We start from the raw sequence: 57671 nt of genomic DNA on the forward strand, positions 1-57671 counted from the left end.
GCCATCGTCACCCCGGTTCAACCCGCAGTCCGGGGTCCTCGGCTGCTTTGCCACGACTCCGCCTCAGTACGGGTCCGCCCGCCTCACACCCGGGGGTGTGGGGCGGGCGCCGTCATGCCGAAATATGGGGATCCTCCCACCAAACCAGTACCTGGATGTTCATATCGGGCAATCTTGGTTAGGGATAGTGCGCATATCCGCTGGGCTTGACGCCCCCGTCCGGGGTACCGGGCGGTCGACTCCTGCCGCAACCGTGAGGAGTTGCCCATGATGCCAACGCGCACCCGCCAGTGGCTGTCCAACCGGATGAGTTCCCACCTCGAGTGGCCTGCCTCCCGCGTTGCCGACCTTAAAGGAGACACCACGGTCAGCGTCGTCTTGCCCGCTAAAGACGAACAGGAGACGGTGGGAACGATCGTCACCACCATCCGGGAATCCCTCGTGGAACAGATTCCGGTCGTCGACGAGATCGTCGTGATCGACTCGCGGTCAACCGACGAGACCGCGAAGGTGGCGGCGCGCGCAGGGGCCACGGTCTACGCCCAGGACGACATCCTGTCCGACCTGCCCGGACTGTGGGGCAAAGGCGAAGCACTATGGAAGTCGCTGGCTGTCACCAACGGGGACATTGTGGTCTTCGTCGACTCTGACATCCGCAACTTCGGGACGCATTTCGTCACCGGCCTGGTTGGCCCGCTGCTCGCCGACCCGTCCCTGGCCTACGTCAAAGGCTGCTACAGTCGCCCGCTCCGCCAAGCCAACTCGTACAGTCCCTTCGACGGGGGACGGGTCACGGAACTGCTGGCCCGTCCACTGCTCAACATGTGCTGGCCGGAACTGTCCGGATTCATCCAGCCTTTGGCCGGAGAGTACGCCGGGCGGCGCGACGTCCTCGAGTCAGTCCCGTTCGTCTGCGGCTACGGCGTCGAGTTCGCGCTGCTTGTGGACTTGGCTGAGCTGGTGGGGGTCGACCGGATGGCCCAAACCGACCTGGGCAGCCGGGAGCACTCCCACCAGTCCACCGCAGCCCTGGGCCGTATGGCGGGGCAGATCCTCGACACCGCGTGGTCGCGAATGCACCGGCAGGGCATCGTCGTGCCCAAGCATCCGTTTTCGCGGGGAATCACCCAGTTCGTGCAGACCGATTCCGGCTACGAGTCACTGGACTGGGACGTCCAAGTCAGTGAGCGCCCGCCGATGCGCCACGTGCTGGAGGAACGCGGGGTGCCCCGCCCGCGGCAGCCGTGAGCAGTTCCGCTCACCGGAACCAGTCGCTGCCCTGGGTGAAACGGCGCACCAGGTAGTCCCGCAGGGACACCACCACGAGCCTGCGCTCGTCGGTTTCGTGGTCCCAGGAGATGATGCCCGGCCCATAGCCCGTATGGACATAGGCGAACTGGGGCCCCATGTCGCTGTCCCCGAAGAACATCAGGTTGTCGAACGGCGCATACAGCTCCCGGTAGTCCGGTTCGGAACGCATGGCGAGGTTGTCTTCGATGATGCGTTCGGCTGACCACACCACGGCGTCGCCGTACTCGTTCCACACCCCGTTGGTCTCCCGCAGCAGCTCCACCAGTTCCCAAGGAACAGGCATGCCGAGTGCCTCCTCGATCCGCCAGAACAGCGCTTCCTTGGCCGGTTCGAGGAACTCCACCTCGGGGTACAGCTCACCGATCAGTAAACGCCACACGAGTGCATCATCACAGTTGTGCCCCGGTCAGCGGAAATCGGCGGGCGGATTCCCGGGGAGATCCCCGGAAACACGCCAGTTCACCCCGGGCGTAGCAGGCAGGGCTGCTATCCGTGGTGCCCGGAGCGGGGAAGGAGGTCATGTCAGCACGGGTTCGGCCACGCTGTCCACCGGCGGCCGCTCCGTGATAGCGGTCTCGCGCGGATACGGCACATAGGAGCCGTCCGCTGCTTCGTCGCGCACATACTGCACGAGCGTGGTGGCAACCTCGCCGGTCTCCACCACCCGCCCCGAACGCAGCAAGCGGCTGCGCGCGGTGTGGTGGATCTGCGCGGCCATCACCCCCAGGTCCGGGGTGCTCTGGTGGGTGTGCTCCCGCACCCCCAGGTCCACTTGGGCGAGCGCGTCCAGCCCTGCGGTTTCCAGCAGGTCGATGAGCAGCCCTAGCTCCACCCCGTAGTGGGAGACGAACGGGAGGCGGCGCAGCACGTCAGCCCGCCCGGCATACTCTCCCGCCAGCGGTTGGACGAACCCGGCGAGCTGCGGCCAGTACTGGTTGAGCAGCGGGCGGGCCACGAGCTCCGTGACCCGTCCCCCGTCGTAGGCGCTGCCTGGCGCGCCGGTGAGCGGCCGGTCATAGCAGGCTTTGACGTAGACCACGTCCGGGTCGGTGAGGAGCGGGCCGAGCAGCCCAGTCACGTAGTCGGGGGTGAAGCTCACCAGGTCAGCGTCGATAAAGACGAGAAGGTCCCCGTTCACCACGAACAGCGACTTCCACAGCGCCTCCCCTTTCCCTTCCCCGGGGGCCAGGTCGGGGCGGATCTCGTCTTGGTGGTAGACGGTAGCCCCTGCCTGGGCTGCGACCTCAGCGGTGTTGTCGGTGCTCCGCGAGTCGATCACCACGATCTCGTCCACGAGGGGGGTCTGCTCGCACAGGGCGGTGCGGATGCTGGACACGATCGTGCCGACCGTTGCGCTCTCGTTGCGTGCCGGGAGGACCACACTGATCCGCTGGCCTTGCTTGTTGCCGGCAAGGACGTCAGCGTCCCAATCCCGCATATGGCTGGTACGCCGCTCGAACCATGCCTCTACCTCTGGCAGCACGGTGCCTCCCCTGAGTCCACTCGGTTGATGCGACGTCCCCAGAATCCCGGCGGCTTCCTCGCGCCTGATGGTTCGGAGCCTGCGGCGGTACGGCCGCCGCCCAGGGCGGGACGACGCGCTGGTGCTCTACGAGTCACCGTGCCACGCGGTGCTGTTCCCCACGCAGGTGGGGTCGGTAGTCCTGGGCGCACGTCCCGGCACGACCGGGCACGGCCGTCCGCGGGTCTGCCGTCCGGATGTCCGGGGCAGGCCGGACGCCGGGTGGTCCAAGGAGCGCTCCGGGATACCTCGGTACAGGCGGGGCCGAAGACAGCAGGACGCCGGAGACGCTGGATACCGTGATGCGCGCGGTGCGGGCCGTGCGTCAGCCTGCCGCAGGCACCGGCTGGGACACGGCCCACACCGCCAACGTCTCCCGGCTCTGGTGCTCACCAGTGCTCTGCCCACTGCACCGGGCTGCGGGGTCCACCCGCCGGGCCCGCCCGCACGACCTGCCACAGCGGGTTACTGGTGTCCTTCCTCCTGGGACGACGGCGCATACAACGCTTCGATCTCCTCAGCGAACGCTCGCAGCACCGCGTCCCGGCGCAGCCGCCCGGAAGGCAGCAGCAGCCCGCTCGCCGGGGTGAACTCTTCCGGAAGCACATGGAAGGCGCGGATCGTCAACTCCGGCGGCATGCCCTGGTTGATCTCCTCCACCACCCGGCGGATCTCCTCTCCCACCTCCGGGGTCAAGGCGACCTGCTCCAACGGGGTGGTCAACGGCATGTTGTTCACCAGCCGCCAGTACTCCAGCTGGTCCCGTTTCAACGTGATCAGCGCGGTCGCATAAGGGCGGCCTTCGCCTAGCACGATCGCCTGGCTGATCAGCGGATGCTCCAACAGGCGCGCCTCCAGGACCGCGTAATCGGCGGCCACGACCTTGCCGACCGCGGGCGGCTCCTCCACCACGCTGCGGGAGGGAGTGTCTCCCTTCCGGCCCCACAGGGTCAGCCATCCCCGGTCGTCCAACTCCCCGCGCCAGCCCGTGGCCAGCCAGCCGTCTTGCGCTGCCTGGCCGCCGTCGTAGATCGCGTTGTGGTATCCGGTGAACACTCCTGGGCCGCGGACCAGGATCTCGTTGTCCTCAGCGATCTTCAGTTCCGTGCCCTCCAGCGGGGGGCCCACGGTGCCGGGACGGCATTCTCCCGGGACGGTCAGGGTGGCGAGCCCTCCGGCCTCCACCAGGCCGAAGCCTTCCAGCACAGAGATCCCCAGGCCCGAGTAGTAGTAGGCCACCTGTTCTTCCATCCCGCCCTGCGGGCAGACCACGGCGCGCAGTCGGCCGCCGAAAGCGTCCCGGACTCGGGCGAACGCCCAGTCGTATAGGGCCCGCGACACCCGCTGCCAGGGGCGCCGTTTCTTCCGGCCCAGGTCGACGGCCAACCGGGTAGCGGCTTCGAACCCTTGGGCGCCGTCCCAGCCGCCTTGCTGCTGGGCCCGCGAGCGTTCCACTTCGTAGACGCGGGTCAGGAATTCAGCGTCTGCCACGAGCAGGGTCGGCGCAAACGCCCGGACCTGGTGGGCGAAGACCTCGCCGGGTCGGGGGAAAGCGATCCGCACCCCGGCCAACGTCCCTGCCACGACTGCCAGGCAGGTGGCGAATCCTTGGAGTTGCGGGCCGAGCAGCGCTACAGCATCGGCGGGCCGCAGCTCCCGCAGCACCGGGGAGAGCCGTTCCATGAGGGCCGTGGCCGCGCCCAGCAGGTTGCGGTGGGACAGCACCGCGCCCCGCACCCGCCGCCGCGTGGTCGGCGTGTAGTAGATCAGTGCCGGGTCTTGAGCGTTGCCTTCTTCGACGCGGAACCGCACTGCGGTGCCGTCCATGTAGGCGCCAGGCTTGGCGATCGCGTCCAGCCCGCCCTCGTCCAACGCCCACACCCGTCCCAGGTCCACAATCTCGTGCTGCAGCGACGCCGCCACTCGCGCCTGCCGCTGGTTGCGCAGGACTGCGACCGCGGGACGGCTGTCCCGCAGCGCCCACTGCAGCAGCCCTGGCGAGCACCGGGACGGTACCCACGCCACCACTCCGCCTGCGGCCCACACCGCAAAAGTCAGCAGTGTCCGCTCGTAGCCGTCGGGGGCCGCAACAAGTACCCGGTCGCCACGTACGACGCCCGCGGCGATGAGTCCTTTCGCCAGTTTGGTGACCGAGGTCAGGAACTCGGTGGCGCCCACGTCTCGCCACCCATCCGCGTCAGGACATTGCAGGACCGCGTTGTCGCCGTCACGCTCGGCGCACAGGTACACCAACTCGCCCAGCACGTTCACGCGTGGCAGCGGTGAATCTGAGGTCCGTGACTGGCGCATGACCTTCCCACTCCCTCACAGCAAGGCCGGAGGACCTCCCCCCGTTGTCCCCGGTCATCCGAACGTGCCCTACTGTGCACTGAATCGTTACTTTCCGGCAAGCTCACGGTCTGTCAACAGCTCGCAGGGGTGGGCCGCGGCCGCAGCGAAGCGGGGCGCGCCGGTATTCGACCCGCATCCCCCGCACTACCGGGGAGTAATCAGAAGAAAACACAAGGTAAAAGTCGGACCACTCCGCTGCCTGCCTCGCGCGGAGCCGAAGCGCGGGCAGCATCCGCCCCCGAAACACCGGAAGGGCCGGCACTGCACTACAGTGCCGGCCCTGAGCCACCACCGTGGAAAGCCCGCGCCATTCTCCTGGTCAAACAGCAAACACGGGTGGGGCCGGGCCGCTACCCGCCCAGTTTCAGTGTTTTTGGTCACAATTGGCGCGGCGGTAAGGGTGTTCGCGGCCGCCACAGAATGCCTCCGGCACGGGAACGGGCAGCAGGAAAGCTGCGGGGTGGTGCCGGGATGCCGCCCCCTCGGAGCCAGGGCCGGGCCCTAACCGCGGGCGTGCAGCCGCCCGCGGGCAGCCTCCCCTATTGGACCCGGCCGCACAGACTCGCGGGGCGCTCGCAGCACAACGCCCGGCACAGAACCACTTCCAGGATGCGGGGAAGAAGAAAACGCCCGCTCAGGCTACGGCGCGCCGTTCCAGCGCGGCGCTGAGCGCGAAAATCCCCAGGGCCAGCGCTCCCGTCACAGCCATCACCCAGACCATGCTCGCCAGGGACGCCTCGCCCCCGGCAGCGATTCCCGCCACCGCGGCCAGGATGCCGCCGAACACGAACCGGGCCGACCCCGCGAGAGCCGACGCGGTCCCCGCCACAGACGGCGGCTGCGACGACAGAGCCAGCGTGGTCGCGTTGGGGAACACCAGGCCCATACCGGCCATCATGACGGCCAGCGCCGCCGAGATCGTGACCAGCCCGGCTGTCCCCGTCACCTCCATGACCACCATGGCGGCCACTGCGCCCAGCCCTAGGACGAGTCCGCCCATGAGCCGTCGGACCATACTCACCCGGCCGATGAGCAGGCTGTTCACCTGGGTTCCTGTCACCATTCCCACCGCGTTGACCGAGAACAGCATGCCGAACATCTGCGGTGACGCGCCCAGCTCGTTCTGTGCCACGAACGAGAAGCAGGAGATGTAGGTGAACATCATCCCGAAGTTGAGGCCGAGCGCCAGCATGGGTCCGACGAACCTCGGATCCCGCAGTAGGCGCCCCACGGTGGCCAGCAGCGGCCGTATCCGCATGGGCTGGCGGTCGTGTCGCGGCAGGGTTTCGGGGAGGAAGAACAGCACGGCGAGGAACCCCACCCCGTTCATCAGGGCGAGGAGGGCGAAACTCAACGGCCACGAACCGACCAGCAGCAGCTGTCCGCCCAGCAGGGGGCCCAGGATCGGCGCCATCCCCGAGACGAGCATCAGCCGGGAGAAGAACCGGGCTGCTTCGTCTCCTTCGTACAAGTCGCGCACGACCGCGTGGGAGACGACGGCGCCCGCCGCTCCGGCCAATCCTTGCACAAACCGGATGGCGATGAACATCTCCACTGAGGTGACGAACATGCACAGCAGTGACGTCACCATGAACAGCGCGGTGCCGACGAGGAGCGGGGTGCGCCGTCCCCACGCGTCACTCATCGGTCCCACGGCGAGCTGTCCCAGGGCGAGGCCCAGCATGGACGAGGTCAAGGTCAACTGGACGCGGGCCTCGGTGGTGGCCAGGTCCTCGGCGATGGCCGGGAACGCGGGAAGGTACAGGTCGGTGGCGAGCGGACCGGCGGAGACCAGGACGCCCAGCACGACGGCGAGGAAGGCGGTGGACCGCCGTCTCGGTACGGGCGCGCTCGGCTCGGAGTCACTCTCCGGGCAGGGCGGAGGGTTTTCTTGGGAATTTCGGGATGGGGTTACTGGGGGGCAGGCTTCGCTGCGAGTCACTACACTCCTTCAGCGCGCAACAGTCCCACGGCAAGGGACACGGAGGGGTACCAACCGCTCTCAACACTCGACGGGGAGTAAAAAATCCACACCATCTCATCCGATGATGTGATCTTTATTACTCGAGGTGGTCTCCCCGTGGCATGCCCGCCCTGGACCGGCCTGCGGACCTGGGCTTCCGGTCACTGCTGGCGATCCAGGACGTCTGCTGCCCGGGCTTGCCGCAGCCCGGGCGCTCCCCCGACAAGCGGCCCCGCGGTGGACCGGACGGTGCGCTCAGCAGCAGTCGCAATCACAGCAGTTGCAGTCGCAGTCACACGACGTGCACCACGCGTCACGAGGCTCGCCCGTCCACGGCCCCGGGTAGGGGTCGCGGCAGCATATCTGGCCGGTACAGGTCATGAACAGCGCGACCGCGCAGCCCTCGAACCCGCCGCGACGTCGCGGCGGGTTACTGGCCTTGGGCGTAGTGCAGCACCAGGAGCCCTGGTCAGGAACCTTGCGGGACCGCGGGGACGAACGGTCAGCATGGTCACCGCCCGGATGGTCCACCGGCTGCGGGCCCCCAGGGTCCCGGTGGTGTCCCCCGCCGTAACCTGCTTGAGCAAAAACGCGTCGCACCGCACGCTCCAGCTCGTGCACGAGCAGAGCGTGGACGAGGCGGTCGTCGGTGAACTCGGCGTCGGCGAGAGCAAGCCGCACGCCCAGGACAGCATCGTCGCACAGCTCCCGTACCCGGGCGAGGTCCGTTTCGGTGGCGACGATCGGATTCCAGGTGCCGGAAGCACGGTCGGCTTCCAGGTCCTCCACCGCGTCCAACAGGTGGGCGATCCGGCCGAACAGCCGTCCTGCTTCACGCAGCGGAGCCTCATTGCCGGGCCGCCCGGCCAGGTGCGCGGTGGAGGCGAACACGTCCCCGGTCGCCTCCTCGGTGGGTGCGGTCACCTCCAGAAGGTCGCTTCCCGGCCCGACGCGCTCCTCTACCTCGCGCTGCCGGTCCAGCACGGTCAGCAGGAGCCCGCTGTCGAATCCCAGCCGCCGTCCAGTGTCGTGGGCGTCAGCCGCCCAGTGCCGGGACAGCCTGCTGGCTGCGCCGCGCACCAGCGCTTTCCCGTACACGCCGTCTCTGTCAGCGACGTGGTCCGCCACGGTGGTTGCGGCGAGGAGCAGGGAAACCGACGCTGCCAGGCGTGCTCCCGCGCCGACAGCAACCGGAGCGCGGCGCATGCCCCGCAGCGGGCACGGTCCGGCCAGGCGCGTCTGCCGGCCCGTGTCGGTCTGAGCGGCAACCAGGGCAGAGACCACCAGTCCGTCGTAGTTGGTGGCGAGCCGCGCTGCCTGGCCGTAGTCGTCACGCAGCGCTAGGCACAGTCCGCACAGGTGGGACAGCCACTGGGTGGCCAGATCGTGCGGCAGGGAATGCCGGCATGGTCTCAGGATTCCGAACACGTGCACCGTCGCTTTCGACCTGTCGAAAGTGGTTCGTCCTTACTGATTCGGTTCGGTGGTTTCTGGTTCCGGGCAGGTAAGGAACAATCCCCGCTACCTTTATGTCGTAGATCAGCAGGAGTTCCGAGGTGCGGCCCCTCCGGCGCGGTGAACCAGGTGGAGGCCCGGTAAGCCCGGCGGGTATCCTCCACGCGGCGCCGTGCGCGTATGCCGTTGCACCGCACCGACGGCACGGAGGGAGGGACGGCGTTTCACACGTCCGCATCTGACCGAGGGGAACGCCACCGATGACCTTGTGGACCGCGCGAGCTGCACACCGGGCCTGGCTGGACGCCGAGGCGCGCCGCCTGGTGGACTTTGCCTCTGCTGCCGACCACCCCGAGCACGGTTTCGCCTGGCTTGACGGGAGCGGCGCACCGCTCCCCGAGCAGGGAGTGCACACCTGGATCACCTGCCGAGTCACCCACGTGGCCGCACTCGCCCACCTGGAAGGGATTCCCGGGGCGAGCGCACTCGCCGACCACGGGCTGCGGGCCCTGGCGGGGCCGCTGCGCGACCCGGAGCACGACGGCTGGTTCACCGCCCTGGACTCCCGCGGCACGGTCGCCGACTCGCGCAAAGAGGCCTACCAGCACGCGTTCGTGCTCCTCGCAGCGGCAAGCGCTACCGTGGCCGGACGGCCCGGCGCGCGGGAACTCCTCGACGCCGCCGCGGCAGTGATCGAACAGCGGTTCTGGGAGGAAGAGACAGGCCGCTGCCGGGAGAGCTGGGATGCCGCGTGGCACGCCGACGAGCCCTACCGGGGCGCTAACAGCAACATGCACCTGGTAGAAGCGTTCCTCGCGGCGTTCGACGCCACCGGGGACCGGGTGTGGGCGGAGCGTGCGCTGCGGATCGCCCACTTCTTCGTCCACGAGGTGGCCGCGCCCCGCGACTGGCGGCTCCCCGAGCATTTCACCCCCGACTGGCAGGTCGTGGCCGACTACAACACCGACGACCGCGCCCACCCGTTCCGCCCCTACGGGGTCACCGTCGGCCACGTCCTGGAATGGGCCCGGCTCCTGGTGCACGTGGAGGCGGCGCTGCCTGACCCGCCGTCGTGGCTGCTCGCCGACGCGGAGGCGATGTTCGCCGCCGCCGTGGCACGCGGCTGGTCGGTGGACGGAACGGAAGGCTTCGTCTACACCCTCGACTACGACGACACTCCGGTGGTGCGCTCCCGGATGCACTGGGTGGTGGCCGAGGCGATCTCCGCTGCGGCGGTACTGGGGCAGCGTACTGGCGACGAGCGCTACGAGCACTGGTACCGGACGTGGTGGGACCATGCCGCCACGTATTTCGTGGACACCGTGCAGGGCAGTTGGCACCACGAGCTCGACCCGACGCTCGCTCCCCCGCCCGGCGGCACGTGGAGCGGCAAACCTGACGTTTACCACGCCTACCAGGCGACCCGGCTGCCGCTGCTGCCGCTGGCGCCCAGCCTGGCGGGGGCGCTCGCCACGGTGGGCTGACCGCCAGGGGAAGAGCCGCGCGCCCGGCCGGGGCAGGCCGGGAATGGTACGAGGTGGGCGGACCGCACCTGCCCGGGTCTGTGGTCCGCCGCCCGGGCAGGGCAGCGGGCTCGGCCCGCGTCCGCACCCGGTCCGAGTCCGCTTCCTTGTCCCGGGCTTTCTGTGCTTCTCCGCGGCCCTCAGGTGGGAGAGAATGAGGGCGGTCCGGCCTGTCCGGGCCTGGAGTGGACGATTCTGAGCCGGAGAAGGGCCCGAGCATGTCACGCGCGCCGCAGGAAGACCCCCGTCAGGACACGCCCGCGATCAGCGCTCCGACCCGGTCGGCCGCGGGTATCCCGGCGGTCATCAACAGCCTGCGGGTGGTCAGCCGCCAGTCCGGTGCCGCGCGCGGCCTGGCAACCTTGCGTGACGTCAACCAGAAGACAGGCTTCGACTGCCCGGGATGCGCCTGGCCGGAGGGGAAGCGCCGCCACCTCGCGGAGTTCTGCGAAAACGGCGCCAAAGCGGTGGCGGAAGAAGCGACACGCCGCGCAGTGACCCCCGAGTTCTTCGCCCGCTACTCGGTGGCGGAACTGGCCACCCGCTCCGGCTACTGGCTGGGCCAGCAGGGACGGCTCACCCACCCGGTCTTCCTGGACAAGGGCGCCACCCACTACGTGCCGGTGTCCTGGGAGCGCGCTTTCTCCCTGATCGCTGAGGAGCTAGCCGCACTGGACTCCCCGGACGAGGCCGTGTTCTACACCTCGGGCCGGACCAGTAACGAAGCAGCGTTCCTCTACCAGCTTTTCGCCCGCAAGTTCGGCACCAACAACCTGCCGGACTGTTCCAACATGTGCCACGAGTCCTCCGGGGTGGCGCTCACCGAGACGCTCGGCGTCGGCAAAGGCAGCGTGCTGCTGGAGGACCTCTACCAGGCGGATCTGATCATTGTGGCCGGGCAGAACCCGGGCACCAACCACCCGCGGATGCTCAGCGCCTTGGAGAAGGCCAAACGCGGCGGCACCCGCATCATCACGGTCAACCCCCTGCCCGAAGTGGGGCTGATGCGGTTCAAGAACCCGCAGAAGGCGCGCGGCATTGTCGGGGGCGGCACCCGGCTCACCGACCTGTTCCTGCAGATCCGCCTGGGCGGGGACTTGGCGCTCTTCCGCGCCTGGAACCGGATGCTTGTCGAAGCGGACCGGGACAACTCCGGCTCAGTGCTGGATCGGGAGTTCATTGCCGAGCACACCCACGGCTTCGACGCTTTTGTCGACGAACTGTGCGCCGACAGCGACGAGAAGTTCTGGGCCGACGTCGACACCGCCACGGGCCTGCCGCGGGAGCAGATCACCGAAGCACTGGAGATGATCCAGGCCAGCAAGCGGATCGTCGTGTGCTGGGCGATGGGGCTGACCCAGCACAAGCATTCGGTGCCCACGATCCGCGAGGTCGTCAACTTCCTGCTGCTGCGCGGCAACGTGGGCCGCCCCGGAGCAGGCGTGTGCCCGGTCCGCGGGCACAGCAACGTGCAAGGCGACCGCACTGTCGGCATCGTGGAGAAGCCGAAAGAGGAGTTTCTCGACGCGCTCGGCGCAGAATTCGGGTTCGAGCCGCCGCGCCACCACGGCTATGACACGGTGCGAGCAATTCGTGCCATGCGGGACGGCAAGGTGGGGGTGTTCTTCGCGATGGGCGGCAACTTCGTGTCCGCCTCCCCCGACACGCTTGTCACCGAGGACGCGATGCGGCGGTGCCGGCTGACCGTGCACGTGTCCACCAAGCTTAACCGTTCCCACGTGGTCACCGGGGCTCGGGCGCTCATCCTCCCCGCCCTAGCCCGCACCGACCGCGACCTGTCGGGCGGCAAGGAGCAGTTTGTCACGGTGGAAAACTCGATGGGGATGGTGCACTCGTCCCGCGGGTCGGTGCGGCCGCTCTCTGACCAGATGCGGTCGGAAGTGTCGATCGTGGCGGGCCTGGCCCGGCGGGTGTTCGGCCCGGACGACCCGGTGCCGTGGGAGGACTTCGCCCGCGACTACGACCTGATCCGCGACCGGATCGAGCGGGTCATCCCCGGTTTTGCGAACTACAACGAGCGGGCGCGCCGCCCCGGCGGGTTCCTGCTGCCGCATGCGCCGCGCGACAGCCGCCGCTTCCCCACCGCCACGGGGAAAGCCAACTTCACGGTCAACCGGATGACTCCGCTGACTGTGCCGGAAGGACGTCTGCTGCTGCAGACCCTGCGCTCGCACGACCAGTACAACACGACGGTCTACGGGCTCGACGACCGATACCGGGGGGTACGCGGCGGCCGACGGGTGGTCCTCGTCAACCCGGAGGATGCGCAGCGGCTCGGCCTGGCTGACGGCTCGTACACCGACATTGTCAGCGAATGGCCGGACGGTGTGGAGCGGCGGGCCGCCCACTACCTGGTCGTGTACTATCCGACGGCTCCGGGCTGTGCCGCCGCCTACTATCCGGAGACCAACGTGCTTGTGCCGTTGGACTCGACCGCGGAAGGGTCGAACACGCCCACGTCGAAGTCGATCGTGGTGCGGTTCGAACCGGACAGCGGTCCGGTGGAGACTGGTTGAGCGCTTCCGCGTCCAGGTTTTCTCCCTGCTCTCCGGTTGGGAAAGCGGTCCCTGGGTAACCGCGAAAGCAGACGCCGGACAACGCCACGGTTGGCCGGTCCCGGCCACGATGCGTCTTTGCGGCGCTTCTGGTGCATCACACCTAGAGAGGCGCCAACGGGGCGTCACACCCAGCAGGAAGGACAATGATGTCCACGACCGCTTCGCAGCCCGTTCGGCTCAACGCCCTGGAAATCGGCATCATCGCGCTCGTCAGCGACTCCCACGCCCTTGCCCGGTGCGGTCGCCCTATGGCTCTGTCTGTGGCCGGGCACGATCACCACATCGTGTCCGTGCAGCCTGTGGACGCGCCCTTGTGGACGCCGCTGATCAGCCGGGACGCGGCGCTGGCTGCACTTCCGGGGCGTGATGCCTCCGCAGACGAGGTGTTGGCCGCCGTGGCGGCATTGGCTAGGCGAATCGCCCCGCCCGGGCATCTGGTGGATGTGGGGGCGCGCGGGGTGTTTGTGGACGCCGCCGCCAAGACGCGCATCCCCGCACCCGTGGTCATCACGCCGCAGGAAGAGTGGGGTGCGGTCCGCGCCGTCGTGTCCCGCTGGGCCGCGTGAGCGGTCTGCGTCGACGGCCTCGCCAAACATTCACGGTGAAGATGCCCTGAACTGGGAAGTTCCCCTGGCAGCGGCGTGCTCGGCGACCAGCGTCAGCGAGGTGAGGCATGGACAGCGACAGCACTTTCCAGGGAACCTCCTACGATCCGGTTCCCGGTGGGAGCATGGCCTCTGCCACGGTTGACGTGCACGGCACTGTGGTGGCGTGGAGCTTGGGGGCCCAGTGGCTGTTTGGCTACCTCCCTTCAGAGGCGGTGGGTCGTCCGATCACCGAAGTGTTCGGGCTCGGCGGTCCCGCACCGATCGACTTCGCGTCGTATCCCGCGGCGTGGGTCGGCGAGGTGAACGCGCATGCCCGGGACGGTACTCCGCTGCCGTTGCAGTTGTATGCGCACCCGCTGCACGGCCCGCAAGGGATTGTCCACTGGTATCTGACCATCTTGGACCGGTCTGCGTCTCAGGAGAACCAGCCGCCGGTGGAGGACCCGGATCTGGCACACCTGCGCGAGTGGACGCTGGCCCAATCGCCGCTGCCAGTGGCGATCTTCAACCACAAGGGGCAGCTCGCCGAGATGAACGATTCGATGGCCCGCCTCTCCGGGATTCCCGTGCAAGAAGCCTTGGGGAAGCGGCTACGGGAGCTCACCCCGCTGCCGATCTTCACCGAATTCGACGACCTTGTGGCACGGACCCTGCGGGAAGGGAAGCTGATCCGCCACGAGGTGCGCAGCCAGTTGCGCGAGGACTCCCCGGAACGTGCCTGGACGCTGTTCTTTGCGCCGCTGAAGGACCCTGCCGGGCACAACCGGGGCGCCGCCTGCACGGTGTTCGACACCTCTGAGCAGTACTGGGCGCGCCGCCGCTTGGCCGTGCTGAACGACGCCAGCATGCGGATCGGCACCACGTTGGATATGACCCGTACCGCAGAAGAGACCGCGGAGGTGCTGGTCCCCCAGTTCGCCGACTCGGCTTTCGTGCTGCTGCTGGAGTCGGTCTTCAAGGGCGCGGAACCGACGTTCGCTCCGCTCCACGACCCGGTTTCCCTGCGGTGCCTGGTCCGCCGCTCCACTTTGCGGGAACCCCTCCATATCGAGGGGATCCCTGAACCGGGCAAGGTGGCGCGCTTCCCGTTGAACTCGCCGCTGGGCCGGTGCCTGTCGGAGCAGCGCTCGGTACGGTTCCGGGTGGACTCCGCGGAGCTCGAGGAATGGCTGGAACGGTACCCCGCCTACCGGGAGATCATCCAGGCGGCCGGGGTGCGGTCGTTCATGATGCTGCCGCTGCTGGTTGGTGGCCGCCCGTTCGGTCTCATCCTGCTCACCCGGCGCCACGGCTTGGCGCCGTTCAGCAAGGACGACCTGCTGTTGGCGCAGGACATTGCCACCCGGGCCGCGGCGCGGATCGACAACGCCCGCCGCTATTCGCGGGAGCGCAGCGCTGCGCTGACTCTCCAGCGGAGCCTGCTGCCGAAGCGGCTGCCGCACAATTCCGCGGTGGAGGTCGCCACCCGCTACATGCCTGCCGGTTTCCGGTTCGGGGTGGGCGGCGACTGGTATGACGTGATCTCGCTGTCGGGGGCGCGGGTGGCGCTCGTGGTGGGGGACGTCACCGGGCACGGGCTGCACGCTTCCGCCACCATGGGGCAGTTGCGCACGGCGGTGCGCGCCCTCTCGGATGTGGACTTGGTGCCGGAAGAGCTCCTCACCTACCTGGACGATCTGGTGATCCGACTCAACACGGAGGAGGCGACCTACTCTTCCGCCGAGGAAAGCCCTCGGCCGGACACCATGCCCGAGATCGGCGCGACCTGCCTGTATGCGATCTACGATCCGGTGTCGCGACGCTGCTCTATGGCGCGGGCCGGGCATCCTCCGCCTGCCGTGGTCCACCCGGACGGGTCGGTCGAGTTCGTGGCCATGCCCGCGGGGCCTCCGCTGGGGGTGGGCGGGGTGCCGTTCGAGTCGGTGGAATTCGAGGTGTCACCCAGCAGTCTGCTGGTGCTCTACACCGACGGCCTGGTGGAGTCGCGGACCACGGGCATGGACCAGGGGTTGGAGCAGTTGCGCGCGGTCTTGTCGCAGTCTTCCTCGTCGCTGGAGGGAGTCTGCGATTCGGTGGTGCGCACCCTGCTGCCGGCTGGTGCGATCGACGATGCAGCGCTGCTGGTGGCCCGCACCCGCGCCTTGGATTCCCGCAAGGTGGCCACGTGGGACCTGCCTGCGGACCCCGCAGTGGTGGGGGAGGTCCGCGCGTGGACGACACGGCAGTTGGCCGCGTGGGGGTTGGAGGAGTTGGCGTTCACCACCGAACTGGTGGTCAGCGAACTGGTGACCAACGCGATCCGCTATGCCAGCGCCCCCATCCAGTTGCGGCTGATCCAGGATGGGACGCTGATCTGCGAGGTCTCCGATGCCAGCAACACTGCGCCGCATCTGCGGCGGGCGCGGACCTTTGACGAGGGGGGACGCGGCCTGTTCCTGGTGGCGCAGCTCAGTCGCCGCTGGGGGACGCGACACCGCACCAACGGCAAGACGATCTGGGCGGAGCAGGCCCTGCCGTAAAGCGGTCCGAGCAGCTGAGCGGCTTCCGGTTCAGGCGAGGGCGCGCCGGGCAGCGTCCCGGAGGGTAGCGGCCATCGCGGCGACGGGCTCGGGCAGGCGCGGCCGGTAGACGAGGAAGATGGTGCGGGCCAGGTCGGTCCCGGAGAGCTGGTGGGCGTGCCACTGGTGTTCGGGGTGGGTCCGGAGGATGGTGGCGGGGACGAGGCCGATACCCACGCCGGCACGGATCAGCGCGAGGGTGACCTCGTAGTCGCGGGTCTCGTAGGCGACGGTCACTTCCACGCCGGCTTCGGCAGCCGCGGTCTCCAAGGCGATTCGGTTGTGGATGCCGGGTGCACCGCAGATCCACTCTTCATCGGCGAGGTCGGCCAGGGTGATCCGGGGCTTGTCGATGGCTGGGTGCCCGTCAGGCAGGACGAGCATCAGGGGGTCGGTTAGGAGGCGTTCCCGGCGGAGGCCGGTGGCGGACGGCAGCTCGGTCCCGGGATAGCAGTGGGTGATGAGCAGGTCGAGGTCGCCGGAGGTGACGAGCCCGTAGCCGTCAGGGGGTTCCACGTCGCTGAGGGCGAGCCGCACGTGGGGGTGGGCGCGGCGGAATTCCGCGAGGGCGCTCGGCAGGAGGGTGGTGCCTGCGCTGGCGAAGGCGCCCAGGCTGAGGGTGGACGGGTGCTGGCCGAGGGTGGCGCGCACGGCCCGTTCCGCTTCGCGGAGTTCCCCGAGGACGCGTTCCCCGTGGTCGAGCAGGACCCGCCCGGCCTCGGTGAGCCGCACCCCGTTGCGGCCGCGTTCGAGGAGTGCGCAGCCAAGTTCCCGTTCGAGTTTGGCGAGCTGTTGGGAGAGCGCGGGCGGGGTGAAGGACAGGCGTTCCGCGGCCGCGGTAATGGACCCCGCGCGTGCCACTTCCACGAGGACTCGCAGTCGGTTCGCGTCGAGCACCACACCCCCATGCGGCAAGAGATTCTTAATCTTCTTTAGAAAGAGTAACTTTAACTTAATTCCTCTGGTGGGCAGAGTGGAACCATGACGTCACGCATCACTGTGTCCCGTCAGGTCCCCACGACCTTCGACGTGCACCTCGCTGTCCAACGCACCGCTCCCTATCTGCGTCGCACCCCGCTCCTGCGCACTCGTCTGCGGGGCCGCCCCCTGCTGCTGAAGCTGGAGCATTTGCAGCTCACCGGTGCGTTTAAACTACGCGGCGCCTTGAATGCGCTACTCACCGGGGACAGGGGTGAACGGGTGGTTACCGCCTCGGGTGGCAACCACGGCCTCGGAGTGGCCACCGCCGCGCACCTGCTCGGCGGTACGGCCACCGTGTACGTACCCGAGACCGTTCCCGCGGTCAAGGAGCGGCGGTTGCGGGACGCCGGTGCCGACGTGGTTCGGGCCGGCACCGAGTACGCGGCAGCGGAAGCCGCAGCCCGCGCCTACGCGGACACCGAAGGGCTCCGCTACATCCACGCCTACAACGACCCGGACGTGGTCGCAGGCCAAGGCACGCTCGGCCACGAGATCGTCGCCGACGCACCCGACTGCGATGCAGTCGCCGTGGCCGTAGGCGGCGGCGGTCTCGCCGCAGGCGTGAGCCTGGGCATCGGCGACGAACGGCTCACCGTCGCGGTAGAGCCGCGCGGCTGCGCCAGCCTGCACGCCGCATTCGCCGCCGGCGAGCCCGTGGACACCCCGGTCGATTCAGTAGCGGCCTCGGCCTTGGGCGCCTCCCGGGTGGGCGACATCCCGTTCGCGGTACTGCGCGACCGCAACGTGACCTCCACCCTCGTCTCGGACCCCGAGATCCTTGCCGCCCGCGACCTGCTGTGGGAGGAATTCCGGATCGCGGTGGAGCCCGCCGCGGCTACTCCCATGGCTGCCTGGCTGGCCGGGCACGTCCCCGGCGAACTGCCGTGCGTGGTGATCTGCGGCGCCAACGCCGACTGGCGTCCCCTGGACTGACCGGTGACGCGGCCACCGGTCAGGGGATAGGCCGCGACCCCGGTGCCGCCCCGCGGGAGAACAAACGGCGCAGCGACAGCCTCCCCTGCTCCGGGGCATAGGCGCGCAGCAGCAGCCCCACCAGCGGGAAGAGCACGACCAGCCCAGCCAACGTCAACATCCGCGCCCCCGCGGCCGCCCGGCGCTGCCCGTGCAGCGCGTAGGTGCGGTCCCAGGTGCGCAGATAGCGGTAGAGGTCGCGGAGCGGCCCCCCGATGCGGCGGGCGGAGACCGGGGCGCGCAGCCGGTCGCTGTAGCGCACCGTACGTCCCAACCGGTGCAGGTGGATCGCCAAGTCCAGGTCTTCGAAAATGTCCGGCCCGGGACAGGCGTGGTCGCGGAGCTCCCGCCAGCATTCCTTGGTCACCGCCATGTTGGACCCCCACAGCATGGGGTGGCCGGAGAGCACCCGGTTGACCCGGTGGCACAGCAGCCGCTGGGCGGCCAGCCCGGTGCGGCGCAGCGGCGCATCGTAGAACCAGGACGGTCCGGTCGCGGCCGCCACGTCCGGATCAGCGAACGCTTCCGCGAGCCGCTGCGACCAGTCCGGTTCCACCACGGTGTCGGCGTCGATCCGCCCCAGAATGTCTCCGGTGGCTTCGTCGAATCCGCGATTGCGCGCTGGGATCAGCCCTTGGACGGTTTCACGGATGACCCGGACCCCGTACTCGCGGTACTTCTCGGCGATCTCCGCGGTGCGGTCAGTGGAGTTGTTGTCGACGACGAGGATCTCGTCCACCGGCACGATCTGGTTCACTAACGCATTCAGACAGCGTTCGATCACCGCCTCCTCGTTGTAGGCGGGCACGACCACCGAGATCTTCATCGTCTCCCCACCGTCCAGGCCTGGGTCAGTTGACTAAGACCGGCCGGCGGGACGGGCCGCGTCACCCAACCGGCTCCGCGTCCCACCGGCCGCTGCACCGCACTGCGCGGATCATCCTGTTGCTTCGACTGCCGGAGTGACCGCACCCGATTCTCCATCGGACGCATCCGCACACTAGTGAAACCGCGGGTGATGTCTCCATTCACCGCTAGCCCCACAGCATTCCGGACAGGCCCGCACCGAGGAAAGCCCGGGACGCGGGCGCGCCGGGCGGCGCGGCGGTCAGCAGCGGGGGACGAGCGCCGTGTAGCGGCCGCTCTCGTCCCGTTCGAGGTCGAGCAGTGCCACCACCGCAGAGCGGTCGATCGGGCCGTAGACGTGCCGGAACACCACCCCGTCTTCGAATCCGGGCGGTGCGGGGACGACCCGCTCGTCACGGACTTCCACCCCTTCGGCGAGTCCAGCCTCGTCGATGACGAGGGCGATCACCGGGCTGGGCGGATTGCGGAAGAAGGCGTTGGCGACCCGCAGTGTCATCTCTTCGTCGGCCACGCCGTGGATGAATCCATCCCGCTGCAGTGACGCGGGAGCATACGGGCGATCAGGGTTGGCCCGCCATCTCTCAATCGGTGCCACGTGGTAGATCACTGAACATTTCTACCGCGATTTTCGCCTTCTTCGTCACGTTCTTCCGCGGATCACGCGTTCTCCGACTTGAAATCCCAGGACAAGTTGAGTGAGAAGTTTGTCTCCCTAGAGGCAGGGTCGGGCTTCTGCTAGAAAATTGTCTATTTTCTGTTTGTTTGCAGCGGAGATTCCCCACCGCTTCTCCGCGGATGTTCCCAAAAACGCACGGGGCGCCCCGGCAGGCCAAGCGTGCTGCCGGGGCGCCCCGTGCGGGTGGCGAACGTCAACCGCTCTTATGAGGAGCGGGGCAGGAGTTCCGCCATCCACGCTTCGACGTCCGCGGAAGTGCGCGGCAGGGCCGCGGACAGGTTGCGGTTACCCTCCGGGGTGACGAGGATGTCGTCTTCGATGCGCACCCCGATCCCGCGCAGTTCCTCGGGCACGGTCAGGTCGTCGGGCTGGAAGTACAGGCCCGGCTCCACGGTGAGCACCATGCCGGGCTGCAGGATGCCGTCCACATAGGCTTCGGTGCGCGCCACCGCGCAGTCGTGCACGTCCAAGCCGAGCATGTGCCCAGTGCCGTGCAGGGTGTAGCGGCGCTGCAGGCCGAGTTCCAGCACGCGTTCCACGGGCCCTTCCAGCAGCCCCCATTCGATGAGCCCTTCGGCGAGGACCCGCTGCGCGGTGTCGTGGTAGGCGCGGAACGGGCGGCCGGGACGCACTTCGGCGATACCCGCCTCTTGGGCGGCGTAGACCAGGTCGTAGACGCGGCGCTGCACGTCGGTGAACCGGCCGCTGACCGGAAGAGTCCGGGTGACGTCCGCGGTGTAGAGCGTGGTGGTCTCCACACCCGCGTCGAGCAGCAGCAGGTCACCGGGGCGCACCGGTCCGTCGTTGCGCACCCAGTGCAGCGTGGTGGCGTTCGGCCCGGACGCAGCGATCGTGCCGTAGCCGACATCGTTGCCTTCCACGCGGGCCCGCAGGAAGAAGGTGCCTTCAACGTAGCGTTCCGAGGTGGCCTGGGCCTGCGGCAGCGCCCGGACGACGTCTTCGAAGCCGCGGACCGTGGAGTCGACGGCCCGCTGGAGCTGGGCGATCTCCCAGTCGTCTTTGACGAGACGCGTGTCGTGCAGGAAGATCGCGAGCTCTTCGTCGCGCTTCTTGTCCTCTTCCGCGGTAGTGCCTTCCGAGGAGCGGCGCAGCGTGACCACCGCTTCCAGGGTCGAATCGTGGCCCCGCAGGATCCGGGTGGGTGCCTCAGGGGCTTCGCGCAGCACCTCAGGCAGGGTGCGCACGTCGCGGGTGGGCAGCCCGTAGAGGGTGGCTGCCTCAGCGAGGCTGTTGCGGCGGCCCACCCACAGCTCCCCGTAGGCGTCGAGCCAGAATTCGCCGTTCTCCCGGCTGGAGCGGGGCCGCAGGTAGAGCACGACGTCGTGACCGCCGTCCTCCCGCGGCTCGAACACCAGGCAGCCGTCCTCGGACTGGTCACCGGTCAGGTACACGTAGTCGCTGGCCGCCCGGAAGGGATAGTCGGTGTCATTGGACCGGGTCTTCAGGTTTCCGGCGGGGATCACTAGCCGTTCACCGGGGAACCGGGCGCTCACCGTGGCGCGCCGCTTCGCGGTGTAGGCGGCTTGTTCGATGGGCTCCAGGTCGCGCCGTTCGGTATCAGCCCAGCCGGTGCGCATCCAGGCGGCAAGCTCAGGGGAGACGTCTTTATAAGGACCGTTCTTGCGCCCCTTGAACTGCGGTTGCGCGTCCTTCTTCGCGCCGCGGTCCTGCTGGGTTCCGGGGTACTGCTGCTCGGTCACGGCTGCCCTCCTCATCGCGTGTCCCACCCGGTCCAACCCCGTGAAGGGTGGTTCTGTTTCCCATGCTAGGAGGAGGCAGTCGTGAAAGGCCTTTCCGGTCATCGGGACGCAACGGAACGGTGAAAGTTTCATCTCACCAGGCCGCCAGCGGGGTATGCCCCGAAGAGAGGCGCGGCAGCCTTAAGCCGTCGCGGGCCCTGGAACACGCCCCGCACGCTCGGGGATCGACCTCCCCTGTCCAGGTGAAGGCTGCCGAGCCTCCCCCATCTGCGGCCCGGGTGCGAACAATCTGACCGTCGAACGCGGCCGCGCCCCGCCCTGTCGGGTGTCCCGACTGCGGCTGCCCCAGCGGCGAGGAACGCCTGTCACTCGACAGCGGGGAACGCCAGATACCTCCGCTCGGGATGCTGAGCATCCCGCACCGCCGCACCAGGAGCAGGGAGAGGAGCTGCTTCGACGCAGCGGGGTTCCGGGCGGCTGCAGCTGCTCTTACGGAACACCGGTCCGTGATTCATTCGCTGCTTCTCAATCTTTCAGGATCATTGAGATGATTTCAGCGGCGTGCGCTGCATTCACTATCGCTCTCCGCAATATCCCCAAAAGCGGCGATCGACTGCTGCACGTCTTTGGGCCGTTCCAAGCAGAGCGTTTCCACGCACACGATGGTGGGGCCGAGAAGTCGGAAGAACCCCAGAGTAGTGAACGAGGCAGTCAGCGCGGTGTGGGCACCACAGCGAGAAAAATCTGCACATCAATGAGTGCATTTTGCCCTATGCGGTAGGTAACGCCGTTTCCATTCACCTCGCGGCCAACGAGGAGCAGACGCAGCAGGGCCGGCTCATCGAGGAAAGCCCGCGCCGGTGTCGAGGACGCGTGAGCGGCCCGGTCCGCTCACCGCAGTTGCGTAGCCCCTCCCCGCTCCCCGGCAGGGCATGCGGGGGTCAGCGCGAGGCGTTCGGGCCGTACCTCGCGTCGTGGTTCTTCGGGTCCCGCGGATCGGCGATGTTGCCGAGGATCACCGCAACCGGCGGGATTGCCGCGGCCACCACGCACATCACGATCCCCCAGTCCGCTCCGGCCAGGGCGCCCACCGGAGCGGCCAAGGCAAACAAGAGCAGGCAGACCGTCATCAGCACGACATAGCGTTGCTTACGGCGCGGCTGGGTCTGCCAGCGCCGCCGCAAGGCACCCCGGTGCTTGGGCTTGGGCACGGCTCGCAGCCCGTCCGCGGTCAGCCCTGCACCGGGCGCGGCGCCGACGCCAAGTGGGTGACGAACCAGTCGCGGGCCAGCTCCGCCACTGTCTCCAATGCGCCTGGCTCCTCGAACAGGTGGCCTGCCCCCGGGACGATGGTGAGCCGGTGTTCGCTGCGCAGCCGCACCTGGGCCTGCCGGTTCACGTCGAGGACGTGCACGTCGTTGCCGCCCACAATGAGCAGGGTGGCGGCACGTACCGACTCCAACGCCTCCCCAGCCAAATCCGGGCGGCCGCCGCGGGACACCACGGCCTGCACATCACTGTCCGGTGAGGCCGCCGCCACCAGTGCCGCCGCGGCCCCCGTACTCGCCCCGAAATAGCCGATCGGCAGGTGTGCGGTCTCCGGGCGCTCCCGGATCCACTCGGCTGCCACGGCGAGCCGCCCCGCCAACAGCTCGATGTCGAACACGTTCTCCCGGTCCTGAGCTTCGGCTTCGCTGAGCAGGTCGAACAGCAGCGTGCCCAAGCCGCCCCGCTGGAGTTCCGCGGCGACGTAGCGGTTGCGCGGCGAATGCCGTCCACTGCCGCTTCCGTGGGCGAACACCACCATGCCCACGGCCCGTTCCGGCACGGTCACATGCCCGGGAAGGCGGATCGGTCCGGCCTGGATCTCCACTTCTTCGTCCACCCTGCCCGGTGCGGGCGTCTGCTCCACCCGCGGACGGGCGGCCGCGCGCGCCAGCAGCTCGGTGACTTCCCTATCCGGTGTCTGGGTGAAGTCGGTGTACCACTGGCCGATCGCGGAGAAGATCTCCGGCACCAGGGGGCAGATCACCTCGTCGGCTTCCTCTTCCAAGCGCGCCACTGCGTCCGGCGCGCCCACCGGGATCGCCACCACGACGCGGCTCGCCCCCAGATGTCGAGCGACCTGGCAGGCGGCGCGCGCCGTGGAACCGGTGGCAACCCCGTCGTCGACGATCACGGCGGTTCGTCCCCGCAGCGGGATGCGCGGCCGGTCTCCGCGGAACTGGCGGATCCGGCGTTCCAGTTCCCGGCGTTCGCGTTCCTCTACCTCCGCGAAAGCTTGCTCGCTCACCCCGGCCATGGTCATGGCTCGCTGGTGAACGATGCGGGCCCCGTCCTCACCGATCGCACCCATGGCCCACTCGGGGTGGAACGGCACGCCGATCTTGCGGACCACGATCACATCCAGCGGGGCGGAGAGCGCGGTAGCGATCTCGAACGCTACGGGGACGCCGCCGCGCGGCAGGCCGAGCACGACGACGTCCTGGCCGGCGAGCCGCCGCGCCACCTCTCCGGCGAGCCGCCGTCCCGCATCTGTCCGGTTGATGTACGACATCTGGGTCCTCCCCGGCACAACTCCCGTGGGGCAGGCGCTACCCGCGAGGTCTCTTCTAATGCGGAAAGACCACCGTCCCTCCGGACATCACCTTGTTTCCACGGTTTTGCCCCTGTAAGGGGACTACTGCCCCGCTATCCCCATGAGGGGCATGACATTCGACCAGAAATCTGTTCATGATCTTGAATTGTGAACATGATCCTGTCTTTCATGTGCCTGTTGTCTCGACTCCAGGGCGGTGGTCAGTGACCCATCCGCTTTACCCTGTGGGCAACTCCGACACACCTCACGATCGCAACGCGGGTTCGTCCGAGGGCTGCCCGGTGTCGCTCGACGACCGCGAAGCGCTGCACCGTCTCGCGGTACCGGTCTACGGGGAACTCGATGCGGACCTGCCCGACGTACTGGAACGGCTGCGGAAGCAGTTCGGGCGGATCGCTCCTGTGGAGGTCGCGCCCGGAGTAGCCGCGTGGATCCTGCTGGGCTACGACGTCAACCGGCGGGTGCTGCAGGACTCTGCCGAGTTCGCCCGGGACCCGCGCCGGTGGCGGGAAGCCCGTGAAGGGCGCGCCACTCCGGAGAAGGTGCCGGGACCGTTCTGGTACTTCCGGAACGCGCTCGCCTCCGATGATCCCGACCACAGCCGCTACCGTCCGGTGATCGTGGACGCGCTCAGCGGGATCACCGCTGACGGCACACGGCTGGCGGTGCGGCGGATCGCCACTGAGCTGCTCGCTCCCGTGGCGCTCACCGGGAAAGCAGACCTGGTTGCCGACTTCGCGTTCCGGGTGCCGCTGCTGGTCCTCAACCGCTACTTCGGCCTGTCCGCAGAGGAAGGCCTCGAGCTGGTCGAGCTGATGCGGCAGGTGTGGGACGGCGGTGAGGAAGCGGAGAAAGCACGGCTGGGCCTCTTCGCCTACGCCCAGTCGGTGACCGCGCGCCGGCGCGAGAATCCGGGAAGCGACATCGTCTCCCGGATGGTCCGCCACCCCAACGCATTGGACGACGAAGAGATCGCGCACCAGCTCATCCTGCTTATTTCAGCGGCACACGACCCGCTGATGAACCTCATCGCCAACACCGCGCACACCCTCCTCACCGACGAGGAGGTCCGCTACGACCTGGCCGGCGCCCACCTGCGGGTCGAAGAGGTCGTGGACACGGTGCTGTGGCGGTCTCCGCCGATCACGCTGCTGCCGGGGCGCTACCCGGTGCGCGACACCCTGCTGGAAGGCGCGTACGTGCAGGAAGGCGACTGCTTGATCATCGGCTACGGTCCGGCACACGCCGACCCGGCGGTTGCCCCGTACATCGACCCGCTCAGCCCGTCCGGGATCCGCGGCCACCTGGCGTGGGGGACCGGGCCCCACGCGTGCCCGGCGCAGCGGATCTCCCGGCAGATCGCGGTCGACGCGGTGAGTGCGCTGCTGGACCTGTTGCCGGACGTGCGTCTCGCGGTTCCCCCCGAGTCGCTGGAGCGGCGCCGTTCCCTGTTCGCCCACGGACTCAAGGCGCTTCCTGTCACCTTCACCCCCGTCGACATCACCCCACCAACGGAGGCACCATGGCAGCAGTCCCAGAACCCATCGTCCTCGTCCCAGGAAAATCCCGCGAGCAAGCCCTCCAGCTCCGTGAAGCGGGGCCGCTTGCCCGAGTGGTGGTCGAAGGTCTGGAAGTTTGGGCGCTGACCCACGACCGGGAGCTGCGGGAAGCACTCATCGACCCCCGGTTCCGCCGCAACTGGCGTACCTGGCGTGCGCTCAACGAAGGCGAAGTGGCCACCGACCACCCGGTGGCGGCGATGGTGTACCTGGACAACATGCTCACCGTGGACGGTGAAGCCCACCGGAGGATGCGGAGCCCGGTGGCACAGGCGTTCACCCCGCGGCGGGTCGAACTGCTGCGTCCGCGGGTCACCGAGATCGTCAATGCCCTGCTGGACCAGCTTGCGGAGCGGGACGGTACTGTCGACTTCAAAACCGAGTTCGCCTATCCGCTGTCCATGCGCGTGTTCAGCGCGCTGTTCGGAATCCCCGAGCGCGACCACGGCCGCATGCAGCAGATGGTCAACACGGCGTTCTCCCCGTCCTCGCCGGAGGAAGTGCGTGCCATGCGGGAGGAGTTGGACGCCTTCCTCGACGAACTGATTGAGGACAAGCGCCGCTCCCCTGGCGAGGACCTCACCTCTGCCCTCGTCACAGCCACGGACGAGGAGCACAAGCTCAGCGACGCGGAGCTGCGCGACACCCTGTGGCTCCTGGTCACTGCCGGGTTTGAGACCACGTCCTCTGCGCTTGCCAATGCGGTGCAGACGCTGCTGACGCACCCCGATCAGTTGGCGCACCTGCGGTCCGGATCGATCGCGTGGGAGGATGCGATCGAAGAGGTGTTGCGCCAGTCCAGCAGCGTGGCGACGCTGCCGTTCCTGTTCGCAGCCGAGGACGTACAGATCGGCGACCGCACGATCCGCGCCGGGGAACCGGTGCTGCTCGCCTACTTGGCTGCCAACCTCGACGTTGAGCGGTACGGCGAGGATGCGGCCGAGTTCGACGCCACCCAGTCGCGGCCCCGGCACTTGGCGTTCGGCCACGGACCGCACACCTGCCTGGGCGCGGCCCTGGCCCGCCTGGAGATGGAGGTGGCGCTGACGACGCTGTTCACCGAGTTCCCGGAGGTCAGCCTCGCTGAGGGGGAGGCGCCCCGTCTGGAGTCGGTGTTCATCCACGCCCCTGCCGCGCTGCCGATCCGGCTGGGTCCCCGCCGGACTGCCGCATAGCAGCGGGATGTAACAAGTCACGTGCCGTCCACTGTGCGACTGCCGTCACGGCACTGGGCCGCGCGGTAGTCCCAGTGGACGGTCCGTACGTTATGGCGCGGGATCGCCGACCTGGTCCGGCTGCTTCTCCCACGGCCGGGGCAGCAGTCCGAGGAAGTGGCCGGGAATCCGCATACCGTCGCAGATCTGGAGGATCTTGTCGTAAGTGGTGACTGCTCCGTCACCCCGGGCCAGCCGTCCCACCCGCTCGGGTTTGATACCGCAGGAAGCGGCGATCTTGCTGTAGCTGATGCCCGCCCACTTCCGGGTGAGGTAGAAGAGCTTCCCAAAGTCCCTCTGGGCTAGCGCCTCCTGGACGTCGGGCCGTTGCAGAACGTGCTCGGGGAGTGCAGCCGGGGGAATGTAGTCGCTCATCGGTTGTCTCGCAGGCACCGCCAATCATCAGCCGCGTCGTCCACGGCGTTTACTCGCGGACGGTCTGGAATGCAAAAAATCCGACCTTTATTTCGCGATGATCATAGCGTCTGTCAGAAAGCTTCGTCTGGCAACCCTTTCTTATCCCAGATCCTGCTTCCTTTAGTCTGCCCGCCGCGCCAATGCGCATCGCGAGCCAGGTTAGGCGCTGGACCGGTGTCAAACCCGCGGGCGCGGGTCTGCGATCCTGGTTCTGCACCTCCGCGAGGCTGCGGTGCCGCCGCACCGATGGCTGGCAGCCCTCTCGGGTGTGTGAATCGGTGTGACCGGCTGGGCTGCCGGGGAGCTGCCCGCACAGCGGAACATCAAGGGCGGTGCCGCCGTTCGCGCTTAATGCACAGCGTTATCGCTGATCAGACACCCCCAAGGGGTGCCAATCCGAGGCTGTGCCTGTAAAGTTTTATTAACGTGCTCGCCGCCCGTCCCCCAAGTTCACACTAGGCGTCCGAGCACTTCCGCAGCACCACAATCCACCGCGCTCGACGTGCAGCTTGCTCCTTGGAGACTTCCATGACCACGGGCTCCATCGGCCTGTTTACTCCCCACCCACAGCGCCCCCGTTTGGGAAGTATCGCGCTTGCCTCTGGGGCGGCCTGGGTCCTGGCTGGCAACGACACCGGAACCATGGTGACGGCCTCGCCGCGTCTCTACCCGCACATGTGGAGCTGGGATTCGGCGTTCATCATGGTCGGCCTGGCCCAGTTGGATGTGGACCGCGCCTGCCGGGAAATGGAAACCCTGCTGAGCGGACAGTGGGAGGACGGCATGATCCCCCACATCGTGTTCAGCGACGAAGACGGCTACTTTCCCGGTCCCGACCGTTGGCAGACGGCGGTGGTGTGCGAGCACGCTCCCGCTCGCCCGCACACTTCCGGTATCTGCCAGCCTCCGGTCCACGCCATCGCGCTGCGCAAGATCGTCGATGCGGGACGGCGACGCTCCGGCGCGGACCGCCGCCGCGCCGAGGCGCTGCTGCGGTCCACCTGGCCCCGGCTGTTCGCGTGGCAGCGGTGGCTGGCCACCTACCGGGACCCGCTCGGCACCGGACTGATCGCGGTCACCCACGGCTGGGAGTCTGGGATGGACAACTCGCCCCGCTGGGACTCCCCCTACGCGGCGGTGCAGCCCGGGGACGACCTTCCCCCCTATGTGCGCCAGGACCTGGACAAGGTGTGCGAGGCGGACGAGCGTCCCACCGACGAAGAGTACGACCGCTACCTGTGGCTCATCGAAGAGATGCGCCGCGTCGGTTACCGGGCCGACGAGGTGGTGCGGATCGGCAGTTTCCTGGTGGGCGACGTGTTCTTGACCGCGCTGTTCGCGCTCTCCTGCGACGTCTTGGCCGACCTGGGGGAAGAATCCGGCCAGGACCCCGAGAAGATCGCCCAGTTGCGCCGGTGGGCTGCGCGTTCCCGGACGGCGGTGCTCGACACTCGCGACCCGGAGACCGGACTGGCCCGCGACTACGACATGCGCGCCCACAAGTGGATTGCTGCGCCCACCATCGCCGGATTCGCGCCGCTGCTGAGCGGCGGACTTGCACCGCAGGACCAGGCAGCGCTGCTCGCTATGCTGGAAGGCCCCGACTGGATGGGCCACCCGGACTTGGTCGCTGCAACCCCGCCCACGGTGTCCCCTTCCTCCCCCCAGTTCATGCCCAAACAGTACTGGCGAGGGCCGCAGTGGCCAGTGATTAGTTGGCTGTTCAGTTGGGCGATGCGCCGCAACGGCTTGCACGACACTGCGGCCCGCATCCGGGAAGAGACGCTGCGGCTCGTGTCGGACGGCACCTTCGCCGAGTACTACCACCCACTGACCGGTGCACCCCTGGGCAGCCGCAGCCAGTCATGGACTGCCGCGGTCGTGCTGGACTGGCTCTACGAAGACTAATCCGGCGGTTTCCGCTGCAGCATCGCCCCTTCTGCTCCCGCCCAAGGGTGCTCGGGTTTTTTCTTTCTCTTTCCCGTCATAACACGCCCGGTTTGGGATATATAGCGTTGAATGCAACGGTCAATCCGTTATTCGGGGCTGCTGCTACCCGTTTCTCCTTCGGGCGTGACTCCAAGATCACTAAGGGGTAAGATCACATCCCATTTCCGGGTAACTGTACTTTCTGTCCAGCCAGCAATTCCGGCGAGCATGCAAGGGGCGATAACGCTATGACTGGCGAAGCGCAGGACACCACCGGTACCGAGACGTGGCGAGACCGAGCAGCGAGCCTCGCCGCAGCGTTTGACAATATCGGCGACAACTACGACGAAGCCTTCCCCCATAAGGAAGGCCAGATTGAGTCCGTGCAACGGCTCTCCAGCCGGCTCCCCCAAGGAGCTCGTGTTCTTGACCTGGGCTGCGGTACCGGACTGCCCACCAGTCGCCAGCTCGTGGACGCGGGATTCCAGGTGGTCGGCACCGACATCTCCCCCACCATGATGGAACTGGCCCGCCGCAACGTGCCCGAGGCGGAATTCCGGGTCGCCGACATCATGGACCTCTCCGAAGAGCAGGCCTACGACGCCGTGGTCGCGTTCTTCTCCCTGCTCGTGCTGCCGCGTAAACGCATTCCGGAAGCTTTGAAAGCCATCCACCGGGCTTTGGTGCCCGGCGGCTGGCTCTGCCTGTCCATGGTCGAAGCAGACCTCGACGACGTGCCCATCCATTTCCTCGGCCAGCAGGTGCGGGTGAGCTGCTACCCCCGTGACGAGCTGCGCACCGTCGTGCAAGACGCAGGTTTCTCCATCGAAGACGAAACCGCCTTCTCTTACGCCCCGGCCAGCACCCAGGCCTATCCCGAAGTTCAGCTTTTCCTCATCTGCAACCGCGTCGGCTGAGACATTCCTCCTGGTCGCAAAGTCGGGGAAACGGGGCAGAATCCCTGGTGGTGGGGGTGCCGCTGTGTCGTTTCCCCGACACGCAATCCCCCACCGTCCCAGGCCTCGTTCATCGAACGCGGAGAACCCACACCCATGGATTCCAGATCCCGGAGGCACACCGCCTCCCCCACCACGTCCCGCACATTCGGAGTAGACGACCGCACCGCATCGTCTCCTGACGCTTCCCGACAATGCACCCTGCTCCGAGACCGCCTGGGGTTCCTCAACGACGCCACGATGGCGATCGGCGCCAGCCTCGACCCGGAGAAAACCGCGTGGGGCCTCGCGGACGCGCTGGTGCCGACCTTGGCGGACTTCGCCGTGGTGTACCTGGCTGACGCGCTGCGCCTGCCCCACGACCTGGACGCCAACCCGCCGGAACTGTTCTCCTCGTCGCGGCACCTGTGGCAGGCCGCGGTCACCCACGACAACCATCCGCGCTGGGAGGCCCTGACCGTTAAAGACGACACGTGGTCGCCTGAGCCCACCCACCCGGTATACCGGGCAATGGCCAGCGGAGACCCGGTCACCTTCAGCGTCGACGCGGACATTGCCGCTGTCCTCGACAGCAGCTCAAGGCACGACCTGGTGGGCTGCTCCCTGCTCGTCGTCCCGCTGAGCGTGCGCGGCCGGAAACTCGGGTCCGCCGTCGTCGCCCGGCACCCGGGCAGTCCCGGGTTCAGCGAGGTCGACATCCTCACCGTGCGCCAACTCGCCGCGCAGACCAGCCTCGGAGTCGACAACGGCTACCTGTACCGGGCCCGGTCCCGGGTCGGCGACTGGTTGCAGCGCAGCATGCTGCCGCAACTTCCGGAACGCCTGTCCAGCGTGGACATCGCCTACCGGTATGTCAGCAGCAGCCACACCGCCCAGGTCGGCGGCGACTGGTTCGATGCGATCCCGCTGCCTGGCAACCGGGTGGCGCTCGTCGTCGGCGACGTCATGGGCCACGGCGTACGGTCCGCTGCGGTCATGGGCCAGTTCCGGACCGCTATGCAGACTTTGGCAGCCATGGATCTGCCGCCCGACCACGTCCTGCGCCACCTCGACGACCTTGCCCACCAGCTCGGTGACAGCTACCTTGCCACCTGCCTGTACGCGGTCTACGACCCGGTCATCCACCGCTGCACTATCGCAAGCGCCGGGCATGTGCCACCGGTCCTGCTGCGCCAGGACGGCACCACGGAGATCCTGCGGACACCCACGGGAGCACCGATCGGCCTGGGCGGGGTCGCGTTCGAATCCTTCGAGTTCACGGTGGCCGACGGGGACGTGCTCGTGCTGTGCACCGACGGGCTGGTCGAAACCCGCACCCGCGACGTGGAATCCGGGTTGGAGGTGCTCCGCTCCCACCTCACCGACCCGCAGCGGCCCGTGGAAGAACAGTGCCGCACCCTCCTGCAGGCGTTGAGCACACCCGATCAGGAAGACGACGTGGCGCTGCTGGTGGCCCGCCTGCGCGGGATTCCCAGCGGCGATTTCGCACAGTGGATGCTGCAGCCGCGGCCCACCACTCCCGGGCTTGCCCGCCGCCTGCTACGCACCACCCTCGCCGAGTGGGGGTTGGAAGAAATGACGGACCTCGTGGAATTGCTCGCCACCGAAGTCATCACCAACGCGGTCCGCTACGCGTCCCGGCCGATCGACCTGCGACTGCTGCGCACCGACATCCTGCTGTGCGAGGTCACCGACGACGACCAGCACCGCCCCGTGCTGCGCCAGGCGTCCGCCACCGACGAGAACGGGCGGGGCCTGCAACTGGTCAGCCACCTGTCCCGGCGGTGGGGTGCCAGCGCGAAAACCACCGGGAAAGTCGTCTGGTTCGAACTGGACCTGCCTGAAGGCGCCCGGCGGGGCACCGCAGACTGATCACCGCTGCAGCCGGTAGTCCAATGCGGTATGGCGGCGCCCCGAGGACGCGTTCCGGATCGCCTGGGCGATAGCACGCCGCGACCCGACCAAAACCACGAGTTTCTTCGCGCGTGTCACCGCGGTGTACAGCAGGTTGCGTTGCAGCATCATCCACGCACTTGTCGTCACTGGCACCACCACGCACGGGTATTCACTGCCCTGGGAGCGGTGCACGGTCAACGCATAAGCGTGGGTGAGCTCGTCAAGCTCCGTGAACTCGTAGCCGACCTCTTCGTTTTCGTCGGTGAGGACGGTCAGCGTCTGGTCGTCCAGGTCGATCGCGGTCACCGTGCCGAGGGTGCCGTTGAACACGCCGTTGGCGCCCTTGTCGTAATTGTTGCGGATCTGCACGACCTTGTCGCCGACCCGGAAGACCCGGCTGCCAACCCGCCGTTCCGCCACGCCTGGACGGGCCGGGGTGAGTGCTTCTTGGAGCAGCATGTTCAAGTTCCCGGCCCCGGCGGGGCCCCGGTGCATCGGGGTGAGTACTTGGATGTCGCGGCGCGGGTCCAGCCCGAACCGGCGGGGGATACGGCGGGCGACCACGTCCACGGTCAGTTCCGCGGCCGCTTCGGTGTCCTCGCAGGGGAAGAGGTAGAAGTCCGTCATGCCCTCCAACAGGAGGGGCTTGCCGGTGTTGATGCGGTGCGCGTTGGTGACCACCCCGGACTGGGCGGCCTGTCGGAACACGTGGGTGAGGCGGACACTGGGCACCGGTGAACCGTCGGCGAGCAGGTCGCGGAGCACTTGGCCTGCACCGACTGAGGGAAGCTGGTCGACGTCGCCGACAAGGAGCAGGTGGGCGCCGGGCGGCACCGCTTTGACCAGCTTGTTGGCGAGCAGCAGGTCAAGCATGGACGCTTCGTCGACGACGAGCAGGTCGCAGTCAAGCGGGTTGTCGCGGTCGTACGCGGCCTCGCCGCCGGGTTTGAGCTCCAGCAGCCGGTGCACGGTCGACGCGTCATACCCGGTCAGTTCAGTGAGCCGTTTTGCGGCGCGTCCCGTAGGCGCGGCCAGCATGATCTTGGCGCGTTTGGCTGCGGCCAGTTTGATGATGGAGGCCACGGTAAAGGACTTGCCGCACCCCGGCCCGCCGGTGAGTACGGCGACCTTGTTGGTCAGCGCGAGTTTGACGGCTTTTTCCTGGGCGGGGGCCAGCTCGGCGCCGGTCTGGCTCCGCAGCCACGCCAAGGCCCGGTCCCAGTCCACGGTGGCGAAAGACGCCAGCCGGTCGTGTTCGGTGTGCAGCAGCGCGCGCACCTGGTTGGCGAGGGCGGTCTCCGCACGGTAGAAGGGGAGCAGGTAGATAGCGGTCACTGATTCGCCGTCCCGGTCAGGGACTTTTTCGCGGACCACTCTCTCCTCAGCGACCAGCTCCGCCAGACAGTCGATGACGAGCGCCGAATCCACCTGGAGGATTTTCACGGCCTCGTTGATCAAAGTGTCCTCAGGCAGATAGCAGTGCCCGTCGTTGGTGAACTCGGAAAGGGTGAACTGGATTCCGGCTTTGACCCGCTGCGGACTGTCGTGGGGAATACCGACGGCTTGGGCGATTGAGTCCGCGGTTTTGAACCCGATCCCCCACACATCCGCGGCGAGCGAGTAAGGCTCCTCCCGCACCACGCGAATAGCGTCGTCGCCGTACTGCTTGTAAATACGCACGGCCAGGGAGGTGGACACTTTCACGGTTTGCAGGAAGACCATCACCTCTTTGATGGCTTTCTGCTCCTCCCAGGCCTCGGTGATGATTTTCGTGCGTTTCGGGCCGAGTTTCGGCACTTCCAGGAGCCGCTCCGGGGAGTTTTCGATAACGTCGAGCGCTGCCGCCCCGAAATGGTTGACGATGTGTTCTGCCAAGCGGGGGCCTATCCCTTTGACGAGCCCGGACCCCAGATAGCGGCGGATCCCCTGGACGGTGGCGGGCAGGACCGTGGTGTAGTTCTCCACCTGGAACTGCCGCCCGTACTGGGGGTGGGAGGTCCACCGGCCTTCCATGCGCAGCGATTCGCCGGGATGGGCGCCGAGCAGGGCGCCGACGACGGTGACCAGGTCACTGCCGCGTCCCGTGTCGACGCGGGCCACGGTGTAGCCGGTCTCCTCGTTGACGTATGTGATGCGTTCCAGCACTCCTTCCAGCACCGCCGGGCGGAAGGGTTCACCGGACGCCATCGAGGTACCTCCCAAGTGGTCTGAGGGGACAGCGGGGTTACCGCTGACGGTACCTGACGGCGCCGACCGGCGGCGGGGAAGTTCCGCGTCGCTTCTGGACACCCCCGGTGCCGCGGTTGCCTCGCGGCATGCTGCGGCCCGCGGCCGCCAAGCCCCACTCGCGTCGCGGAACGCTTCGAGCTGGTAGGCCCGCCCTGCTGGCAGGGCGCTCCGGTGCGGGGTGGCCGTCGTGCCGCGGGCCGGTTGGGCATGCCCGGGCCCGGCACAGCCGGGCAGTCAGACCGGGCGGTCCCCTTTGGGGCGGCCCGGCTGAGCAGGGTCCCCGTGTGGTGGCGGACTACTGGGCGGGCTCTGCCCTGCTTCACTGACCGGAGACCCGCCCCGTGGTGCTGGCGGAGCCTCCGGGGTGAACGTCTGGTCCCCGGTTGAGGGCTGCGCCCCTTCTTCCAGGCTTTTGAGCCGCTGCTGCATCACTTCCAGGACCGGAACCCGCCGGGCGTGCGCCTCCTCGTAGGCGATGAGGTCCCGCAACTGTTCCTGCGACAGTGCGCGGATGCGGTGCTGCAACGTCCCCAAAGGCAGGTGCTCGTAGTCCGGGATCACCAGATCGTCACGGCGGAGTTGTGGCATGGGATCTCCTCGTCGTCGGTGTGGCCCGGCAGGTCACACAGTGGTGAGCGCCACCTTGGTCCAGCCCGGTTTGTGCTGGCCGAAAGCTTCATAGGCGCGCAGCACGTCCCCGGTGATCGGTTCTTCCTGGGTGAGCACCGACGTGATGTCGAGCTGCTGGGAGGTGATCATGTCCAGCAGTTTCGGGATGTACTTGCGGTGGTGGCAGCTTCCCGCGTTCAGCGTCAAGTTCTTGTTCATGGCCAAGCCGATCGGGAAGATGCGGGCGTTCAACGGGTAGTTTCCGATGATCGCCAGCGTGCCGGCTTTAGCGACCGCTTCCACGGCCCACTGCAGCACTTGGGCCCGCTCGTCGCTGAGGATTTGTGCGGTCTCCCCGGGGCGGGCGCTCGGCACTGTGGCGGCGTGCTCCTTCTCCAAGCGGTGCACGTCGTCTTCCGCGGCCACCGCGGGGCCGCTCTCCGGACGCTGCGCGTCTACTCCGACCGCGTCAATGACCCGGTCCGGGCCGATTCCGCCGGTCAGTTCCACCAGGGCGGCCACGGGGTCTTCCACGTTGTAGTTGATCACTTCGGCGTGCAGGCCGCGTGCCTGTTCGAGGCGGCTCTCCACCCCGTCGACGGCCAGGACCCGGCCTGCGCCTTGCTGCCAAGCGCTGAGGATGGTGAAAAGTCCCACGGGGCCGCAGCCGAACACCGCCACCGTATCGCCGGGGGTGACTTCGGCGAGCCGGGCACCGAACCATCCGGTGGGGAACATGTCGGCCAGCAGAATGCCTTCCTCGTCACTGACCCGCTCCGGCAAACCGATCAAGCCCACGTTGGCGTAGGGCACGCGGACGCGTTCCGCCTGGGTGCCGTGGAAGGCGCCGTTGGCTTCCGGTCCGCCGAGGAACGCGGTCCCGGACCGACGCCCGGCAGGGTTGGCGTTGTCGCATTGGGAGAAGTAGCCGGCACGGCAGTAGCTGCACGCGCCGCAGCCGATCGTCGGGGAAATCACGACGCGGTCCCCGGGGCGGAAGTTACGCACCCCGGGGCCGACTTCGGTAACAACCCCCACCCCTTCATGGCCCATGATGGTGCCCGGCCGCATGCCCGGGATAGTGCCGCGCAGCAGGTGCAGGTCGGTGCCGCAGATTGCGCTGGTGGTGAGCTGAACGATCGCGTCCTGGGGATCTTGAATGGTCGGTTCGTCGACGTCCTCGACCCGGATGTCCCCTACTCCGTGCCATACCACGGCTCTCATGTCGTCTCCTCCTCGCATCAGTGCGGACCCCCGCGACGGCACAGCCCAGCGGCCGTGTGCGGTGTGCCGCCGCTGTCTCGCAGCTCCCCGGACGCGTGTGACATCTATCCAGGGGCACCGCTCTCAACCCCCGATTTGCGAGAAACCAGGGGCGACGCTGCGGCAGCCGGGGCATCCCCGGCAGCAGGCGGGAGGAAGAACACCCGCGGGATAGGCAGGCCGTTGACCTGCGAGGGCCGTGGACGCGATCGGGTTGCGCTAGGCAGCTGGGCTGTGAGGAGGACACTCGCGAGCCGGGATCCGCTACGGCGTCCGAGAAACGCGAGGTGAGAGCGGTCATCCTTTGCCGGATGCGCTCTGGCCGCCCCGGAGTGTGGAAGACCGTCTACCGATGCGCGGCCCCGTCTAGCCGAAGAACCCGAAGTACCACAGTGCGCAGTTCGTGCCCACAGCGGCGGCCAGGGCGAGCATCACCCCGGTCACCGACCCGGAGCGCAGGCAGCGGACCAGGTACTCCAGCGACACCACGTTGTTGAGCAGGAAGTACCCCAGGTAGAGCGCTTGGAAGAAACCGTCGATGGTGAGCAGTCCAGGGTAGTACCAGCCGTCACCGGTGTACAGCTCGGTGGTGGCGAACCACTCCCAGGCGATTGATGCGCCCCAGCCGAGGGGAATCTGGATGATCGGGATGATCAGCAGGGGGAGCAGTTTCACGAAGCTCCACAGGCTCGGCTGCTCGGCGTAGCGGGCGCGTTCGGCGCGCCGCCGGGCTCGGGCGAGCTCCTCCTCGTAGCGGCGCCGCTCTTCGTAGCGCTGCCGTTCTATTTCTTGGGCGCGGCGGCGCTGCTCTTCATAGCGTTGCCGTTCCCGTTCCTCGGCGCGGCGGCGCAACTCCTCCTGTTCCCGGCGTCGCCGTTCTGCTGCGGGCGAGTCCCGGTACAGGTCGGCGTAGGCGGCGTCGCGGGACGGCGGGGTGGGCGGGGTCGCAGGCGGCATTGCCGCGGTCGGCGGGGTCTGCCCGCCGGTGTTCTGCCCGTACACCGCGGTCGGCGGAGTCTGTCCCCCGGTGTTCTGCCCGTACACCGCGGTCGGCGGGGTCTGCCCGCCCGTGTTCTGTCCGTACACCGCGGTCGGCGGAGTCTGTCCCCCGGTGTTCTGCCCGTACACCGCCGTAGGCGGAGTCCCGCCTCCCGGCCCGGTTCCCGTGTTGAGCACCGACGTCGGCTGGTGGGGGTCGGCCCCCGGGGGAGTAGCGATCGCCCGCGTCGCCTGGTGATCCCCCAGCACTTCGGTAGCGGCATACCCCCCGCTCTGCGTCCCCAGCACGGCGGTCGCATCCCCCTCAGTGGCGGGTGCCCCGCTGAGCGCCGCGTTCATCCGGGCAACCTGGTCCTGGATGCCGCGCATGAAGACCGGAGGCAGCCACGACGAACCGACCGGCACGTCGCCGAGCGCGTCCAGCACGTCCCCCGGGCTGGGGCGATTCCGCTCGTCCTTGGCCAGACAGGCTGCAACCAGGCCGCGCAGGCTCTCCGGCACCCCCGACAGGTCCGGTTCGTGCTGCAAAACCCGCATCACCATGGTGGGCATCGCGCCCTCACCGAACGGGCCCACGCCGCTAGCCGCGTACACCAGTACCGCGCCGTAGGCGAACATGTCGCTCTTCGGGGTGAGCGGAGCGCCCTGGACCTGCTCGGGCGACATGAACCCGGGGGTTCCGATGATCGACTGGGTGGCAGCAGTGCCTTCAGTGGCCCGAGCGATACCGAAGTCGATCACCCGCGGCCCGTCCTCCGCCAACAGCACGTTGCCGGGTTTCAGGTCGCGGTGGATCAGTCCGACACGGTGGATCTCGGTGAGCGCTTCGGCCAAGCCGGCCGCCAGCACGCGCAAGCTCGGCTCCGGCAGCGGGCCGTGCTCCCGCACTGCCCGGTCCAACGGCAGCGACGGGACATAGGCGGTGACCAGCCAGGGCACCTCACCGTCAGGATCGGCGTCGATCACCGGGGCGGTGAACGCTCCGCTGACCCGGCGCGCAGCCGTGACCTCGCGAGCGAACCGCTCCCGGAACGACTGGTCGGCGGCCATATGCGGGTGGATCCGTTTCACAGCCACCGGTCGCCCTGCCGCAGAGCGACCGAAGTACACCTGACCCATACCCCCGGCACCCAGTCGCCCGATCAGCCTGTAGCGGCCGATCCGTTCCGGGTCGCCGTTCTCCAAGGGGCCCACATTGACCTCCGCTGTGCACCATGCCATCCCGACTTCTGCGATAGTAACGAAACCGGGAGCCTGCTCTGGGCGAGCCGAACGCGGCCCTCCCCGGCACCTGCCGGGCTGTTCCGCGTCCGGCTCGGTTCTCCTCGCGGTCTTACCGACTCGCGGTCTCAATATCGGTACACAGCCAACGGTAGTCGGCGTGGATCACCCGAAGCGCCAGCGCGTGGCGCCGCTCCCCGTAACGGACAACCCCGTTGATCTCGGTGACTCCCGGCTCGTAGGCCTCCATCCACACGTGGCGCAGCCGTGGCCGCTGCCGCATCGCGAAACAGCCGGCTTGCCCCTGCAAGCTCCGGTAGGCGTCCTCGGAAAGCCCCCACCGCAAGTGGTCAGGGTTGCGGTGGCCGGCGAGCACTTCGGCGACGAGCTGGGTGAAGTGCGGCCAGTCTTCCTCTGGCCGGATCCGGCGGCGGGCCGGGCACGGGGGGATGCGTCGAGTGTGGCGCACATAACGGTGGGCGTCCGCAGCGGTCGTCATAGCGCCTCCTTCGGAACGGCTGGATTTCCGGAATCCGTCACCCGTTCCAGAGTCGCTCCGCGGCCTTCTCGACCATCAGATCCGAGTTTTCCCGCGCACCTTTCCTGTTGGTCCGCATATCGACCAGTGCTTCACGATCTGCTGTTTTCTGTACCCCTCCTGTTATCCGGTGCTCGCCATACTGGTCGCGTGAGTGATGTGTACCTCGCCAGTCCCGTCCCCATCGGCCTCGCCCACCGGGGCGGCTGGCTTATTGATCAGCGCGGGCAGGTCCGTACCGATCTGGAGAACACCGCGGCCGCGTTCGAACACGCGGTGCGCTTGGGATACCGCTATCTGGAAACCGATGTGCGGGCGACTGCTGACGGGGTCCTCGTGGCTTTCCACGACCCCGTGCTGGACCGGGTCACGGATCGTTCCGGCGCGATCGCCACACTGCCCTACGCTGAAGTAGCCCGGGCGCGGGTCGGCGGCAGCGAACCGATCCCGCTGCTGGAAGACCTGCTGGGCTCACTGCCTGATGCCCGGTTCAACATCGACGTCAAAGCCGACTCGGCCGTCGAACCGCTGCGCCAGGCCCTGCGCCGCACCAACGCCTGGCACCGGGTGTGCGTGGGCTCCTTCAGCCAGGCGCGGCTCGAACGGGTGCGCCGCACCTTCGACCGGCGGGTAGCCCTGTCCAGCGGTCCGGTGGACGTGCTGCGGCTGCGGGCCGCCTCCCTCCTGCCGCTGCTGCTGCCGCTGGCCCGCCGCGACGTTTCCTGCGTGCAGATCCCCGTGCACTACCAGGGGTTTCCTCTGGTCACCCGGGACCTGGTCGCAGCCGCACACCGTCTCGGCATCCACGTCCACGTGTGGACCATCAACGATCCTTTTCTGATGGAACGCCTCCTGGACGCGGGAGTGGATGGCATTATCACTGACAACGTCACCGCCCTGCGGCGCATCCTCGTCGACCGCGGGCTGTGGCCCGCGACATCCACTTCCTGACTTCGGCGGCCTGGTGGCCGCTGGTGTTGTGACCCCATCCCCCACACGAGAGAAGCATCGCCGTGTCTACTTCCCTCCCGGCGTCCGCGCCCACCCCTTCCAGTTCCGACGCTGAAGCCAGGCTGCTCCGTAAAGAACGGCGGGCCTGGTACATGTACGACTGGGCGCAGTCGGTGTTCAACACCACTGTGATCACGGTCTTCCTCGGCCCTTACCTGACTGCGCTCGCCTCCGGGGCTGCCGGTCCTGACGGCAAGATCAGCGTGTTCGGCTGGATGATCACGCCCGCTTCCCTCTACCCCTATGCCACGTCCCTGTCCGTGCTGATCCAACTGGTGCTGCTGCCCGTGCTCGGCGCGGTGGTCGACACCAGCGGACGCAAACGGGAACTGCTGGGTGTGACCGCCTACCTCGGTGCGTTCGCCACCATGGGCCTGTACTTCGCGGCGGACGACCGCTACCTGCTCGGTGCAGCCCTGTTCGTCGTGGCCAATGTCGCGTTCGGGGCTTCTATCGTGGTCGCCAACTCGTTCCTGCCCGACATTGCCTCGGAAGAGGAGCGCGACACTGTCTCCTCCCGAGGCTGGGCGATGGGCTACCTGGGCGGGGCCCTGCTGCTCACCCTGAACCTGGCCCTCTTCCTCAGCCATGAGAGCTTCGGCTTGGAAGAAGGCCACGCGGTGCGGATCTGCATGATGTCGGCGGGCGTATGGTGGGCGATCTTCACCATCATTCCGGTGGCACGGCTCCGCAACCGGCGCGCCGGGTCGCTGGAGGTCCCGGCACAGCGGATCGCTGTGGGCCGCAGCTTCGCGCAACTGTGGCACACCATCACCAGTCTGCGCGCCTACCCCCGCACCCTGCTGTTCCTGGTCGCCTACATCATGTTCAACGACGGGATCCAGACCGTCATCGCCTTCTCGGCGACCTTCGCCGACCAGGCGTTGAAACTGGACCAGAGCGTGCAGATCGGCACCATTCTCATGGTGCAGTTCGTCGCATTCGGCGGAGCGCTGCTGCTCGGCGCGATCGCCCGACGGGTCGGCACGAAGAAGACCATCCTGGGCAGCCTCGTGGTGTGGACCGCGGTGGTCGCGGTGGCTCCCCTGCTGCAGGAAGGCGCGGCCGTGCAGTTCTTCGCGCTGGGCTTCTTCATTGCGATCGTGCTGGGCGGCACCCAGGCGCTGTCGCGGTCCCTGTTCTCCCTGCTCATTCCCAAGGGCAAGGAGGCGGAGTACTTCGGCCTCTATGAGATCAGCGACAAAGGCTCGGCGTTCCTGGGGGCGCTCGTGCTCGGTGTGGTGTTGGACACCACGGGAGGCGACTACCGGCTGGCGATCCTGTCGCTCATCGTGTTCTTCGCGCTCGGTTTCGTGCTGCTGCTGGCCGTCAACCTTCCCCAGGCGATCCGTGCCGTGGGGAACCGGGTCCCCGAAAAACTCTGAGCGGGTCTCAGCTGCGCGGCGCGTCTGCCGCGCCCGGGGAGGAAGGCGGGCCGTGGGCTCGCCTTCTCCCCTCGCCGCAGTCCGGACGCTTGTCCGGGGTGCCGTGCTCCCCGGTCTGGAGGCCGGGATTCAGCCTGCGCGGTAGGCGCACCACTTGGGTCGTTTCCTGTTTCGCCCGGTCCGGTCCGCTGGAGGCGGGGGCCTTCCCCGCCCGTCCAGCGGTGAGGAGGGTATGCGCGGCGTGGCTGAGCGCCGCCGAGCACCCGGCGGGCGAACCTGGGTGGCGGGTACGGAAGATCCGCCTAACGCGGACGCAGCCGGTCCGCTTTTCAGGACACCATGCTCAAGGGCTGCAATCCTGGTGTGCCTGGGCTGCACGCCCAGCAACCGGGTCCGGTCCAGCGGGCTCCCGGGTCCTGATGCTGCGTCTGCGCGTCCCGCTGCCCGGAACATCCCGCGCAAAGTTTCCCTAAAGCTCCTTTGAGCTGGGCAGATTCCGTGTCCGTGCCGCAAGGGCGGGCGTCCACAATGCGGAGGTCAGCGGTCCCGGCTGTGGGGCTGCTGTGAAGGCGGGGCATTGTCGCACGGTTGGGTACTCACCGTCCGGGGAATCTTGAGACCGACCACTGCGTTCATACCCATGAGACCGCAAGAGCGCCTGGAGGCACCCATACGATGGCCGAGCGAGCACTTCGCGGAACCCGACTTGGGGCGATTAGCTACGAAAACGACCGCAATACCGACCTGGCTCCGCGCCAGGAGGTCACCTACACCTGCCCTCGGGGCCATCGCTTCGCCGTCACTTTTGCCTCGGAAGCGGAAGTCCCGGTGACCTGGGAGTGCCGCTTCTGCGGTGAGAACGCTCTAGTGGTCAACGGCGAGAAGAAACCGGCAGAAGAGAAGAAGACCAAACCTGCACGGACCCACTGGGACATGCTGCTGGAGCGGCGCAGCCTGGAAGACCTGGAAGAGGTCTTGGCGGAGCGGCTGGAAGTACTCCGCGCTCGGCGCCGCGAAGAGCAGAAGCAGATGCGTTCTCTGTCTCAGGAGCGGCGAAGCGCCTGAGGGCAGACGAAGGGCGGTCCAGGAGCGTCCTGGACCGCCTTTTGTCATTTCCGCGGTGCTCAGTCAGCGGAAGTCGGCGTGGTGAACGGATCGTGGCTGCGGCCCACCAGTTCGGCGATCGACCCGAAGACGGCGGTGGGGCGGTAGGGGAAGCGCTCTGCGGTGGACGCGTCGGAGATCCCCGTCAAGACGAGGATGGTCTTCATTCCTGCTTCCAGTCCGGAGCGCACGTCGGTGTCCATTCGGTCACCGATCATCACCGTGTTCTCCGAGTGCGCTCCCAGGGTGCGCAGCGCCGAGCGCATCATCAGCGGGTTGGGCTTGCCCACGTAGTAGGGCGAGCGCCCGGTGGCCTTCTCGATGAGTGCGGCCACTGCCCCGGTCGCCGGAAGCGACCCTTCACGGCTGGGACCCTTCTCGTCCGGGTTGGTGGCGATGAACCGGGCACCGTTCTCCACCAGCCGGATGGCGCGGGTGATCGCTTCGAAGCTGTAGGTGCGGGTCTCCCCCAGCACCACGTAGTCGGGGTCGCTGTCGGTGAGGACGTATCCGGCGTTGTGCAACGCGGTGGTCAGTCCTGACTCCCCGATCACGTACGCGGAGCCGCCGGGCCGCTGCTCCTGCAGGAAGCGGGCCGTGGCCAGCGCCGAGGTCCAGATGGACTCCTCGGGGATGTCCAGTCCGCTGCGCAGCAGCCGCGCCCGCAAATCCCGAGGAGTGTAGATGGAATTGTTGGTCAACACCATGAAGCGGGTGCCGTTGGCGCGCAGTTCCGCGACGAACTGGTCAGCCCCGGGGACAAGGTGCTCTTCCCGGACGAGCACCCCGTCCATGTCCATCAGATAGTTGTAACCGGATTCTTGCATCACGTACCGATTGTCCCATTGGTGGCCTGTACGGTGGGCCGCGCGACGCGGTGGCGGCGTCCGGTGAACCGTGGCTGGTGCCGTTTGCAGCAGGCCGGTTCCCTCTCTGGTGGCCCCGCTCCAGGTGTCCCGGCGCCGGACCGGTATCGCGGATCGTGTCCAAGAGGTCACGAGGGCGGCCCGCGACCGGAGTCTATGCGTCTTTGGCGGGGGGAGACAGGGGATCGCGGCAGGGTTTCGCCGTCTCGGCTTCCCGGGTCCGGCAGAGTGCGACGGCGGCCCGCGGCCCTGGACGGGCGGAAGCCCCGCGGCCCTGGACGGGCGGAAGCGGGGGCTTAGCGGAGGGCGGGCGGGGCGCTGTCCCCCGGGCTGTTCCCCGGGTCGGGTTCGTCGTAGATGATGCGGCCCTGAATGATGCGGCCGGCACCGGGCCGCGGGTCACCGCCCGCGGGGGATGCGCCGGAGACGTAATCCTGCAAGGTGAGCAGGTCTGCTTCCATGCGGGCGCGCATCCGCTCCACGCGCCGCTGGAACCAGCGGTTGACGGCTCCGCGGAGCAGCGGGCGGGTCACGGGAAGGGCGAGGAGCGCACCCAGGATCCCGGTGAGGAACCCGGGGAGGATGAGAAGGGCGCCGCCAGCCAGCAGCATCAGAGTGTCCACCAGGTCAGCGCGGGGCGGCACCCCGGTGCGCAGCGCCTGCTGGGCGTCGAGGTAGGCGCCGCGTCCGGCTCGGCGCACCACCAGCACGCCGGTGAGACTCAACGCGCCCAGTGCCACGATCGTCCAGGCCACGCCGATCTGGCCGGCTACGAGGACGATCAGCCCGATCTCCACCAACGGCAGCGCCATGAGCGCGAGCACGGTCAACAGCGGCATAGTGCCCCATTCCACGCCGGATACCACTCTCTTCTTTTCAACGCGGCATTCCCGCGATGCGTTCCCCCTGCGGGGAATCCGCGCGGGAAGAACCCGCGCGGCAGGGCGGTCGGGCGGGACGCAGCAGGCCACCGTCCCGGCCTCCAGATCAGCCGGTGGGGGACGGTTCGGTCTTCTGCTGGTCCAGCTGCCCGGTCCGCAGCGCACTCCCCGCTGTGCGGCGGGCACGGACGAGGGCAGCGACGACCGCGCCCAGCCCGGCGAGGGTCAGCGCAAGCTCGGGAAGCGCGCCGAGCCGGGTTGCCGGGGTCAGTCCGCGCATCGCGGGAATCTCCGCGACGTGGACGGCGGGTTCCGCTTCGGGTGAGCGGTAGAGCACCTGTCCGCGGGCGTCGACCACGGCGCTGATCCCGCTCGTGGCGGCGATGACAGCGGGCCTGCCGTGCTCGACCGCACGCAGCCGGGTGATGGCCAGCTGCTGGTCGGACTGCCCGGTGAAGTTGTAGTTCGCGTTGTTGGTGGGCTCCACGATGATCTGCCCGCCTTCCGCGACGGCTTCGCGCACTGGGCGGTCGAAAGCGATATCGAAGCAGATGGCTACCGCGACCGTGGTGCCGTTCAGTTCCACCGCCCCCGGCTCGGTGCCGGGGACGGCGTCGCTGCTCACCTGTTCCAGGCGGGAGATGACGGTGGCGAACACGTCGCGGAAGGGCACATACTCCCCGAAAGGCACCAGGTAGCGCTTGGTGTAGTGGTCGCCGGGTCCGGTGTGCGGGTGCCACACCACGCTGCGGATCTCGCGTTCGGTGCCGTCGGGGCTGTAGCGGGTGATGCCGAACAGCAGCGGCGCCCCGATGTCCGCGGCGGCCTCGGAGATGAGGGAGGCGGCGTACGGGTCGGCGTAGGCGTCGATGTCGCTGGCGTTTTCCGGGAGGATGACCATCTCGGGCTGGGGCACTTCGCCTTCGCGGACCAGCCGTGCCAGTTCATGCACGCCGTCCACGTGGTTGCGCAGCACCTGCATCCGTTCGCCGAGGATGTTCATCTCGCCCACGTTGGGCACGTTGCCTTGGACGAGGGCGACGGTCACGGTGCGCTCCTCGTCCAGAGCGGTGGCGTGCAGGGCCAGGGTGCCTCCCAGAGGGAGGAGCACGATCGCGGTGAGTCCGCCGGTGAGGGCGAGCAGCGGTTGGCGTGCTCCCGGTTGGCAGTAGACCCCTTTCAAGGCGCGGGCTGCCGCGACGAGTGCCGCACCGGTCAGCGCGACCATGAAGGTGACCAGTGCGGAGGAGCCGAGGGCGGCATAGCCCGCGAACGGGCTGTCTGGCTGGCTGAACGCCAGCTTGCCCCAGGGGAAGCCGCCGAGCGGGAAGCGTGCGCGGACGAACTCCTGGACCACCCACAGTGCCGCGGTCCACAGCGGCCAGCCGGGCAGCCGCGCCACCAAGGCGATCCCCATCGCCATGGGGATGAAGTAGACGGTTTCCGCGGCGGCGATGACCAGCCAGACGTCGATGCCGAAGACTTTCTGCCAGTGGACGAGCGGGACCATGAGGGAGGCCCCGGACAGCGCGCCCAGCCAGGCAGCCCGCCGGAGGTCCACCCCGTAGACCGCGGCTAGCAGCAGTGCCGGGCTGAGAACCGCGAGAGGCCACAGGCCGTACGGTTCTAGGGCGGCCAGCTGGGCCAGCCCGGACAGTGCAGCAGCCAGTGCGCGAAGAAGCAGGGTCACGCGCCAAGCCTACGGGGTGGTGGCGGGCGAGGGGAACGCGCGGGACTGCGGGGGTGCGGAGAAAGGCCCGCCCACCCTTCGGACCGGTTCCGTCCCGTAGGCGGCGAGCTCGGAGACCGTTGTCTACTGGATGTTCGGGCCTTTTCCGGGTCCAACCCCCCGCCCGGCTGCGGTGTACTGGTCCTCCCACGCCGTGCGCCGAACCTGGTACATGGCGCGGCGTTTAACGCACGAGTGCCCAGGCCGCGAGCCGGTCCGTCCAGCGCTGGACTGGCCGCCAGCCTACCCAGACTCTCGCGCTGGTCCACCACCGCGTGCGTCCGTGTGTCGGCCGCACGAGGGCGGAAACAGCGCACGGCTGTGACGCCGTGGTCTGGTTGACGGCGCGTGTCAGGCTAACGCAATGCCGCTGCTGATGCCAGTCCTCACCGTCCCGAAAAAATCGATCAATTCGATCAGAGAATCGATCAATTTTTGCGGATAGGTAGACAAATCGATCACTCTGGTGTTCGATCTGAGTGACATACCGATCCGTCATCGGTCAGAGACGAAGGAGCTGTGCACTCATGGCCGAGATCGTCCTCAGCGGCGTCGACAAGGTCTACAGCGGCGGCGTCAAAGCCGTGGACAACCTCAACCTCGAGATCAAGGACGGCGAGTTCATGGTGCTCGTCGGTCCGTCCGGATGCGGCAAGTCGACCGCGCTGCGGATGATCGCCGGCCTGGAGGAGATCACCGCGGGCACCCTCACCATCGGCGGCAAGGTCGTCAACGACCTCCCGCCGAAGAGCCGCGACATCGCCATGGTCTTCCAGAACTACGCCCTCTACCCGCACATGACGGTGGAGCAGAACCTGGCGTTCGGTCTGAAGCTGCGCAAGACCCCCAAGGCTGAGATCGAGCGCCGGGTCAAGGAAGCCGCGGCCATGCTCGGTCTGGAGCCCTACCTCAAGCGCAAGCCGGCCGCGCTCTCCGGTGGTCAGCGCCAGCGTGTGGCGATGGGCCGGGCCATCGTCCGTGAACCGCAGGCGTTCCTCATGGACGAGCCGCTGTCCAACCTGGACGCCAAGCTGCGCGTGCAGATGCGCGCCTCCCTGCACCAGCTCCACGAGCGGCTGGGCGTCACCACCGTCTACGTCACCCACGACCAGGTCGAGGCGATGACCCTGGGCGACCGGGTGGCGGTCCTCAAGGACGGCAAGCTGCAGCAGGTCGACACGCCCAAGAACCTCTTCGACCACCCGGTCAACCTGTTCGTCGCCGGGTTCATCGGCTCGCCCGCGATGAACTTCGTCAACGCCCGCATCGAGGCGGAGAACGGCGGCGCCGCGCTGCGCTTCGCCGAGCACGTGCTGCACGTCAGCGAAGAGAGCCTGCGCGAGCACCCCGGCCTGGAGAAGTACTTCGGCCGCGAGATCATCCTGGGCATCCGCCCGTCCGACTTCGACGACGCCAACTTCGCTTCCCACCGCGGCAGCACCATCAACGTGACCGCCAACGTCACCGAGGAGCTCGGCACCGAGATCAACGTGATCTTCGCGGTGGACGCCCCGCCGGTGCAGCACGAAGCCACGGCCGCGCTGGCTGCCGGGGCCGCCGGCAACGGGGACAGCGACGACGCGGCGCTGCCGCTGGCCGGTGAGAACAAGACCTTCTTCACCGCCCGAGTCAACCCGCGCAGCTCGGTCCGCCCCGGCCACCCGATCTCCTTGACCGTGGACACCCGCCGCCTGCACTACTTCGACCCGTCCAGCGGTCTGGCCATCGGCCACCCCGCCAACACCGCGGCCGGCGTCTAGTCGACGGAGCGTTCATCGTCCACACTTCGGGGCGTCCCTTGCCGGGGCGCCCCGACTGCTTGCAGCCCGGTGCGGCCGCAGCTCAGTCCAGCAGCGCCAGCATTCGCTCCGCCGACGCCTGCCACGTCCACTCGGCCAGCACCCACTCCCGGCCGCGTTTACCCATCGTCTGCGCGGTCTCCGGGTCAGCCAGCAGAGCTGCGGCATGCTCGGCGACCGCCGCGGGATTCCGGCCGTCGACCACGAACCCGGTGTCGCCGTGCTGCACGGTGTCGGGCGCTCCCCCTGATGCGCCGACCAGCACCGGGAGTCCGCTCGCAGCAGCTTCCAGGTAGACGATGCCGAGCCCTTCCGCTTCCAAGCCGAACCGCCGGGTCCGCGAGGGCATAGCGAACACGTCGGCGGCAGCGAAGAACGCGGGCAGCTCCGCGTGCGGGCGGCCGCCCGTGAAGACGACGGCCTCGGCCACCCCCGCCCGTTCCGCGAGCGTGTGCAGACGCCGCTCATCCGGTCCTTTCCCCACGACCAGCAGCCGAGCGTCCGGAACCCGTTCCCGGATCTGCGGCAGCGCTCTGATCAGGGTGTCCACGCCTTTGCGCGGTACGAGACGCGCCACACACAACACGACCGGCGCGTCCCCCAGCCCGTAGCGGCCCCGCACCCCGGAGCCGTCCACGTCCGGGTGGAACAGGTCAGGGTCCACCCCGGGCACAAGCCGGACCAGTTTCTCCCGGTCCGCGGGGGCTAACGCGCGCTCCAACGCGGACCGGGTGAACCGGCCCAGGTAGGTGAGGGCATCGACATGCCGTCCGATACGGCGCAGCAGCGCCCGCGAACCCGGCAGCCGCGCCCACCACACTTCGTGTCCGTGCGTCATGGCGACAATCCGGCGGGCTCCGGCCGCGCGCAGGCGGCGGGCTGCTAAGCCCAGCGGGGCGGCCGCCCCGAACAGCACCCGGTCGCAGGCGTACTCCCGTAGCAGCGCGGCGGCCCGGGCAGCCACCCGCGGCGTGGGAAGCAGCGTGGTGGCGCGGTCCCGGACTACGGGAAAATCCAGCCGCGCGTCGAAATCGCCGTCCCCCGGCGACGTGGAGGTGTAGACGACCACGCCACCGTGGCAGGCCAGGCGGACGGCCAGTTCATAGCAGAACGTCTCGATTCCGCCCTGGCGCGGTGGAAAGTCGTTGGTCACCAAGAGTGTCCGCCCCGGCATCAGTTCAGGCCCCCGTCCTTTGTCGTTTCTGGTCCTGACCGTGGTTTTTAGTCGCCTCAGCCGCATATCCACAGCGAGACCCACCGGAGCCGGTCAAACGTTATACGGAAATCTCTCCCTTGCAGGGAGGACAGCATGAGGCATGCGCCGGCCCCTGCCCCTTCCTCTGCCCCCATCGCGCTGGAACGTGCAGACCTGGGGGGTTTCGCCGGTGACGCACGGCGCCAGGAAAAAGGCAACGGTCATACCCCACGGCGGCAGATGACCCGAAAAGCGGAGTCTGTCGCTGTGTTCCCGCAGCACCTGCCCGCTTGACCGCGCCCGGGCCGGTGTGGCGCCCCTTCCCGGCTGGTCGGCAGCACACCACGGGGATGCCGGAACCGGTGCACCGGCATCCCCCGTGGCTTAGAAGGACGGTCTGCGGCTCGGGATACTGCCCGCGGGCTGCCGCGGCAGTGGCGGTGTCAGCCCACCGAGGTGTAGGCGACCACGCCGCGCATCAGCTTGTCGGCGGCCTGCCGCGCCGTGGTGCGCACCCCGCTGGCCTCCGGCACGGCCTGGGCGATCTGCCCCAGCAGGTCGATGAGCTGCTTCGTGGAGCGTACGAAGTCGCCCGCCGGCATCCCCGCCTCGTTGAGGATGTGATCCAACTGGTCGCCGCGCGCCCACCGGTAGGTGGGCCAGACGAAGCCCAGATCCGGTTCCCGCAGGAAGGACACGCGGTGCCGGTGTTCGATATCGCTCAGCTCGCCCCACAGCCGCATCATGGCGTTCAGCGCCTCCTCGACAGGGCCGGACGGCACGCGGGCGAACACCTCGTCAGGCCGCCGCGACTCGTACACCAGCGCGGACACGCAGGCGGCCAGCTCCTCCGGCCCCAGCGCATCCCACACGCCGCGCCGCAGCGACTCGGCTGCCAGCAGGTCCAGCTCCGAGTAGATGCGGCTGAGCAGCCGCCCGTCCTCGGTGACGGTGTCGCCCTCCAAGTAGTCCAGTTCCTGCAGCACTCCGCAGACCCGGTCGAACGTGCGGGCGATGACGTGGGAGCGGCTTTCGATACGGCGCTCCAGTTCCTCGGTCTCCTTCTTCAACCGGAAGTAGCGTTCCGCCCAGCGGGCCCGGTCCTCCCGGCCTTCGCTGTGGTGGCAAGGGTGCTCTCGGATGCGAGCACGCAACTCCGCGATCTCCGGGTCCTCTGGGGCCCCGTCGCGCACCCGGTGCCGGATCGGAGCCGTGGGAAGAGTCTCCAGTTTGCTGCGGAGCGCTGACGCCAGGTCGCGGCGCGCCTGCGCGGAACGCGCAGAGAACGACTTCGGTATCCGCAGCCGCCCTGTCGGCTCCACCGGGATCGGGAAGTCGTTGGCGCTGACCCGTTTCACCTGGCGGTTCACGGTCAGCACGAGCGGGACAGGCAGCGGGCCCTTGTCCAGCCCCGGGTCCAGCACGACGGCGTAGCCGGCGTGGCGTCCCGACGGGATACGGATGATGTCGCCGGTGCGGAGCGCACGCAGGCTGCGTTCCGCTTCCTTGCGGCGTGCCGTGCGCCGGTTGCGTTGCGCGGCGCTCTCCAAGTCGGAGAGCCGGCGGCGCATCGCCGCGTACTCCATGAAGTCGCCGCGCGGGTCGTAGGCGGCTTTGGCGTAGCCTTCCAGCGCCTCCTGCTGGGCGCGGAGCTTCCGCACCAGACCCACCACGGAACGGTCCGCCTGGAATTGGGCGAAGGAGGACTCCAGCATGGCCCGGCCGCGTTCCCGACCGACCTGCGCGACCAGGTTGACCGCCATGTTGTAGGACGGCTGGAAGCTGGAGTTGAGCGGATAGGTGCGGGTGCCCGCCAGCCCGGCGACCATCTCCGGGTCGGTGCCTGGCTGCCACACCACGACCGCATGCCCCTCCACGTCGATGCCCCGGCGTCCCGCACGGCCGGTGAGCTGGGTGTACTCGCCAGGGGTGAGGGCGACGTGCGTCTCCCCGTTCCACTTGTCGAGCTTTTCGATGACGACAGTGCGGGCGGGCATGTTGATGCCCAGCGCCAGTGTCTCCGTGGCGAACACGGCGCGGATCAGGCCGCGGGAGAACAACACTTCCACCACTTCTTTGAAGGTGGGCAGCATCCCGGCGTGGTGGGCGGCGATCCCGCACTCCAATGCCTGCAGCCACTCGGAGTAGCCGAGCACGTTGAGATCCGCCGGAGGGATCTCGGCGCACTGCCGTTCCGCGTACTCGCGGATCTCTGCTGCTTCCTCCGGGGTGGTCAGCACCAGCCCGCTGGCCACGCACTGGCGCACCGCCTCATCGCAGCCCGCCCGGCTGAAGATGAACGTGATGGCGGGCAGCAGGCCTTCGCGGTCGAGCTGTTCGACGATCTGTGCCCGAGTGGGCGGCGCGAACCTGCTCCGCGGCCGGGGAGCACCGCCGCGGGCCCGCGCCTGCGGGTGGCGGCGCTGGTAGGCCAGTTGGGTGAGGCGGGCGTCCTCTTCGGCGAACCGGATGAGTTTCGGGTTGACGTGGAGCCGTTCCCCGCCGACCTCGATCTCCACGGTGCGCTGCCGGGCATGCCGGGACCGGCGGCGTTTCCGGGAGCCGCGTCCGTTCTTCTCCTCTTCCTGCCCGGTGTCGGTGCCCTCCGGTTCCACGAACAGGTCGTGGATGCGGGTGCCCACCATCATGTGCTGCCACAGCGGCACGGGGCGTTTCTCGTCCACGATCACCGACGTGTCGCCGCGCACCTGCTGGAGCCACTGGCCGAACTCCTCGGCGTTGCTGACCGTGGCGCTCAACGCCGCGATCTGCACGGATTCGGGCAGGTGAATGATGACTTCTTCCCACACCGCGCCGCGGAACCGGTCAGCCAGGTAGTGCACCTCGTCCATGACCACGTACGCCAGGCCCGACAGTGTGGCGGAGCCCGCGTACAGCATGTTGCGCAGCACCTCGGTGGTCATCACCACGACAGGCGCCTCACCGTTGATGCTGTTGTCCCCGGTGAGCAGCCCCACCTTGTCGGAGCCGTACCGGCGCACCAGGTCGGTGTACTTCTGGTTGGACAGCGCCTTGATCGGGGTGGTGTAGAAGCACTTGCGACCGTCACGCAGCGCCAGGTGGACAGCGAACTCTCCCACGACGGTCTTTCCGGAACCGGTGGGTGCGGCGACCAGCACCCCATGCCCCGTCTCCAAGGCTTTGCAGGCCCGGATCTGGAAGTCGTCGAAGTCGAACCCGTAGAGATTCTGGAACTCCTCGATGGTGGGGCTGGACTCCTTTTGTCGCCTGCGGAACTCGGCGTAGCGGGCGGCATAAGTGCTCATACTGGTCAGCCTAGAGGGTGGGAGGGGCAACGCGTCGTGTTCTTTTACTCACCGTGGCTGGCCGATGGCCATACCAGGCAAGACCGGTCTTATCGGTTCAGTGGTCGGTCACCATGCGCACCGAGCCGGGGCGGACCTCGCAGACCAGCGGGGGCGCGGCGAGACGTTCCCCGTCGGCGTGGGCGACGACGTCGCCGGCCACGCTGAGGGAGACATGTCGGCCCCGCAGCACGGTAACCTCGGGCAACTCCAGGTGGGATCCGGTGAAGACGCGAGGAAACAGGCGGAGGAAGCGGAGCCGGCCCACCTCGCGGACCACGATCACGTCGAGCAGCCCATCGTCGGGCCGGGCCTGGGGGCAGATCAGCATGCCGCCGCCGTAGCAGCGGGTGTTGGCCACTGCCACGAGCATTCCCGTGGTCTGTACGCGCTGCCCGTCGACGTCGACGGTGTAGTCGAGCGGGGTGAACGCGCCGAGCTCGGCGAGGACCCCGGCCACGTAGTCGAGACGGCCGAGGCTCCTCCGGAAACGGTTGACCCGCTCGTTGACGCGGGAGTCGAATCCGCAGGCGAGCACACTCAGATAGTGGCGGCCCGCCACATGTACCGTGTCCACCTGCCGTGTGTGCCCGGCCAGGATAGCCTGGGCGGCCGCATCAGGTGCGCGGGGCAGCCCCAGTTCGCGGGCGATATCGTTCCCAGTGCCCGCACCCACCACACCCAGCGGGATGTCGGTGCCGACCACGGCTTGCAACGCCAAGTGGACCAGGCCGTCCCCGCCGACGGTGACGAGCACGTCGGGGCGCTGCGCGACGAGCTGGTCGACGAGCCGGGCACTGTCCCCGGCTGACTCTCCCATGAGCAGGCGCACCTGGGCGCCCCGCGCACGCAGCCGCTCACGCAGCGCGGACGCGACGACGGCGGCTCGGCGGCGCCCGGAAGCGGGGTTGACCAGCAGGGTGACAGTCGGCACGGGGGATGGAGGGGGTTGCGGCGCAGGCCGGGCCTGGCCTAGTCGGACTCAGTGGATGGAGCGGTCTGCTTGTTCAGCGGGGAAGGCACCGCGGTCACCGGGACTTCGCCGCGCTGGATCGCGATCTCCTCGGGGGTCAGGTACTCCTCAGGGATGTCGAACTCGCCGTCCTTAGCGCCGAGCACGAACGCTTCCCACTCTTCAGGAGTGAAGAACAGGATGCCTTTGTCCGGGTTCTTCCCGTCGCGGATCGCCCGGTAGCCGTCGTCGAATTTCGCGACCTCCACGATCGCTTCGGAGTCGTCCCGCGACAGCGAGGACCGCATCCACACCACGTTGCTGGTGTCGTGCCATTTCTCGTTTCCGCGAGCCTCAGGCGGAAGGTCGCGGCGGGGCGTGGCGGAAGTGTGCTGTTCGTCCATGGGGCTCTCCCGTGAATGGTGTCCGGATCTCACGACCGGCGCGGGATGCTAGCGGTTCGACGTGCTTTCGGTCGTGCTGTCAAAGTCATTAAGCGGGGAGATCTCGTCGTCGTCAAGCTCTGCCAACGGATCACGGTTCCTGCTGCGGCGCCGGTCGTTGATGAAAGCGATCAGTTCCGCTGTTTCAAACAGCGCCACCATCGGAATTCCCAGGGCCAGCATAGTGAACGGGTCCCCACCGGGAGTAGCAACGGCGGCAAACAGGAAGATCAGGAAGATGATGATGGACCGCCACTTGCCGATGATGCGGTGGGACAGCACCCCCATGAAGTTGAGCAGCACCACGATGAGCGGCAGGACGAAGGCAGCGCCGAACACCGCCAACATCATGATCATGTAGTTGAGGTAGTTGTCGAGGGTGATCAGCGCGGTCGCACCCTCGGGGGCCAGGGAGAACATGATCTCCATGCCCTTGGCGGTGACGTAGTAGGCCAGCACCGTGCCCGAGAAGAACAGCGGGACCGCGAACCCCACGAACAGGTAGGTGTAGCGCTTCTCCTTGCCGCGTAGCGCGGGCGCGACGAACGCCCACAGTTGGTACAGCCACACCGGGCTGGAGACCAGCAGGCCGACGATGACAGCGACTTTGAAGCGCAGGTTGAACCCGTCGAAGATGCCGGTGAAGTTCAACCCGCAGTGGTCGCTGCCGCGCACCTCGGCGGAGAGCGAGCAGAAAGGCTGCTGCAGGAATTCCCACACCGGGTCGAAGACGAGAAAGCCGACCACGAGGCCGACGCCGATGGACAGCATCGATCTGAGCAGCCGGTCCCGCAGTTCACGCAGGTGCTCCATCAGCGGCATGCGCGCCTCAGGGTTCGCCTTCCGCTGCCGTCGTGTCCTCATCGCTGTACGTGTTCTCCGCCTCACCCGGTACCGACCGCGTGCCTCCCCCGTCCCCACGGGTGGTCACGCGACTTCGCTGGTTCGCCCCTCGCGGCTCAGGTCCCGTAGGGGCGCTGGATGCGTTCCCCGGAGTTGTCCACGATCCGCTGACCTGGCGGAAGCTGCGGGTAGCTGCCCGACTGCTGCTGGGTGCCGGGCTGCTCGGTGCGGGCCTCGGCCTGGTGGGTCTGGTCTGCGGTCTGCTGGGAAGTAGTGTCTTCCTCGCTCAGCCCTTTGGCTTCCGCGCGCAGGATGCGAGCGCTGCGGCCCAAGGAGCGCGCCAGCTCGGGCAGCCTCTTCGCGCCGAAGAGCAGCAGCGCGATTACCAGCAGGATGAGGATTTCTCTGGGCCCGATGCTCATGGTTGTGTCAGCCTCTCTGTGCGGCACTGCCTGCGCCACCGATGGTACGTCCTGGTCTGGCCACCCGTCCGGCGGGTGGGTGGTGGCTGGTCTCGCGGACCGCCGCGCGCAGCAGGTCCCATCGCTTCCCTACCGCCGCGTGAGCGACGCGGAGTTCGTTCGCTAACTCCTGGGCACCCGTGCACGATTGCACCGCGCACGCCCCTGCAGCGAGCGCCCCGGCCGCAACGATGAGCACGGCAACGGTCCACAGCACGTCTTGAGCCTACTCAATCCAGGGCGTAACACCACCCTCAGCGCTGGGGAACGTCGGGTCTTTCCTCCGCATACCGCTGCAGCGCCCGTTCAGCCAGCTCCCGGACCCGTGCCGCGAGCTCCCCGGGGGCGACCAGACGCCCGGTAGCGCCCAGCCGCAGCGCCAGCCGCACCGCCCAGCCGGGCTCCGGCGTGCGCAGTGTGGCGCGCACCCGTCCTCCGGGCAGTTCCTGCACCTCGGAGCAGACGTACTCTTCAGTGACCCAGCGCGCCGCAGGCTCCAGTTCGAATGTGACAAAAGCATCGTCGGCGGAGCGCTGCAGCACCCCGCTGCTCAGGTCGCGGCTGCGTACCCCGGCGGGCACTTCGGCAGCCACCGGCAGCACGTCCAGTTCGAGAATCCGGTCCAGGCGGAACAGCCGCACGTCGCGGCGGAGGCGACACCACCCTTCCAAAAAGTAGTGCCCGTCCTGCACGACCAGCCGCATCGGGTCGACTTCGCGTTCGCTGACCCGGTCGGCATAGCCGGACAGGTAGCGCAGGTGGACTCGGCTACCGGACTCCAAGGCTTTGCCGATGCGGTGCCGCAGCTCGGCGACCTCCGGGTTGTCGTCCACGCGCACGTCGACAGCGTCGGCGAGCTGGCCGGCAGCGCCCGCCACGTCGCGGAGCTTCTGCTCCACCCGGGCGAGCGCGACACTGTCCACGCCGGGCAGGTCACGGAGCAGGCGCAGCCCGACGACGAGGCTGGCTGCCTCGTCCGCGGTCAGCCGCAGGGGGGCGGCTAGGGTGTCCGCGTTGGAGATGATGATCTCCCCGGTTTCGGCGGCAGCCTCCACGTCCACGTCGATGAGATCGCCAGGGGTGTAGCCGGGTAGCCCGCACATCCACAGCAGGCTCAGGTCTTTGAGCACCTGTTTTTCGGTGAGTCCGAAGTGGGCGGCGACCTCGCTGACCCGCACGTCGTGGCTGAGGGCGTAGGGCACCAGCATGAGCAGGCGGCGCAACTGCTCAGTGGAGGTTCCGGCTCGACGCGACGCGGGGGGACGCGGCGTGCCAGGGAGTGGCGCGGGCGGGTCTTCGTCTGTCGCGGCCGCGACGGGTGCAGCTACGACGGCGCGCAGGTGGGCGACCACGGCTTTCCGGGCCTGTTCCGGTTCGCGTACCACCACGTGCTCGCCGTATTCGGCGACCCGCGCAGCCAAGTCGGCTTCGTCGACGTACGGGTACTCCACCACGTCCCATCCGGTGCCGCCGGTGCGCTCCCCCGCGACGATGCGCCGGGCGGCGCGGCGCAGCGCGTGGGCGGCGTCGGTGCGCGCCTCCAGCACTGCTACCTGCTCGGGTTCGGGCGGGCGCGCGTTGATCAGGGAACGCACGTCCACATCCTTCGGCACTTGCACCGGGGGAGCGCTGGTGTGGATCTGCACGTCGCCGACGATCCGGCTGAGACGGAAGACGCGGCGGGCACGGCGGTCCCGGTCGTAGCCGGCGACATACCAGTGTCCGGCGACGTTGGCGACCCCCCACGGTTCAAGCTCCCGGCGTTGTGGCGTGTCCTCTCCGGGTTTGCGGTAGTCGAAGCTGATGGGGCGGCGGTCCCGAACCGCCTGCCACACCGAGGGGAACGCGGGCTCGTCGGCGCCGAGAACCGAGGTGACCGCGGGCAGTGCCGCAGCGTCCACAGGCACTCCGACGCTGCGCAGTTTGAGCAGGGCGTTGGCGGCGGCCTCGCCGAGGACAGCGTGCCGCCAGGCGCGGGCGGCCAGGCCGAGTACTGCGGCCTCGTCGGGGCGCAGGTCGATTGGGGGGAGTTCGTAGTCGTCGCGGGCGATGCGGTAGCCGTCTTCGTCGCTGAGCGGATCGTGGCGGCCGGTGATGATCGGAATCCCTGCGTCGCGCAATTCTTTTTTGTCGCGCTCAAACATGCGTTTAAAGGCCGTGTCGCTTTCGACGTCCCCGTAGCCGTGGACGGTCGCCCGAATCTCTTGGGCACTGAGGAAACGCCTGGTGGCCAGCAGGCAGATCACCAGATTGAGCTGCCGTTCGGTCTTGCTCTGCGACATTTCCCGCCTTTCTGGACGCTGCCCGCGTACACGTGCGCCGGTTTCCCGGAATCGCGCCACCATGAACGGTACCGTGGCGCGCGTGATCAGATGGCGTGATGGACGGGTCCGTGACCTTGGCCGCTCGTGGCCTGGTGCAGTGGAGCTTGTCGTGGAGCTGGCCAGCGGGGAAGGCGAATGCCGGGCACTGGCCTATCCGGCACTGGTCGGCGACCCGCAACCGGGTGACCGGGTGCTGCTCAACACTACGGCGTTGGCGCTCGGGCTGGGAACCGGCGGTTATGCGTTCGTGATCGCCTTGCCCGACCGTCTGCCGCCCGACCCGAAAGGCCCCGGCCACTTGGTGAAGGCCCGCTACACCCCGATGCAGGCCACCGTGCTGGGCGCGGACGAGCAAGACTCCGAGCACCATGCGCTGCTGCGGGACGCGGACGGGATCGCGGGGATGCCGGTGGTGACCGCGGACCTGCACTCAGCACTTCCCGCCGTGGTGGCGGGGGCGCTGGCGGAGCGTCCCACCGCCCGGGTGGTCTACGTGATGCTGGACGGCGGGGCGCTGCCGCTGTGGTTCTCCCGCACCGTGGCGCAGTTGCGCGCGGCCGGGCTGCTGGCGGGGTCGGTCACCGTGGGGCAGGCGTTCGGCGGGGATGTGGAAGCGGTGACCGTGCACACCGGGCTGCTTGCAGCCCGGCACGTGCTTGCCGCTGATATTGCGGTGGTGGCGCAAGGGCCGGGCAACCTGGGAACGGGCACGCCGTGGGGGTTTTCGGGGGTGGCCGTGGGTGAGGCGGTCAACGCCGCGGCAGTGCTCCAGGGCCGTCCCGTGGGGGCGTTGCGGGTGAGCCAGGCCGACCCGCGCCCGCGGCACCGCGGGGTG

44 protein-coding genes (1 of these 44 cut by a window edge) are annotated in these 57671 nt (G+C 68.2%); 16 read left to right on the forward strand and 28 right to left on the reverse strand.

What is annotated here, in order from left to right; translation table 11 throughout:
• Window positions 1-267: 267 nt before the first annotated feature.
• Window positions 268-1248 (forward strand): glucosyl-3-phosphoglycerate synthase, encoded by a 981-nt coding sequence (locus TFU_RS08520; RefSeq protein ID WP_011292156.1) that lies wholly within the window; start codon window positions 268-270, stop codon window positions 1246-1248.
• 10 nt (window positions 1249-1258) lie between these two features.
• On the opposite strand, the gene TFU_RS08525 is transcribed toward TFU_RS08520, so the two are convergent.
• From TFU_RS08525 to TFU_RS08545, 5 genes are all read right to left on the reverse strand, one after another.
• Window positions 1259-1690: an SMI1/KNR4 family protein gene (locus tag TFU_RS08525; RefSeq protein WP_011292157.1), complete on the reverse strand. Its 432-nt coding sequence runs from the start codon at window positions 1688-1690 to the stop codon at window positions 1259-1261.
• 138 nt (window positions 1691-1828) lie between these two features.
• The gene (locus TFU_RS08530) at window positions 1829-2794 is read right to left on the reverse strand and encodes a glucosyl-3-phosphoglycerate synthase (protein ID WP_011292158.1); all 966 of its coding nucleotides are present in this window, start codon (window positions 2792-2794) and stop codon (window positions 1829-1831) included.
• Window positions 2795-3298: 504 nt separating this feature from the next.
• Window positions 3299-5143, reverse strand: coding sequence for an AMP-dependent synthetase/ligase (locus tag TFU_RS08535; protein ID WP_011292159.1), 1845 nt, complete (start codon window positions 5141-5143; stop codon window positions 3299-3301).
• Between the two features lie 676 nt (window positions 5144-5819).
• Complete coding sequence (locus TFU_RS08540; protein ID WP_011292160.1) at window positions 5820-7127, reverse strand: multidrug effflux MFS transporter; 1308 nt, start codon at window positions 7125-7127, stop codon at window positions 5820-5822.
• A gap of 276 nt (window positions 7128-7403) precedes the next feature.
• Window positions 7404-8576: a DUF5685 family protein gene (locus TFU_RS08545; RefSeq protein WP_227481040.1), complete on the reverse strand. Its 1173-nt coding sequence runs from the start codon at window positions 8574-8576 to the stop codon at window positions 7404-7406.
• Between the two features lie 287 nt (window positions 8577-8863).
• On the opposite strand from TFU_RS08545, the gene TFU_RS08550 reads away from it, so the two are divergent.
• The 4 genes from TFU_RS08550 (at window position 8864) to TFU_RS08565 (ending at window position 15832) form a co-directional block, all read left to right on the forward strand.
• A complete protein-coding gene (locus tag TFU_RS08550) occupies window positions 8864-10087 on the forward strand; it encodes an AGE family epimerase/isomerase (protein ID WP_011292162.1) in 1224 nt (407 codons plus the stop codon).
• 257 nt (window positions 10088-10344) lie between these two features.
• Window positions 10345-12663 carry an FdhF/YdeP family oxidoreductase gene (locus TFU_RS08555; protein WP_011292163.1) on the forward strand — a complete coding sequence of 773 codons (2319 nt, stop codon included), beginning with the start codon at window positions 10345-10347 and terminating at the stop codon, window positions 12661-12663.
• Window positions 12664-12848: 185 nt separating this feature from the next.
• The gene (locus TFU_RS08560; RefSeq protein WP_011292164.1) at window positions 12849-13271 is read left to right on the forward strand and encodes a hypothetical protein; all 423 of its coding nucleotides are present in this window, start codon (window positions 12849-12851) and stop codon (window positions 13269-13271) included.
• 107 nt (window positions 13272-13378) lie between these two features.
• The gene (locus tag TFU_RS08565) at window positions 13379-15832 is read left to right on the forward strand and encodes a SpoIIE family protein phosphatase (RefSeq protein WP_011292165.1); all 2454 of its coding nucleotides are present in this window, start codon (window positions 13379-13381) and stop codon (window positions 15830-15832) included.
• Between the two features lie 30 nt (window positions 15833-15862).
• Here the strand turns inward: TFU_RS08565 and TFU_RS08570 are convergent, their stop codons facing one another.
• Window positions 15863-16768 (reverse strand): LysR family transcriptional regulator, encoded by a 906-nt coding sequence (locus TFU_RS08570; protein WP_011292166.1) that lies wholly within the window; start codon window positions 16766-16768, stop codon window positions 15863-15865.
• A gap of 84 nt (window positions 16769-16852) precedes the next feature.
• Between TFU_RS08570 and TFU_RS08575 the strand changes: the two genes are divergently transcribed.
• Entirely contained in the window at window positions 16853-17785 is a 933-nt protein-coding gene (locus TFU_RS08575; RefSeq protein ID WP_011292167.1) for a threonine/serine dehydratase, read from the forward strand.
• 19 nt (window positions 17786-17804) lie between these two features.
• On the opposite strand, the gene TFU_RS08580 is transcribed toward TFU_RS08575, so the two are convergent.
• The 6 genes from TFU_RS08580 to TFU_RS08600 form a co-directional block, all read right to left on the reverse strand.
• The gene (locus TFU_RS08580; RefSeq protein WP_011292168.1) at window positions 17805-18650 is read right to left on the reverse strand and encodes a glycosyltransferase; all 846 of its coding nucleotides are present in this window, start codon (window positions 18648-18650) and stop codon (window positions 17805-17807) included.
• A 282-nt stretch (window positions 18651-18932) separates the two neighbouring features.
• Window positions 18933-19298: a DUF952 domain-containing protein gene (locus TFU_RS08585; protein ID WP_016188804.1), complete on the reverse strand. Its 366-nt coding sequence runs from the start codon at window positions 19296-19298 to the stop codon at window positions 18933-18935.
• A 272-nt stretch (window positions 19299-19570) separates the two neighbouring features.
• Window positions 19571-21103 carry an aminopeptidase P family protein gene (locus TFU_RS08590; protein WP_011292170.1) on the reverse strand — a complete coding sequence of 511 codons (1533 nt, stop codon included), beginning with the start codon at window positions 21101-21103 and terminating at the stop codon, window positions 19571-19573.
• A gap of 350 nt (window positions 21104-21453) precedes the next feature.
• The gene (locus tag TFU_RS15825) at window positions 21454-21603 is read right to left on the reverse strand and encodes a DUF397 domain-containing protein (protein WP_081430414.1); all 150 of its coding nucleotides are present in this window, start codon (window positions 21601-21603) and stop codon (window positions 21454-21456) included.
• A 426-nt stretch (window positions 21604-22029) separates the two neighbouring features.
• Window positions 22030-22299, reverse strand: a complete 270-nt coding sequence (locus TFU_RS08595) for a DUF3099 domain-containing protein (RefSeq protein ID WP_227480880.1) — start codon at window positions 22297-22299, stop codon at window positions 22030-22032.
• A gap of 20 nt (window positions 22300-22319) precedes the next feature.
• Complete coding sequence (locus TFU_RS08600) at window positions 22320-23645, reverse strand: phosphoribosyltransferase (RefSeq protein WP_011292172.1); 1326 nt, start codon at window positions 23643-23645, stop codon at window positions 22320-22322.
• 323 nt (window positions 23646-23968) lie between these two features.
• Between TFU_RS08600 and TFU_RS16185 the strand changes: the two genes are divergently transcribed.
• Both TFU_RS16185 and TFU_RS08610 read left to right on the forward strand, forming a co-directional pair.
• A complete protein-coding gene (locus TFU_RS16185; RefSeq protein WP_011292173.1) occupies window positions 23969-25333 on the forward strand; it encodes a cytochrome P450 in 1365 nt (454 codons plus the stop codon).
• Window positions 25303-26421, forward strand: coding sequence for a cytochrome P450 family protein (locus TFU_RS08610; protein WP_016188808.1), 1119 nt, complete (start codon window positions 25303-25305; stop codon window positions 26419-26421). The genes TFU_RS16185 and TFU_RS08610 overlap by 31 nt, the downstream gene beginning before the upstream one ends.
• A gap of 90 nt (window positions 26422-26511) precedes the next feature.
• Here the strand turns inward: TFU_RS08610 and TFU_RS08615 are convergent, their stop codons facing one another.
• On the reverse strand, window positions 26512-26835 hold the full coding sequence (locus TFU_RS08615) for a helix-turn-helix transcriptional regulator (RefSeq protein WP_011292175.1): 324 nt from the start codon (window positions 26833-26835) through the stop codon (window positions 26512-26514).
• A 570-nt stretch (window positions 26836-27405) separates the two neighbouring features.
• Here TFU_RS08615 and TFU_RS08620 point away from each other — a divergent pair.
• From TFU_RS08620 to TFU_RS08630, 3 genes are all read left to right on the forward strand, one after another.
• Window positions 27406-28785 (forward strand): glucosylglycerate hydrolase, encoded by a 1380-nt coding sequence (locus TFU_RS08620; protein WP_011292176.1) that lies wholly within the window; start codon window positions 27406-27408, stop codon window positions 28783-28785.
• Window positions 28786-29054: 269 nt separating this feature from the next.
• Window positions 29055-29723 (forward strand): class I SAM-dependent DNA methyltransferase, encoded by a 669-nt coding sequence (locus TFU_RS08625; RefSeq protein ID WP_011292177.1) that lies wholly within the window; start codon window positions 29055-29057, stop codon window positions 29721-29723.
• A gap of 135 nt (window positions 29724-29858) precedes the next feature.
• Window positions 29859-31634, forward strand: coding sequence for an ATP-binding SpoIIE family protein phosphatase (locus tag TFU_RS08630; protein ID WP_011292178.1), 1776 nt, complete (start codon window positions 29859-29861; stop codon window positions 31632-31634).
• Here TFU_RS08630 and TFU_RS08635 read toward each other — a convergent pair whose 3' ends face one another.
• The 5 genes from TFU_RS08635 to TFU_RS08655 form a co-directional block, all read right to left on the reverse strand.
• A complete protein-coding gene (locus TFU_RS08635; RefSeq protein ID WP_011292179.1) occupies window positions 31635-33845 on the reverse strand; it encodes an SF1B family DNA helicase RecD2 in 2211 nt (736 codons plus the stop codon).
• 276 nt (window positions 33846-34121) lie between these two features.
• Entirely contained in the window at window positions 34122-34475 is a 354-nt protein-coding gene (locus tag TFU_RS08640; RefSeq protein WP_011292180.1) for a hypothetical protein, read from the reverse strand.
• 33 nt (window positions 34476-34508) lie between these two features.
• Window positions 34509-35720 (reverse strand): zinc-dependent alcohol dehydrogenase, encoded by a 1212-nt coding sequence (locus TFU_RS08645; RefSeq protein ID WP_011292181.1) that lies wholly within the window; start codon window positions 35718-35720, stop codon window positions 34509-34511.
• A gap of 405 nt (window positions 35721-36125) precedes the next feature.
• Window positions 36126-37979 (reverse strand): serine/threonine protein kinase, encoded by a 1854-nt coding sequence (locus tag TFU_RS08650; RefSeq protein ID WP_227480882.1) that lies wholly within the window; start codon window positions 37977-37979, stop codon window positions 36126-36128.
• 112 nt (window positions 37980-38091) lie between these two features.
• A complete protein-coding gene (locus tag TFU_RS08655; protein WP_049754951.1) occupies window positions 38092-38478 on the reverse strand; it encodes an Rv3235 family protein in 387 nt (128 codons plus the stop codon).
• 198 nt (window positions 38479-38676) lie between these two features.
• Between TFU_RS08655 and TFU_RS08660 the strand changes: the two genes are divergently transcribed.
• The 3 genes from TFU_RS08660 (at window position 38677) to TFU_RS08670 (ending at window position 41978) form a co-directional block, all read left to right on the forward strand.
• Window positions 38677-39468 carry a glycerophosphodiester phosphodiesterase gene (locus tag TFU_RS08660; protein WP_011292183.1) on the forward strand — a complete coding sequence of 264 codons (792 nt, stop codon included), beginning with the start codon at window positions 38677-38679 and terminating at the stop codon, window positions 39466-39468.
• A 62-nt stretch (window positions 39469-39530) separates the two neighbouring features.
• The gene (locus tag TFU_RS08665; protein ID WP_011292184.1) at window positions 39531-40913 is read left to right on the forward strand and encodes an MFS transporter; all 1383 of its coding nucleotides are present in this window, start codon (window positions 39531-39533) and stop codon (window positions 40911-40913) included.
• A gap of 675 nt (window positions 40914-41588) precedes the next feature.
• On the forward strand, window positions 41589-41978 hold the full coding sequence (locus tag TFU_RS08670) for an RNA polymerase-binding protein RbpA (RefSeq protein WP_011292185.1): 390 nt from the start codon (window positions 41589-41591) through the stop codon (window positions 41976-41978).
• 59 nt (window positions 41979-42037) lie between these two features.
• Here TFU_RS08670 and TFU_RS08675 read toward each other — a convergent pair whose 3' ends face one another.
• From TFU_RS08675 to lnt, 3 genes are all read right to left on the reverse strand, one after another.
• Window positions 42038-42817: an HAD-IIA family hydrolase gene (locus TFU_RS08675; protein ID WP_038043809.1), complete on the reverse strand. Its 780-nt coding sequence runs from the start codon at window positions 42815-42817 to the stop codon at window positions 42038-42040.
• A 362-nt stretch (window positions 42818-43179) separates the two neighbouring features.
• A complete protein-coding gene (locus tag TFU_RS08680; protein WP_016188816.1) occupies window positions 43180-43722 on the reverse strand; it encodes an FxsA family protein in 543 nt (180 codons plus the stop codon).
• A gap of 148 nt (window positions 43723-43870) precedes the next feature.
• On the reverse strand, window positions 43871-45454 hold the full coding sequence (lnt, locus tag TFU_RS08685) for an apolipoprotein N-acyltransferase (protein WP_011292188.1): 1584 nt from the start codon (window positions 45452-45454) through the stop codon (window positions 43871-43873).
• Window positions 45455-46020: 566 nt separating this feature from the next.
• Between lnt and TFU_RS08690 the strand changes: the two genes are divergently transcribed.
• On the forward strand, window positions 46021-47253 hold the full coding sequence (locus tag TFU_RS08690; protein ID WP_011292189.1) for an ABC transporter ATP-binding protein: 1233 nt from the start codon (window positions 46021-46023) through the stop codon (window positions 47251-47253).
• Between the two features lie 82 nt (window positions 47254-47335).
• On the opposite strand, the gene TFU_RS08695 is transcribed toward TFU_RS08690, so the two are convergent.
• The 7 genes from TFU_RS08695 to TFU_RS08725 form a co-directional block, all read right to left on the reverse strand.
• Window positions 47336-48466 carry a glycosyltransferase family 4 protein gene (locus TFU_RS08695; RefSeq protein WP_041428078.1) on the reverse strand — a complete coding sequence of 377 codons (1131 nt, stop codon included), beginning with the start codon at window positions 48464-48466 and terminating at the stop codon, window positions 47336-47338.
• A gap of 464 nt (window positions 48467-48930) precedes the next feature.
• Complete coding sequence (locus TFU_RS08700) at window positions 48931-51774, reverse strand: DEAD/DEAH box helicase (RefSeq protein WP_011292191.1); 2844 nt, start codon at window positions 51772-51774, stop codon at window positions 48931-48933.
• A gap of 97 nt (window positions 51775-51871) precedes the next feature.
• Window positions 51872-52747, reverse strand: a complete 876-nt coding sequence (locus TFU_RS08705; RefSeq protein WP_011292192.1) for a diacylglycerol/lipid kinase family protein — start codon at window positions 52745-52747, stop codon at window positions 51872-51874.
• 38 nt (window positions 52748-52785) lie between these two features.
• A complete protein-coding gene (locus TFU_RS08710) occupies window positions 52786-53169 on the reverse strand; it encodes a DUF397 domain-containing protein (RefSeq protein WP_011292193.1) in 384 nt (127 codons plus the stop codon).
• Window positions 53170-53217: 48 nt separating this feature from the next.
• Entirely contained in the window at window positions 53218-54030 is an 813-nt protein-coding gene (gene tatC / locus TFU_RS08715) for a twin-arginine translocase subunit TatC (protein WP_016188819.1), read from the reverse strand.
• Between the two features lie 137 nt (window positions 54031-54167).
• Entirely contained in the window at window positions 54168-54473 is a 306-nt protein-coding gene (gene tatA / locus TFU_RS08720) for a Sec-independent protein translocase subunit TatA (protein ID WP_011292195.1), read from the reverse strand.
• Window positions 54474-54766: 293 nt separating this feature from the next.
• On the reverse strand, window positions 54767-56794 hold the full coding sequence (locus TFU_RS08725; protein WP_011292197.1) for a helix-turn-helix transcriptional regulator: 2028 nt from the start codon (window positions 56792-56794) through the stop codon (window positions 54767-54769).
• Window positions 56795-56876: 82 nt separating this feature from the next.
• Between TFU_RS08725 and TFU_RS08730 the strand changes: the two genes are divergently transcribed.
• Window positions 56877-57671, forward strand: the 5' portion of a protein-coding gene (locus TFU_RS08730; protein ID WP_173668143.1) for a DUF3866 family protein. 279 nt of this gene lie beyond the right edge of the window; 795 of the gene's 1074 nt are visible here — the first part of the coding sequence; it begins with the start codon at window positions 56877-56879; its stop codon lies off the right edge, out of view.

The sequence above is a fragment of the Thermobifida fusca YX genome (assembly GCF_000012405.1).
Classification (GTDB): domain Bacteria; phylum Actinomycetota; class Actinomycetes; order Streptosporangiales; family Streptosporangiaceae; genus Thermobifida; species Thermobifida fusca.

Excerpts from the sequence above, each read along its gene's own strand:
- TFU_RS08520 (WP_011292156.1), top strand. The coding sequence starts at position 268 with ATGATGCCAACGCGCACCCGCCAGTGGCTGTCCAACCGGATGAGTTCC.
- TFU_RS08535 (WP_011292159.1), bottom strand. The coding sequence starts at position 5,143 with ATGCGCCAGTCACGGACCTCAGATTCACCGCTGCCACGCGTGAACGTG.
- TFU_RS08550 (WP_011292162.1), top strand. The coding sequence starts at position 8,864 with ATGACCTTGTGGACCGCGCGAGCTGCACACCGGGCCTGGCTGGACGCC.
- TFU_RS08555 (WP_011292163.1), top strand. The coding sequence starts at position 10,345 with ATGTCACGCGCGCCGCAGGAAGACCCCCGTCAGGACACGCCCGCGATC.
- TFU_RS08560 (WP_011292164.1), top strand. The coding sequence starts at position 12,849 with ATGATGTCCACGACCGCTTCGCAGCCCGTTCGGCTCAACGCCCTGGAA.
- TFU_RS08565 (WP_011292165.1), top strand. The coding sequence starts at position 13,379 with ATGGACAGCGACAGCACTTTCCAGGGAACCTCCTACGATCCGGTTCCC.
- TFU_RS08575 (WP_011292167.1), top strand. The coding sequence starts at position 16,853 with ATGACGTCACGCATCACTGTGTCCCGTCAGGTCCCCACGACCTTCGAC.
- TFU_RS08580 (WP_011292168.1), bottom strand. The coding sequence starts at position 18,650 with ATGAAGATCTCGGTGGTCGTGCCCGCCTACAACGAGGAGGCGGTGATC.
- TFU_RS08590 (WP_011292170.1), bottom strand. The coding sequence starts at position 21,103 with ATGAGGAGGGCAGCCGTGACCGAGCAGCAGTACCCCGGAACCCAGCAG.
- TFU_RS15825 (WP_081430414.1), bottom strand. The coding sequence starts at position 21,603 with ATGAATCACGGACCGGTGTTCCGTAAGAGCAGCTGCAGCCGCCCGGAA.
- TFU_RS08600 (WP_011292172.1), bottom strand. The coding sequence starts at position 23,645 with ATGTCGTACATCAACCGGACAGATGCGGGACGGCGGCTCGCCGGAGAG.
- TFU_RS08615 (WP_011292175.1), bottom strand. The coding sequence starts at position 26,835 with ATGAGCGACTACATTCCCCCGGCTGCACTCCCCGAGCACGTTCTGCAA.
- TFU_RS08620 (WP_011292176.1), top strand. The coding sequence starts at position 27,406 with ATGACCACGGGCTCCATCGGCCTGTTTACTCCCCACCCACAGCGCCCC.
- TFU_RS08625 (WP_011292177.1), top strand. The coding sequence starts at position 29,055 with ATGACTGGCGAAGCGCAGGACACCACCGGTACCGAGACGTGGCGAGAC.
- TFU_RS08630 (WP_011292178.1), top strand. The coding sequence starts at position 29,859 with ATGGATTCCAGATCCCGGAGGCACACCGCCTCCCCCACCACGTCCCGC.
- TFU_RS08635 (WP_011292179.1), bottom strand. The coding sequence starts at position 33,845 with ATGGCGTCCGGTGAACCCTTCCGCCCGGCGGTGCTGGAAGGAGTGCTG.
- TFU_RS08640 (WP_011292180.1), bottom strand. The coding sequence starts at position 34,475 with ATGCCACAACTCCGCCGTGACGATCTGGTGATCCCGGACTACGAGCAC.
- TFU_RS08645 (WP_011292181.1), bottom strand. The coding sequence starts at position 35,720 with ATGAGAGCCGTGGTATGGCACGGAGTAGGGGACATCCGGGTCGAGGAC.
- TFU_RS08650 (WP_227480882.1), bottom strand. The coding sequence starts at position 37,979 with ATGGCATGGTGCACAGCGGAGGTCAATGTGGGCCCCTTGGAGAACGGC.
- TFU_RS08655 (WP_049754951.1), bottom strand. The coding sequence starts at position 38,478 with ATGACGACCGCTGCGGACGCCCACCGTTATGTGCGCCACACTCGACGC.
- TFU_RS08670 (WP_011292185.1), top strand. The coding sequence starts at position 41,589 with ATGGCCGAGCGAGCACTTCGCGGAACCCGACTTGGGGCGATTAGCTAC.
- TFU_RS08675 (WP_038043809.1), bottom strand. The coding sequence starts at position 42,817 with ATGGACATGGACGGGGTGCTCGTCCGGGAAGAGCACCTTGTCCCCGGG.
- TFU_RS08680 (WP_016188816.1), bottom strand. The coding sequence starts at position 43,722 with ATGCCGCTGTTGACCGTGCTCGCGCTCATGGCGCTGCCGTTGGTGGAG.
- TFU_RS08690 (WP_011292189.1), top strand. The coding sequence starts at position 46,021 with ATGGCCGAGATCGTCCTCAGCGGCGTCGACAAGGTCTACAGCGGCGGC.
- TFU_RS08695 (WP_041428078.1), bottom strand. The coding sequence starts at position 48,466 with ATGCCGGGGCGGACACTCTTGGTGACCAACGACTTTCCACCGCGCCAG.
- TFU_RS08700 (WP_011292191.1), bottom strand. The coding sequence starts at position 51,774 with ATGAGCACTTATGCCGCCCGCTACGCCGAGTTCCGCAGGCGACAAAAG.
- TFU_RS08710 (WP_011292193.1), bottom strand. The coding sequence starts at position 53,169 with ATGGACGAACAGCACACTTCCGCCACGCCCCGCCGCGACCTTCCGCCT.
- tatC (WP_016188819.1), bottom strand. The coding sequence starts at position 54,030 with ATGCCGCTGATGGAGCACCTGCGTGAACTGCGGGACCGGCTGCTCAGA.
- tatA (WP_011292195.1), bottom strand. The coding sequence starts at position 54,473 with ATGAGCATCGGGCCCAGAGAAATCCTCATCCTGCTGGTAATCGCGCTG.
- TFU_RS08725 (WP_011292197.1), bottom strand. The coding sequence starts at position 56,794 with ATGTCGCAGAGCAAGACCGAACGGCAGCTCAATCTGGTGATCTGCCTG.